The 54,654-nt window shown below is 72.7% G+C and carries 55 protein-coding genes, 1 tRNA gene, 1 pseudogene and 1 riboswitch; of the genes and pseudogenes, 23 read left to right on the top strand and 34 right to left on the bottom strand.

Annotation, left to right across the window (positions count from 1 at the left end; genetic code table 11):
* Window positions 1-249 precede the first annotated feature (249 nt).
* From ACIBEA_RS31725 to ACIBEA_RS31705, 5 genes are all read right to left on the bottom strand, one after another.
* Entirely contained in the window at window positions 250-1,578 is a 1,329-nt protein-coding gene (locus ACIBEA_RS31725; protein WP_399266632.1) for a lanthionine synthetase C family protein, read from the bottom strand.
* 13 nt (window positions 1,579-1,591) lie between these two features.
* Complete coding sequence (locus tag ACIBEA_RS31720) at window positions 1,592-4,741, bottom strand: lantibiotic dehydratase (protein WP_399266682.1); 3,150 nt, start codon at window positions 4,739-4,741, stop codon at window positions 1,592-1,594.
* 135 nt (window positions 4,742-4,876) lie between these two features.
* A complete protein-coding gene (lanA, locus tag ACIBEA_RS31715) occupies window positions 4,877-5,032 on the bottom strand; it encodes an SCO0268 family class II lanthipeptide (RefSeq protein ID WP_354381260.1) in 156 nt (51 codons plus the stop codon).
* Between the two features lie 463 nt (window positions 5,033-5,495).
* Complete coding sequence (locus tag ACIBEA_RS31710; protein WP_399266631.1) at window positions 5,496-5,765, bottom strand: DUF4031 domain-containing protein; 270 nt, start codon at window positions 5,763-5,765, stop codon at window positions 5,496-5,498.
* A 13-nt stretch (window positions 5,766-5,778) separates the two neighbouring features.
* The gene (locus ACIBEA_RS31705; RefSeq protein ID WP_399266630.1) at window positions 5,779-6,150 is read right to left on the bottom strand and encodes a hypothetical protein; all 372 of its coding nucleotides are present in this window, start codon (window positions 6,148-6,150) and stop codon (window positions 5,779-5,781) included.
* 172 nt (window positions 6,151-6,322) lie between these two features.
* Between ACIBEA_RS31705 and ACIBEA_RS31700 the strand changes: the two genes are divergently transcribed.
* From ACIBEA_RS31700 to ACIBEA_RS31690, 3 genes are all read left to right on the top strand, one after another.
* Complete coding sequence (locus ACIBEA_RS31700; RefSeq protein WP_399266681.1) at window positions 6,323-7,282, top strand: MurR/RpiR family transcriptional regulator; 960 nt, start codon at window positions 6,323-6,325, stop codon at window positions 7,280-7,282.
* A 263-nt stretch (window positions 7,283-7,545) separates the two neighbouring features.
* The gene (murQ, locus tag ACIBEA_RS31695; protein WP_399266629.1) at window positions 7,546-8,526 is read left to right on the top strand and encodes an N-acetylmuramic acid 6-phosphate etherase; all 981 of its coding nucleotides are present in this window, start codon (window positions 7,546-7,548) and stop codon (window positions 8,524-8,526) included.
* A 53-nt stretch (window positions 8,527-8,579) separates the two neighbouring features.
* Window positions 8,580-10,112: a PTS transporter subunit EIIC gene (locus tag ACIBEA_RS31690; RefSeq protein WP_399266628.1), complete on the top strand. Its 1,533-nt coding sequence runs from the start codon at window positions 8,580-8,582 to the stop codon at window positions 10,110-10,112.
* 3 nt (window positions 10,113-10,115) lie between these two features.
* Here ACIBEA_RS31690 and ACIBEA_RS31685 read toward each other — a convergent pair whose 3' ends face one another.
* Genes ACIBEA_RS31685 through ACIBEA_RS31675 form a run of 3 tightly spaced genes read right to left on the bottom strand, consistent with a single transcriptional unit; the run spans window position 10,116 to window position 12,163 of the window.
* Window positions 10,116-11,360, bottom strand: coding sequence for a serine hydrolase domain-containing protein (locus ACIBEA_RS31685; RefSeq protein ID WP_399266627.1), 1,245 nt, complete (start codon window positions 11,358-11,360; stop codon window positions 10,116-10,118).
* 48 nt (window positions 11,361-11,408) lie between these two features.
* On the bottom strand, window positions 11,409-11,948 hold the full coding sequence (locus tag ACIBEA_RS31680) for an amidase (protein ID WP_399266626.1): 540 nt from the start codon (window positions 11,946-11,948) through the stop codon (window positions 11,409-11,411).
* Window positions 11,945-12,163, bottom strand: coding sequence for a hypothetical protein (locus ACIBEA_RS31675; protein ID WP_399266625.1), 219 nt, complete (start codon window positions 12,161-12,163; stop codon window positions 11,945-11,947). Before ACIBEA_RS31675 ends, ACIBEA_RS31680 begins: the two co-directional genes overlap by 4 nt.
* Before the next feature lie 114 nt (window positions 12,164-12,277).
* Here ACIBEA_RS31675 and ACIBEA_RS31670 point away from each other — a divergent pair, with 114 nt between their 5' ends.
* Window positions 12,278-13,105 (top strand): Scr1 family TA system antitoxin-like transcriptional regulator, encoded by an 828-nt coding sequence (locus ACIBEA_RS31670; protein WP_399266624.1) that lies wholly within the window; start codon window positions 12,278-12,280, stop codon window positions 13,103-13,105.
* Window positions 13,098-13,346, top strand: a complete 249-nt coding sequence (locus ACIBEA_RS31665; protein WP_399266623.1) for a DUF397 domain-containing protein — start codon at window positions 13,098-13,100, stop codon at window positions 13,344-13,346. Before ACIBEA_RS31670 ends, ACIBEA_RS31665 begins: the two co-directional genes overlap by 8 nt.
* Before the next feature lie 185 nt (window positions 13,347-13,531).
* On the opposite strand, the gene ACIBEA_RS31660 is transcribed toward ACIBEA_RS31665, so the two are convergent.
* The 3 genes and pseudogenes from ACIBEA_RS31660 to ACIBEA_RS31650 form a co-directional block, all read right to left on the bottom strand.
* Window positions 13,532-13,993 (bottom strand): hypothetical protein, encoded by a 462-nt coding sequence (locus tag ACIBEA_RS31660; protein ID WP_399266622.1) that lies wholly within the window; start codon window positions 13,991-13,993, stop codon window positions 13,532-13,534.
* A gap of 7 nt (window positions 13,994-14,000) precedes the next feature.
* Window positions 14,001-14,888: pseudogene (locus tag ACIBEA_RS31655) on the bottom strand (MFS transporter); the annotation flags it as partial.
* Window positions 14,889-15,381: 493 nt separating this feature from the next.
* On the bottom strand, window positions 15,382-15,972 hold the full coding sequence (locus ACIBEA_RS31650; protein WP_399266621.1) for a TetR/AcrR family transcriptional regulator: 591 nt from the start codon (window positions 15,970-15,972) through the stop codon (window positions 15,382-15,384).
* A 19-nt stretch (window positions 15,973-15,991) separates the two neighbouring features.
* On the opposite strand from ACIBEA_RS31650, the gene ACIBEA_RS31645 reads away from it, so the two are divergent.
* Window positions 15,992-16,453, top strand: a complete 462-nt coding sequence (locus ACIBEA_RS31645; protein ID WP_399266620.1) for a DUF6463 family protein — start codon at window positions 15,992-15,994, stop codon at window positions 16,451-16,453.
* A gap of 24 nt (window positions 16,454-16,477) precedes the next feature.
* On the opposite strand, the gene ACIBEA_RS31640 is transcribed toward ACIBEA_RS31645, so the two are convergent.
* The 3 genes from ACIBEA_RS31640 to ACIBEA_RS31630 all read right to left on the bottom strand — a co-directional run bounded on the left by ACIBEA_RS31640 (window position 16,478) and on the right by ACIBEA_RS31630 (window position 19,510).
* Window positions 16,478-17,938 carry an alanine/glycine:cation symporter family protein gene (locus ACIBEA_RS31640; protein ID WP_399266619.1) on the bottom strand — a complete coding sequence of 487 codons (1,461 nt, stop codon included), beginning with the start codon at window positions 17,936-17,938 and terminating at the stop codon, window positions 16,478-16,480.
* Window positions 17,939-18,072: 134 nt separating this feature from the next.
* Window positions 18,073-18,795, bottom strand: coding sequence for a beta-glucanase (locus tag ACIBEA_RS31635; protein WP_399266618.1), 723 nt, complete (start codon window positions 18,793-18,795; stop codon window positions 18,073-18,075).
* Between the two features lie 88 nt (window positions 18,796-18,883).
* Window positions 18,884-19,510, bottom strand: a complete 627-nt coding sequence (locus tag ACIBEA_RS31630; protein ID WP_399266617.1) for a phosphoribosylanthranilate isomerase — start codon at window positions 19,508-19,510, stop codon at window positions 18,884-18,886.
* A 136-nt stretch (window positions 19,511-19,646) separates the two neighbouring features.
* On the opposite strand from ACIBEA_RS31630, the gene ACIBEA_RS31625 reads away from it, so the two are divergent.
* Together ACIBEA_RS31625 and ACIBEA_RS31620 are read left to right on the top strand one after the other, a co-directional pair.
* Window positions 19,647-20,219: a Uma2 family endonuclease gene (locus ACIBEA_RS31625; RefSeq protein WP_399266680.1), complete on the top strand. Its 573-nt coding sequence runs from the start codon at window positions 19,647-19,649 to the stop codon at window positions 20,217-20,219.
* A 34-nt stretch (window positions 20,220-20,253) separates the two neighbouring features.
* Window positions 20,254-20,589: a helix-turn-helix domain-containing protein gene (locus ACIBEA_RS31620; protein WP_399266616.1), complete on the top strand. Its 336-nt coding sequence runs from the start codon at window positions 20,254-20,256 to the stop codon at window positions 20,587-20,589.
* A gap of 61 nt (window positions 20,590-20,650) precedes the next feature.
* Here ACIBEA_RS31620 and ACIBEA_RS31615 read toward each other — a convergent pair whose 3' ends face one another.
* From ACIBEA_RS31615 to thrC, 6 genes are all read right to left on the bottom strand, one after another.
* Complete coding sequence (locus ACIBEA_RS31615) at window positions 20,651-21,043, bottom strand: type II toxin-antitoxin system VapC family toxin (protein ID WP_399266615.1); 393 nt, start codon at window positions 21,041-21,043, stop codon at window positions 20,651-20,653.
* Entirely contained in the window at window positions 21,043-21,276 is a 234-nt protein-coding gene (locus ACIBEA_RS31610) for a hypothetical protein (RefSeq protein ID WP_399266613.1), read from the bottom strand. The genes ACIBEA_RS31615 and ACIBEA_RS31610 overlap by 1 nt, the downstream gene beginning before the upstream one ends.
* Before the next feature lie 160 nt (window positions 21,277-21,436).
* Window positions 21,437-23,059: a chaperonin GroEL gene (gene groL / locus ACIBEA_RS31605; protein ID WP_330331771.1), complete on the bottom strand. Its 1,623-nt coding sequence runs from the start codon at window positions 23,057-23,059 to the stop codon at window positions 21,437-21,439.
* Between the two features lie 350 nt (window positions 23,060-23,409).
* A complete protein-coding gene (locus tag ACIBEA_RS31600) occupies window positions 23,410-23,616 on the bottom strand; it encodes a cold-shock protein (protein ID WP_003967346.1) in 207 nt (68 codons plus the stop codon).
* A 417-nt stretch (window positions 23,617-24,033) separates the two neighbouring features.
* Window positions 24,034-24,309 carry a ubiquitin-like small modifier protein 1 gene (locus ACIBEA_RS31595; RefSeq protein WP_399266612.1) on the bottom strand — a complete coding sequence of 92 codons (276 nt, stop codon included), beginning with the start codon at window positions 24,307-24,309 and terminating at the stop codon, window positions 24,034-24,036.
* 33 nt (window positions 24,310-24,342) lie between these two features.
* Window positions 24,343-25,653 (bottom strand): threonine synthase, encoded by a 1,311-nt coding sequence (gene thrC, locus ACIBEA_RS31590; RefSeq protein WP_399266611.1) that lies wholly within the window; start codon window positions 25,651-25,653, stop codon window positions 24,343-24,345.
* A gap of 17 nt (window positions 25,654-25,670) precedes the next feature.
* A riboswitch (SAM riboswitch) is annotated at window positions 25,671-25,822 on the bottom strand.
* A gap of 226 nt (window positions 25,823-26,048) precedes the next feature.
* Here thrC and ACIBEA_RS31585 point away from each other — a divergent pair.
* Together ACIBEA_RS31585 and ACIBEA_RS31580 are read left to right on the top strand one after the other, a co-directional pair.
* Complete coding sequence (locus ACIBEA_RS31585) at window positions 26,049-26,999, top strand: glucosyl-3-phosphoglycerate synthase (RefSeq protein WP_399266610.1); 951 nt, start codon at window positions 26,049-26,051, stop codon at window positions 26,997-26,999.
* 46 nt (window positions 27,000-27,045) lie between these two features.
* Window positions 27,046-28,488, top strand: coding sequence for a trehalose-6-phosphate synthase (locus ACIBEA_RS31580; protein WP_399266609.1), 1,443 nt, complete (start codon window positions 27,046-27,048; stop codon window positions 28,486-28,488).
* A gap of 469 nt (window positions 28,489-28,957) precedes the next feature.
* Here the strand turns inward: ACIBEA_RS31580 and otsB are convergent, their stop codons facing one another.
* Genes otsB through ACIBEA_RS31565 form a run of 3 tightly spaced genes read right to left on the bottom strand, consistent with a single transcriptional unit; the run spans window position 28,958 to window position 31,394 of the window.
* Window positions 28,958-29,815, bottom strand: coding sequence for a trehalose-phosphatase (gene otsB, locus ACIBEA_RS31575; RefSeq protein ID WP_399266608.1), 858 nt, complete (start codon window positions 29,813-29,815; stop codon window positions 28,958-28,960).
* A 33-nt stretch (window positions 29,816-29,848) separates the two neighbouring features.
* Entirely contained in the window at window positions 29,849-30,085 is a 237-nt protein-coding gene (locus ACIBEA_RS31570) for a DUF3263 domain-containing protein (protein WP_354381239.1), read from the bottom strand.
* 52 nt (window positions 30,086-30,137) lie between these two features.
* Entirely contained in the window at window positions 30,138-31,394 is a 1,257-nt protein-coding gene (locus ACIBEA_RS31565) for an extracellular solute-binding protein (protein WP_399266679.1), read from the bottom strand.
* A 226-nt stretch (window positions 31,395-31,620) separates the two neighbouring features.
* Here ACIBEA_RS31565 and ACIBEA_RS31560 point away from each other — a divergent pair, with 226 nt between their 5' ends.
* From ACIBEA_RS31560 to ACIBEA_RS31550, 3 genes are all read left to right on the top strand, one after another.
* Window positions 31,621-32,577, top strand: coding sequence for an ROK family protein (locus ACIBEA_RS31560; protein ID WP_399266678.1), 957 nt, complete (start codon window positions 31,621-31,623; stop codon window positions 32,575-32,577).
* Window positions 32,577-33,728 (top strand): N-acetylglucosamine-6-phosphate deacetylase, encoded by a 1,152-nt coding sequence (gene nagA, locus ACIBEA_RS31555; RefSeq protein WP_399266607.1) that lies wholly within the window; start codon window positions 32,577-32,579, stop codon window positions 33,726-33,728. Before ACIBEA_RS31560 ends, nagA begins: the two co-directional genes overlap by 1 nt.
* A 138-nt stretch (window positions 33,729-33,866) precedes the next feature.
* Window positions 33,867-34,799: a 1-phosphofructokinase family hexose kinase gene (locus ACIBEA_RS31550; protein ID WP_399266606.1), complete on the top strand. Its 933-nt coding sequence runs from the start codon at window positions 33,867-33,869 to the stop codon at window positions 34,797-34,799.
* Between the two features lie 28 nt (window positions 34,800-34,827).
* Here ACIBEA_RS31550 and ACIBEA_RS31545 read toward each other — a convergent pair whose 3' ends face one another.
* The gene (locus tag ACIBEA_RS31545) at window positions 34,828-35,841 is read right to left on the bottom strand and encodes a CBM35 domain-containing protein (protein ID WP_399266605.1); all 1,014 of its coding nucleotides are present in this window, start codon (window positions 35,839-35,841) and stop codon (window positions 34,828-34,830) included.
* Window positions 35,842-35,920: 79 nt separating this feature from the next.
* The gene (cdgB, locus tag ACIBEA_RS31540) at window positions 35,921-37,648 is read right to left on the bottom strand and encodes a diguanylate cyclase CdgB (RefSeq protein ID WP_399266604.1); all 1,728 of its coding nucleotides are present in this window, start codon (window positions 37,646-37,648) and stop codon (window positions 35,921-35,923) included.
* Between the two features lie 288 nt (window positions 37,649-37,936).
* On the opposite strand from cdgB, the gene ACIBEA_RS31535 reads away from it, so the two are divergent.
* Window positions 37,937-38,572: a flavin reductase family protein gene (locus tag ACIBEA_RS31535; protein WP_399266603.1), complete on the top strand. Its 636-nt coding sequence runs from the start codon at window positions 37,937-37,939 to the stop codon at window positions 38,570-38,572.
* Window positions 38,573-38,636: 64 nt separating this feature from the next.
* On the opposite strand, the gene arfB is transcribed toward ACIBEA_RS31535, so the two are convergent.
* On the bottom strand, window positions 38,637-39,062 hold the full coding sequence (gene arfB, locus ACIBEA_RS31530; RefSeq protein ID WP_399266602.1) for an alternative ribosome rescue aminoacyl-tRNA hydrolase ArfB: 426 nt from the start codon (window positions 39,060-39,062) through the stop codon (window positions 38,637-38,639).
* Window positions 39,063-39,266: 204 nt separating this feature from the next.
* On the opposite strand from arfB, the gene ACIBEA_RS31525 reads away from it, so the two are divergent.
* Complete coding sequence (locus ACIBEA_RS31525; protein ID WP_399266601.1) at window positions 39,267-39,842, top strand: TerD family protein; 576 nt, start codon at window positions 39,267-39,269, stop codon at window positions 39,840-39,842.
* On the opposite strand, the gene ACIBEA_RS31520 is transcribed toward ACIBEA_RS31525, so the two are convergent.
* The gene (locus ACIBEA_RS31520; protein ID WP_399266600.1) at window positions 39,843-39,986 is read right to left on the bottom strand and encodes a hypothetical protein; all 144 of its coding nucleotides are present in this window, start codon (window positions 39,984-39,986) and stop codon (window positions 39,843-39,845) included.
* A 3-nt stretch (window positions 39,987-39,989) separates the two neighbouring features.
* Between ACIBEA_RS31520 and ACIBEA_RS31515 the strand changes: the two genes are divergently transcribed.
* Window positions 39,990-40,517: a GNAT family N-acetyltransferase gene (locus tag ACIBEA_RS31515; protein ID WP_399266599.1), complete on the top strand. Its 528-nt coding sequence runs from the start codon at window positions 39,990-39,992 to the stop codon at window positions 40,515-40,517.
* On the opposite strand, the gene ACIBEA_RS31510 is transcribed toward ACIBEA_RS31515, so the two are convergent.
* Together ACIBEA_RS31510 and ACIBEA_RS31505 are read right to left on the bottom strand one after the other, a co-directional pair.
* Window positions 40,501-41,931: a M1 family metallopeptidase gene (locus ACIBEA_RS31510; RefSeq protein ID WP_399266598.1), complete on the bottom strand. Its 1,431-nt coding sequence runs from the start codon at window positions 41,929-41,931 to the stop codon at window positions 40,501-40,503. The two genes, ACIBEA_RS31515 and ACIBEA_RS31510, sit on opposite strands and share 17 nt — an antisense overlap.
* Before the next feature lie 67 nt (window positions 41,932-41,998).
* Window positions 41,999-42,553 carry a heme-binding protein gene (locus tag ACIBEA_RS31505; protein ID WP_399266597.1) on the bottom strand — a complete coding sequence of 185 codons (555 nt, stop codon included), beginning with the start codon at window positions 42,551-42,553 and terminating at the stop codon, window positions 41,999-42,001.
* A gap of 451 nt (window positions 42,554-43,004) precedes the next feature.
* Between ACIBEA_RS31505 and ACIBEA_RS31500 the strand changes: the two genes are divergently transcribed.
* From ACIBEA_RS31500 to ACIBEA_RS31485, 4 genes are all read left to right on the top strand, one after another.
* Window positions 43,005-44,303, top strand: a complete 1,299-nt coding sequence (locus ACIBEA_RS31500; RefSeq protein WP_399266596.1) for a sensor histidine kinase — start codon at window positions 43,005-43,007, stop codon at window positions 44,301-44,303.
* On the top strand, window positions 44,300-44,962 hold the full coding sequence (locus tag ACIBEA_RS31495; protein ID WP_399266595.1) for a response regulator: 663 nt from the start codon (window positions 44,300-44,302) through the stop codon (window positions 44,960-44,962). Before ACIBEA_RS31500 ends, ACIBEA_RS31495 begins: the two co-directional genes overlap by 4 nt.
* 227 nt (window positions 44,963-45,189) lie before the next feature.
* The gene (locus ACIBEA_RS31490) at window positions 45,190-46,701 is read left to right on the top strand and encodes a M4 family metallopeptidase (RefSeq protein ID WP_399266594.1); all 1,512 of its coding nucleotides are present in this window, start codon (window positions 45,190-45,192) and stop codon (window positions 46,699-46,701) included.
* A gap of 101 nt (window positions 46,702-46,802) precedes the next feature.
* Entirely contained in the window at window positions 46,803-47,306 is a 504-nt protein-coding gene (locus tag ACIBEA_RS31485; protein ID WP_399266593.1) for a hypothetical protein, read from the top strand.
* Window positions 47,307-47,350: 44 nt separating this feature from the next.
* Here the strand turns inward: ACIBEA_RS31485 and ACIBEA_RS31480 are convergent, their stop codons facing one another.
* The gene (locus ACIBEA_RS31480; RefSeq protein WP_399266592.1) at window positions 47,351-48,055 is read right to left on the bottom strand and encodes a pentapeptide repeat-containing protein; all 705 of its coding nucleotides are present in this window, start codon (window positions 48,053-48,055) and stop codon (window positions 47,351-47,353) included.
* A 103-nt stretch (window positions 48,056-48,158) separates the two neighbouring features.
* On the opposite strand from ACIBEA_RS31480, the gene ACIBEA_RS31475 reads away from it, so the two are divergent.
* Window positions 48,159-49,163: a zinc-binding dehydrogenase gene (locus ACIBEA_RS31475; protein WP_399266591.1), complete on the top strand. Its 1,005-nt coding sequence runs from the start codon at window positions 48,159-48,161 to the stop codon at window positions 49,161-49,163.
* Window positions 49,164-49,183: 20 nt separating this feature from the next.
* Here the strand turns inward: ACIBEA_RS31475 and ACIBEA_RS31470 are convergent, their stop codons facing one another.
* Genes ACIBEA_RS31470 through ACIBEA_RS31460 form a run of 3 tightly spaced genes read right to left on the bottom strand, consistent with a single transcriptional unit; the run spans window position 49,184 to window position 51,397 of the window.
* Complete coding sequence (locus ACIBEA_RS31470) at window positions 49,184-49,654, bottom strand: GNAT family N-acetyltransferase (protein ID WP_399266590.1); 471 nt, start codon at window positions 49,652-49,654, stop codon at window positions 49,184-49,186.
* Window positions 49,655-49,692: 38 nt separating this feature from the next.
* Complete coding sequence (locus ACIBEA_RS31465) at window positions 49,693-50,619, bottom strand: aminoglycoside phosphotransferase family protein (protein ID WP_399266589.1); 927 nt, start codon at window positions 50,617-50,619, stop codon at window positions 49,693-49,695.
* Window positions 50,620-50,674: 55 nt separating this feature from the next.
* On the bottom strand, window positions 50,675-51,397 hold the full coding sequence (locus ACIBEA_RS31460) for a DsbA family protein (protein WP_399266588.1): 723 nt from the start codon (window positions 51,395-51,397) through the stop codon (window positions 50,675-50,677).
* Between the two features lie 150 nt (window positions 51,398-51,547).
* Here ACIBEA_RS31460 and ACIBEA_RS31455 point away from each other — a divergent pair, with 150 nt between their 5' ends.
* A complete protein-coding gene (locus tag ACIBEA_RS31455) occupies window positions 51,548-52,945 on the top strand; it encodes an NAD(P)/FAD-dependent oxidoreductase (protein WP_399266587.1) in 1,398 nt (465 codons plus the stop codon).
* A 95-nt stretch (window positions 52,946-53,040) separates the two neighbouring features.
* On the opposite strand, the gene ACIBEA_RS31450 is transcribed toward ACIBEA_RS31455, so the two are convergent.
* A tRNA-Thr gene (locus tag ACIBEA_RS31450) sits at window positions 53,041-53,118 on the bottom strand.
* Window positions 53,119-53,418: 300 nt separating this feature from the next.
* On the opposite strand from ACIBEA_RS31450, the gene ACIBEA_RS31445 reads away from it, so the two are divergent.
* Window positions 53,419-54,507, top strand: a complete 1,089-nt coding sequence (locus ACIBEA_RS31445) for an ABC transporter ATP-binding protein (RefSeq protein ID WP_399266586.1) — start codon at window positions 53,419-53,421, stop codon at window positions 54,505-54,507.
* The last annotated feature ends 147 nt before the right edge of the window (window positions 54,508-54,654 follow it).

Here is a 54,654-nt window from a genome sequence, read left to right as displayed (position 1 = left end):
GTAGAGACCAGCGCGGTGAGCCGCCTCCGAAGCGGGAACGGCCCCTCTCCCATCGGTGCCACCCCGAAGGATCTTGAACCGCACTCCCCACCCGGCCCGATCGACCGGCGGCACCACCGGCGCGGGCGTCCGTCACTCCGCAGAAACGCTTACTCGCCTCTGCCCCCTGGGCCGCGTCCCGGGCAGCACGGTCCAGCCGCGCCGACAAGATCACCCGTACGGTCCGCAGTCCCTCGGGGGGTACCCCGGTCAGGAGAGCAGCAGCGGCATGTCCCAGCCCGAGGGCGCGCCCCCGGTGGAGTACGCGTCCAGGGCCAGCGCCAGGCCCGCGGCCCCGTCCAGGTAGCCCGAGACGTCCGTGCCGTAGGCCGCCTTCGTCATCGTGAAGCGGAAGCCGAAGGGCAGCTCCGGGTCGAAGTCCGCGACGAGCCGGGCCGCGATGCCGTCCCGGACCGACTGGATCCGGGGGTCGCCGGCGTGCTCGTTCAGTCGGCCGAGCTGGTGCAGGGCGCCCGCCCAGCCGTGGCACAGCGCGTTGTCGTTGATCCCCCACCGCTCCGGGGGCAGCGTCAGCATCCGCTCCACCGAGCCCAGCGCCGTGGCCGTCCAGTCCGCCCGGCCCAGCGCCAGTCCGGCCAGTTGCAGCGCGCGCGAGACCCCGGGGGCGCCGTAGCACCAGGACGGCCAGCCCGCGGGGACGGCGTAGGCGTCGGGGCCGGCGAGGTAGTCGGACAGGCTCAGGTGCGGGGGCCAGTACGTCCCGTGCTCGTCGCGCACCACCCACCGGGTGAGCAGGGCCGCGGCCGACTCGATGGCGTCCTGCTGCCCGGGGACCCGTACGCCCTGGCTCCAGGCCAGTGACAGCAGCGCCAGCGGCCCCGCCACCCCGTGCGAGATCCCGAGGTTGAGGTGGCCGTCGGGGAGCTTGGCCTCGGAGCCGATCCGCGGCGCGTCCAGGGCCCACCAGCGCGGCACCTTGTGGCCGCGGTGCTCCACCTCGCCCTCGGCCAGCCGGACGAGGTAGGCCAGTACGGACTCCAGCTCCGCCCCGCAGGTCTCGGCGCGGGCCAGCAGGTAGCGGCCCACGCCGGTCATCCCGCGCACCACCTCGTAGTGGCCGATGGTGGGCAGCGGGGAGTCCTCCGGGACGGCGGGCATCGCGGTGTGGACCAGGCCGCGCTGGTACGCGTCGAGCTTCTGGAGGACGGAGACGTAGCCGCCGGTGGCCCGGTGGGCGAGCAGCACGGCGAAGGCGAGGGCGCCGGGCCCCTTGAAGATGCCGCTCGGGACGGTCTCCCCGGTACCGGCGGCGCGGGTCGCGAGCGTCAGGTAACCGTGCGCGCGGGCCGTGCGGTCGGTGCCGGGGCGGGCGGCGCCGCTGAAGGCGATGGCCAGGCCCGGGCTGCCGCTGCCGAGGGTCAGCTCGGCCCAGATCCCCTCGGGCTCGCCGTCGTCGGAGGCCTCGGCGGGGATCCGGGTGGCGGCCATCGTGGCGACGGGGTCGGCGAGCCGGTCCAGTACCTGCTCCGAGACCTCTCCTGCGCGCTCGCGCAGCCGGGCGTTGTCGGTGGTGGTCATCGGCTGCTCCTGCTCATCGTGCGGTGCGGTCCGCGTGGGCGCGGGTGGCGAGTCGGGTGCGGGCGGCTCCGCGCAGTACCGCGTAGGCGCGGGCCTCCGCCGCCGGGTCGATGCCGAAGAGCCGGTTGTGCCGCATGTGCAGCAAGGACAGCACGGCCTCGTCCCGGTCGGCCTCGGGCGCGGCGAGCAGCAGTGCGCCGAAGGCGCGCGGTTCGGGGGACTGCGTCCACAGCTCGGTCAGGGCGGGGACGCCCAGGCGTTCGCCGACCCGGCGGGCGGTGTCCCCGGGGGCCGCGCCGGGGCGGACCAGCTCGTCGGCGAGGGCGCGGTGGCGCTGGTAGACCTCGTGGTCGGGGCCCTTGGTGAACATGTGGTCCGCCCAGGCGCACCAGTCCCACCCGCCGAGGGAGTCCAGCAGGACCGCGTGCCCGGCGGCGGCGAGGACCTCGTCCGGCACGGCGGCCGCTCCGGCGCGCCGGGCCCGCAGCTGGATCAGCGCGGACCGGCTGTCCGTCAGGAAGATCCCCTCGGCGGCCTCCTGGGCGTCCGCGCCCAGGTAGCGGTCGGTCTCGGGCCGGAAGGTGTCCAGGACCAGCGTCCGCACGGTGCCCGCCTCGACCAGCCGGCGCACGTGCCGGGCCACGGCGGGCAGCACCCGTGCGTGCAGCGCCGCCGGGTCGCCGTGCAGCCGGATCCGCAGGTGCGGGTCGGGATCGCGGTAGCGCAGGAAGAACCAGCGGTCGACGTCCTCGTCGACCTCGGCGAGCAGCCGCGGGAGGTGGTCGGCGAGCAGCGCGTCGTGGACGCCCGTCTCGGCGTACAGCTTGAGGGAGAGCCAGTCCTCGCCGGGCAGGTGGACGGCGGTGGGCGCGGTGCGCACGGCGGAACGGGCGAGCGGCGCGGGTCCGTCGGGCGCGAGGGGCGCGGCGGCGCGGGCTGCCCGTACCAGCGGGACGACGATCTCGGTGGCGTGCCCGGAGTTCCAGCCGAGCCCGGCGCCGCCGGCGGTGAGGTCCTCGTACAGCTGGAACCGCGGTTCCTTCGCGGTCAGTTCGGCGCGCAGCAGCCCCTGGTCCCAGGGCTCGCTCAGGTCGACCGGGAACATCTGGTCGTTGCGGGCGATCTGGATCCGGTCGGGCACCCGCCCCCGGCGCCGCCAGTCGCGCAGCCCCTCCTCCCACACGGCGTCGTCGGACGAGCGGGCCGCGTCCAGCAGCCTGCGCCCGGCGAGCCAGCGGCGCGGGGCGGTGATCACGCGGCCGTAGCGGACGCTCGGGAGGTACGGGAGCACGTCGAGCCCGGCCCAGTCCCACCCGGACCACACCCGCGGGCGGGCGGCGGCGAGGTCGCTGAGGAAGCGGGCGACGGGCGGGGCCTGGGCGTCGAGGGCCAGCATGTGCGGGAAGACGGGGACGACCGGGCGGCCGGTGGGCCCGTGCAGCAGGCGCAGCCCGTCCTCCCCGGCGGCGACGAGGAGGGTGCGCCAGTCCAGGCAGTGCGGGTCGCCGCGGTCGTCGGCGACGCCGATCGGGATCCGGTGCTCCAGCAGCGGCGGGACCTGCACGATGTTCAGGGAGCGCGGGTCGCCCGGCATGACGTCGACCTGCGCGAGGATCGGCTCGTCGGCGGCCTCGGCACGGCCGTCCGGGCCGGTGTCGGCGTCCGGGCCCGCCGCCAACGCGCGCAGCTCTTCGGTGAGTCCGGTGACGGCGGCGAAGCGGCCCGCGGTCGCACCGGCCGTCCAGGAGCCGATGTGCGGGCTGCCGAGCAGGGTGAACTCGCCCCGGTCGAGGGCCTCCTGGCTGTCGGCGAGGACCTGGAAGCAGAGTTCGAGGGTGCGCGGGGCGCGGGCCGCCGGGTCGTGTCCGACGGCGGCGGCCAGTCGGGCCACGTCCGCGTCGGTGAGCTCGATGTCACCGCCGTCGAGGACGGCCTGTTGGGTCAGTTCCGCGATCGCCGCGCGGCGCGGGCGGTCGGCGTCCTCACCGGGTCCGACGCGCGGGTGCGCGGGCGCGGGGGCTCCGTAGGAGGGCGGCAGGCCGAGCCCGCGGTGCGGGTCGACGAGGTCGCCGAGCGGGACGGCGCAGGCGGTGCCGTAACGCTCGATGAACCGCTCGCGGTAGTCCCGCATGTGGTCGAGGCTGGTCCACTGGGGGGTCATCGCCCAGATCGCGGCGGCGTAGCGGCGCACTTCCTCGCCGATCGCCTCGGGCAGCACGAGCTCGGCGGGCATCCGCAGGTCGACGTGGACGGGCGGCCGCGCCCCGGCCCCGTCCCGCGCCCGCGTGCCGTCCGCGGCGCCCGGTCCGTCGAGGGCGCGTACGGCGTCCAGCAGGGCCCGCCAGGACGCGCGGCCCTCGCCGGGCCGGTCCGCCTCGTGCGCGGCGGCCGCGGCGCGAACCGCGCGCAGCCCTTCGGCGGCGCCGGGGACCGCGCCCCGCACGGCGGCCTCGATCCGGTCGAGGAGCGCGGCATCGATGCGGTGCGGGGTCAGGGAGGTGAGCAGGAAGCCGTGCTGGACGAGTCCGGCCAGCAGCCCGTCGATGCGCTCCGCCCCGACCGTCGGGAAGCGCTCGACCAGGGCGTCGAGCAGGTCGGTGTACGGGACCGGGCGGGCGGCGGCCTCGCGGACGACGGCGACGAGCGCGTTGTCCTGGACCGAGACCTCCCGCTCGCCGGTGTGCCGCACGAGCCGCCCGTCGCGGCGCACGCACAGGTCGCTCAGCACCACGTCGGTGCGCCGACGCACCTCGGGCACCGCGAGCCAGTCGCGCACCCGCCGGTGCAGCCAGGCCCCGTCGAGCCGGACCGCGACCGCTCCGGGGCCGGGGCCGGGGCCGGGGCCGGGGCCGGGGGTTCGTACGGCCGTGGCCGGGCCGAAACGGGCCCGGGAGACGCCGGCGAACAGGCCGAAGGGGGTGGGCCGGCCGCCCGCCCGGCGGGCGTAGCGGGTGAGGGTCCTGGCCGCGCTGAGGGTCCGCTTGCGGCCGAGGGCGGCGGCGCCCTCGTCGGTGGCGAGGCGCTGGAGGCTGAGGGAGAGGCTGCCGCTGGCGACCTCGACGGCCTGGCGCAGCAGCGGGTCGGCGGCCAGGAGGCGCAGGCCGGGGACGGGGTCGGCCGCGTCGATCCGGGCTTCGGTCTTCCCGCGCGGTGTGCTCGCCATGCGCACGAGCACCGGTCCGCGCACCTCGAAGAGGTCCAACGTCGTTCATCCCCCGTGTCGGTACCAAGATGCGAAGAAACGAAGAAGCGGGGCGGGCACCGGCCCGCCCCGCTTCACATCACGTCGTCTGTTGCGTCAGCAGCAGGTGGGGCAGCGGGTGCCGATGGCGTAGCTGCTCGGCGAGGTGAAGGTACCGGCGCCGAACTCCTGCGACTGGTCGGAAACCTCGGAGATGCTGAGGTCGAGGTCCAGGTCGGACGTGTCGTTGGCGAGAATCATTTCGATGCGCATGTGTCCCCCATCGGGTTCGTGAAGCGAACAAATGATCGATACATCAGAGCGCCTGTTCGGTGCCCGCCCTCACACCCTTCATTGCGGCAGCATTGCGCGGGGAGCTGTTTTTCGGCCAACCGAAAGAAATGCCGGAGCGAGCCCTTTCCGGCGCAAGAACAGGGCCCACGGCGACCTCCGCACGTCCCCCTCGACCGGAAGCACCGCTTCAGCCAGGAGCTTCTCCGGCCCGCCGCAGCAACGGAGTTACGCGCTCCAGCGCCCCGGAAGCCGGGCCCCGAGGGCCCGCACCGACCCATGAACGCTCACATCCGGCCGCACACCGGGACCCCGCCGCCCACCTCAGGACCCACCCGTCACACCAGTGGCCCGGTGGCGCGATCGCGCCCTTGCCATGATCGCGCTCGACGGCTTATCGGACAGCCCCCGCGGTCGGCTCACGCGGTCGGTTCACGCGGACGGCTCACACGGACGGGCGGCCCTTCGGCCGGCGCAGGCCCGCGGCCGTGATCCGGCGGACGATCTCCTTGCTGCCCACCTCGACGGCGCCCGCGCGCACCGCGTCCGCGTACCGGTGCGAGGGGACGTCGTAGTGGTCACGCTCGAAGGCCCGCTCGGGGCAGCCGATGGCCGCCGCGAAGGCGTGCAGTTCCTCGAACGAGACGTCACTGACCAGGTGCGACCACATGCGGCCGTGCCCCGGCCAGGTCGGCGGGTCGATGTAGAGGGTCACCCGGGCCCCGGCCCTAGTGACCGAGGACGGAGCCGAGCCCGCCCACGGCGGCCACCTTCACGCCCTGCTTCCCGCACACCCAATGCGGATCGGGCCCCAACTCCGGGTCCACGTCCAGCGCGTGGAGGTCGGAGTGCGAGCAGACCGGACACAGTGGCCAGCGCCCGTGCTTCTCCAGGAGCGCGTCCTGCACGTCCTGGGCGACGAGCCCGGCGAGGTAGTCGGCACCCTCCGGCCACTGCTCCGCCCACCAGCGGCGGTGCACGACCGAGTCCTCGACGAGGGAGACGACATCGGCGTCGGCGACCTCACCCGCGATGAGGTCGGCGAGTACGAGAGCACGAGCGGCGTGCAGCGCCTGCTCCAGGGGGGTCGCGTGGTCCATACGAGTCATTGTGGACCCCCGCGCCCCAAGTGGCGAAGGTCCCGCCCGGCAGGTGCCTTATGGCGTCTTGACGCCCGGAACCGGCTGAAAATATCTTTCAGAGGTGAGCGAAAATCAGAAGGAAACTTTCAGCCAGGGCTCGGCGGCGAGCACGCCCCCGGCCGCCCCGGCCCTGATCCCCGGTCCCGAGACCCTGCGCGCCAAGATCCGCACGCTCGGCCCCGCCATGACCCGTTCCATGCTGATCGTCGCCGAAGCCGTCGCCGCCGACCCGGCCGACTGCTCACAGCTCACCGTCACCGCGCTGGCCGCCCGTACCGGCACCAGCGAGGCCACCGTGGTCCGCACCGCCCGCCTGCTCGGCTACCCCGGCTACCGGGACCTGCGCCTCGCGCTCGCCGCGATCGCCGCCCGCCAGGAATCCGGCGCCGCCCCCGCCGTCACCGCCGACATAGCCGTGGACGACCCGATCGCGGACGTCATCGCCAAGCTGGCCCACGAGGAGCAGCAGACCCTCGCCGAGACCGCCGCGGGCCTGGACCACGCCCAGCTGGCGGCCGCGGTCAACGCGCTCGCCGCCGCCCGCCGCATCGACATCTACGGCGTCGGCGCCTCCGCCCTGGTCGCCCAGGACCTCGCGCAGAAGCTGCTCCGCATCGGCCTGATCGCCCACGCGCACGGCGACCCGCACCTGGCGATCACCAACGCCGTCCTGCTGCGCCCCGGCGACGTGGCCGTCGCGATCACGCACTCCGGCTCCACCGGCGACGTGATCGAGCCGCTGCGGCACGCCTTCGAGCACGGCGCCACCACCATCGCCGTCACCGGCCGGCCCGGCGGGCCGGTCGCCCACTACGCCGACCTCGTCCTCGCCACCTCCGCGGCCCGGGAGACCGAGCTGCGCCCGGCGGCCATGTCGAGCCGGACCAGCCAGCTGCTCGTCGTCGACTGCCTCTTCGTCGGCATCGCGCAGCGCTCCTTCGCGACGGCCGCCCCCGCCCTGGCCGCCTCCTACGAAGCCCTGGCCCCCCGCCACCGAGCCACCGCCCCCGGCACCCCCCGAGCCTCCCCTCCGGGGGCAAGCCGGACCCGCCCCTCCGGGGGCGCCTCAATCGCCGGCGAGGCTGGATAGCCCGGCGACCGAGGGCCCGCCAAACCAAGCCCGCCCGGCGCTTGAGGGCCCGCCGGAGGCGACAACCGCCCCTCCGGGGGCGCCTCAATCTCCCCCAGCTAACGCTGGGAGGTGCCCCCGGGCGAGGCTGGGATTCAGCCCGCCAGGCGAGGCTGAACAAGGCCGGGCCGGCCCGACCCCGCCAAATCAAGCCCGCCCGGCGATTGAGGGCCCGCCGGAGGCAAGACAACGGCCACAGACCACCCGCAAGGAGCAGCCCCACCATGACCACCCCCCAGGCCAGTGCCAGCGCCACGGCCAACGACCTCCGCTCACAGCTGGACACCCTCACCACAGAGGCCTTCCGCCCCGAGCTCGCCGACATCGACCGCCTCCCCACCCTCGACCTCGCCCGCACCATGAACGCCGAGGACGCCGCCGTCCCCACCGCCGTCGCCGCGCGGCTGCCGCAGATCGCCGCCGCCATCGACGCCATCGCGGAGCGCATGGCCCGCGGCGGCCGGCTGATCTACGCCGGCGCCGGCACGGCCGGCCGGATGGGCGTCCTGGACGCGAGCGAGTGCCCGCCCACCTTCAACACCGACCCCTCCGTCGTCGTCGGCCTGATCGCGGGCGGCCCCTCCGCCATGGTCAAGGCCGTCGAGGGCGCCGAGGACTCCGTGGAGCTGGCGGTGGCGGACCTCACCGCCCTCGGCCTGACCGCCGACGACACGGTCATCGGCATCTCGGCCTCCGGTCGCACCCCGTACGCCATCGGCGCCGTCGAGTTCGCCCGTACCCGCGGCGCGCTCAGCGTCGGCCTGTCCTGCAACGCGGACTCCGCGCTCGGCGCGGCCGCCGAACACCCCGTCGAGGTCGTCGTCGGCCCCGAGCTGCTCACCGGTTCGACCCGCCTCAAGGCCGGCACCGCCCAGAAGCTCGTCCTGAACCTCATCTCGACGATCGTGATGATCCGGCTCGGCAAGACCTACGGGAACCTGATGGTCGACCTGCGCGCCTCCAACGAGAAGCTGCGCGCCCGCTCCCGCCGCATCGTCGCCCTCGCCACCGGCGCCCCGGACGAGGAGATCGAGGCCGCGCTCAGCGCCACCGCCGGCGAGGTCAAGCACGCGATCCTCGTCATCCTCGGCGCGGTCGACGCCCCCACGGCCGCGGACCTGCTGGAGTCCGCACACGGCCACCTCCGCGAGGCGCTCACCGCCGCGCGCCCCGCCCCGGCCCCCGCTCACGCCCCCACCGCCTGACCGCACGACCGCACGACCGCCACCCGACCCACCACCGAGGGACGACCCGCACCATGTCCACAGACAAGAACCGCGCCACCGCCGCCGCGATCCTTCCGCTGGTCGGCGGCCCCGACAACATCACCTCGATCGCCCACTGCATGACCCGCCTGCGGATCGGCCTGCACGACCGCGCCCTCGTCCAGGACGAGGCCCTCAAGGCCCTGCCCGCGGTCATGGGCGTCGTGGAGGACGACACCTACCAGATCGTCCTCGGCCCGGGTACGGTCGCCCGCGTCACCCCCGAGCTGGAAGCCCTGGTCGCCGAGGAACGCGCCGCCGCCCCGGCCGCGACCCCCGCCACCGCCACCACCCCCGGCCCGGATTCCCCGCACGCCGTGACGGCCGACGAGCTCGCCGCCCAGGGCGCGGCCCTCAAGCAGGCCCAGAAGGCGAAGAACTCCACCCCCCTCAAGCTCTTCCTGCGCCGCGTCGCGAACATCTTCGTCCCGTTGATCCCCGCCCTCATCGGCTGCGGCATCATCGCGGGCCTCAACGGCCTGCTGACGAACTTCGGTTGGCTGCCCGCCATCGTCCCCGCCCTCGCCGCGATGGCCTCCGGCTTCATGTCCCTGATCGCCGTCTTCGTCGGCTACAACACGGCCAAGGAGTTCGGCGGCACCCCGATCCTCGGCGGCGCCGTCGCCGCGATCATCGTCTTCCCGGGCGTCGCGAAGATCGACGTCTTCGGCCAGCAGCTCTCCCCCGGTCAGGGCGGTGTGCTCGGCGCCCTGGCCGCCGCGCTGCTCGCCGTGTACGTCGAGAAGTGGTGCCGCACGTGGGTCCCCGAGGCCCTCGACGTCCTGGTGACCCCCACCCTCACCGTGCTGGTCTCCGGTCTGGTCACCATCTTCGGCCTGATGTTCCTCGCCGGTGAGGCCTCCCACGCCATCGGCACCTTCGCCACCTGGCTGCTCGCCACCGGCGGCGCCTTCGCCGGGCTGGTCCTCGGCGGGCTCTTCCTCCCCCTGGTCATGCTCGGCCTGCACCAGGCCCTGATCCCGATCCACACCACCCTGATCGAGCAGACCGGCTACACCGTCCTGCTCCCCATCCTCGCCATGGCGGGCGCGGGCCAGGTCGGCGCGGCCATCGCGGTCTACTACCGCCTCCCGCGCAACGGTTCGCTGCGCCGCACCATCAAGTCCGCGCTCCCGGCCGGTTTCCTGGGCGTCGGCGAGCCGCTGATCTACGGCGTCTCGCTGCCGCTGGGCCGCCCGTTCGTCACCGCCTGCGTCGGCGGCGCGGCCGGCGGCGCCTTCATCGGCCTCTTCAACCAGCTGGGCGTGGCCTTCGGTTCGACCGCCATCGGCCCCTCGGGCTGGGCGCTGTTCCCCCTGCTCAACGGCAAGGGCGGGCTGGGCATGACGATCGCCATCTACGCGGGCGGCCTGGCCGTCGGCTACGCGGTGGGCTTCCTCGCCACCTACTTCTTCGGCTTCACGAAGCAGATGCTGGTGGACCTGAACACCGACCCGGAGCCGGCCGCCGTCACGTCCCCGGACACCGCCGCGCCGGCCCCCGCGAAGGAACCGGCGCTGTCCTGACCGTCAGCGGGCCGCGGCCTGCGCGGGCAGGTTGAACACGTTCCCCGGCGAGGCGATCTTCGTGATCGCCTCGCCGAAGACCGTACTGGGCTCGGCGCCCTTGTAGTTCACGTCGGTGTTCAGGACCACGACGAGGGTGGCCTTCGCCTCGGGCAGGTAGATGGTCAGCGACTCGTAGCCCGGCAGCGAGCCGTTGTGCCCGGTCCAGCCCTGCACCCGGAAGATGCCGAGGCCGTACCCGGCGCCCGGGATCGTGGTCTTGATGGTCTCCAGCCGGTCCTTCTGCGTGGCCGCGCCGACCATCGCCCTGCCGTCGGGGAACACTCCCGTGGCCACGGTCGGCGCCCAGATCCGCAGGTCGTCGAGGGTGGAGATCATCGCGCCCGCCGCCCAGCCCCAGGAGGGGTTCCAGTCGGCCGAGTCCTCCAGCTTCCCGCTCGCGGTCTGTTCCGTGTAGCCCTGCGCGTGCGGCTCCGGGAACTCCGCACCCTTCGGGAAGAGCGTCCGGTCCATCCCCGCCGGGGTGAGCACGTGCTCCTGGACGTAGTCGGCGAGCGCCTGCCCGCTCTGCTTCTCGACCACCAGGCCGAGCAGGATGAGGTTGGTGTTGCAGTAGTAGAACTGGGCGCCCGGCGCGAAGAGCACGGGGTGCTTGAAGGAGTACGCGAGCAGCTCCTGCGGGGTGAACGGTCGGTCCGGATCGCCGGTGAGCGCCTTGTAGAAGCCCTCGTCCGCCGAGTAGTTGAAGAGCCCGCTGCGCATCTCGGCCAGCTGCCGCAGGGTGATCTTGTCCCCGTTGGGCACCCCGCTGATGTACGTGGCGATGGTGTCGTCCAGCTTCACCTTGCCCTCGTCCACGAGTTGGAGCAGGGCGGTCACGGTGAAGGTCTTCGTCTCGCTGCCGATCCGCATGTGCAGGTCCCGGGCCATCTTCTGCCCGGTGGCCTTGTCCGCGACGCCGAAGGAGCGTACGTACTCCCCCTTGTCCGGAGTCCACAGCCCCACGCTCACGCCCGGTACCTTCGCCTCGCGCATGACCTGCTGCACGGCCGCGTCGAGCTGCTTCGCCACGGCGGGCGTCAGCTCCCGTACGGTCCCGGGCGCGACCGGCGGATCGGTCGCGGCGGAGACGCCCGGCACGGCCGTCCCCTGCGCGAAGGCCGCCCCGCCGGCGAGCGGCACGAACAGCATCCCGGCCGCGACGGCGGTCACGGCCCCCCTGCGCAACCGCATGGACGAGTGCGTCATGGCCAGACTCCTGCCACAGAGGACAAACCCGACTTCCAGCCTAGGCCGTCAGGGGTGGGGCCGCGCGGGGAGTACGGGCCCGGCGAGCCTGTCCCGCTTGGCGGCCACGGCCTGCGGGTCGGCCGGCCCGTTGACGGCTTCACAGGCGGCGATCAGCTCGTCCAGACCGCGCCGGCCGTCCGGATCCCCGCGCCCGGTCGCCGTCCGCAGGAACCGCACCAGGTCATCGACCCCGTACCCGAGCTGCTCCCCGCGCTCCGCGGCCATCAGCAGCAGCTGCCCGACGATCTCCGCACCCCAGCCGTCCGGACCGTCCGCCGACCACTCCCAGAGCTTCTCGATGCCGAGGTCGGTCATCAGCAGCCCGTACCGGGTACGGACCTCGCCGCAGACCTCGGCCACGGCGTCCAGCAGCCGCGCCCCCGAACGCTCGCACCGCAACGCGAAGTACCCGCCGACCTCCTCGACCGCGCATCCCGGCGGCGGGTCCGCCCTGATCGCGTCGTACCGGGGGTCGTCGAACCCCGCGACGCCATCCACCGGGCAGTGGAGCAGCCGGAACCGCTGCCGCACCGGCGCCCCGGTCACGGGTGGGCCCGCTCGTGCAGCACGGCCGCCAGGCGCATCGCCGTGTCCAGGTTGCAGCGCCCGAGGTCGACGAGCGGCATCCCGTACGTCCCGGCCGCCGACACCACGTCCACCCCGAGGGACGGGAACACCACCCCCACCCCGTCCAGGGCGTCCTTGAGCTGCCAGACGGCCTCCTCGGCGGCCTGGCGCCGCTCCTTGGGGGTCATCACCATCACATGTCACCTTTCGCTCTGAGTAATCAGTTTCTACACACAGCGTGGCGACCGGCTCGCTAGCCTTTCAATGCGAACCCCGCAACAACGGGACGTGTTGACCAAGGAGTTGGCATGCCACCAAAGCCCCTGGACCCATCCTCATCACCCCGCGCCCTGCTCGGCGCGGAACTCCGCGTGGCCCGCGACCGCGCGGGCCTCAGCCAGGCCGAGTTGGGCGAACCCCTCTTCGTGAGCGGCTCGTTCATCGGCCAACTGGAGGCCGGCACGCGCCGCATGCACCTCGACATCGCCAGCCGGATCGACGAAATCCTCACCACGGGCGGCTTCTTCGCCCGCAACTGCGAGGCGGCCGCCAAGTCGAAGTACCCGGACCACTTCGCCGCGGCGGCCGAGGCGGAGGCGATGGCCACGGTGATCCGTGACTACGCACCGCAGACCATCCCCGGCCTGCTCCAAACGGAGCCCTATGCGCGTGCGGTCTTCCGCGCGTACCACCCGACAGCAACAGAAGCGGTGATCGACGAACTAGTGGAGAACAGGCTGGGCCGCGCCAAGTTGCTCGCCGATCCGACAACACCTCTGCTGTGGTGTGTGTTTGACGAAGCGGTCCTCCGGCGCGAAGTTGGCAGCCCGGAGGTGATGGCCGGCGCATTGCGCCACATCGCAGCTCTGATCCGGTCCCACCGGATCATCGTCCAGGTAATCCCGTTCACCGCGGGAGCCCACGCGGGCATGATGGGACTGCTCAAGATCATGTCCTTCACCGACGCACCCACGCTCTCCTACGCCGAAGGCAACGGAACTGGACAGCTCTTCGACGATCCGGCCACGGTCGCGCGGCACGTCCTGAACTACGATCTCCTCACGGCCAGCGCGCTACCACCCCGAGAATCACTGGCCATGATCGAGTCCGCGGCGAAGGATTACGAGCATGCCTGAGTACGACCTGTCGACGGCCATATGGCACAAGTCCAGCTACAGCGGCGGCGACGGCGGCGAATGCCTGGAGGTCGCCACCTGGCGCAAGTCGACGTACAGCGCGGGCGACGGCAGCAACTGCCTGGAGGTCGCCGACGGGCACCCCCACATCGTCCCCGTCCGGGACAGCAAGCGCCCCGACGGCCCCCACCTGGCCTTCGCCGCCCCGGCCTGGACCGCCTTCGTCGCCACCCTCGGCTAGGGCCGTGGCACGAGCGCCGGGGGGGGGGGGGGGGGCCCCCCCCCCCGCCCCGCGGGGGGGCGGGGGGTGGGGGCGGGGCGCGGCGGGGCGGGGCCGCCGCGGGCCCCCCCCCCGGCGGGGGGGGGGGGGCCCGGGGGGGGGGGGGGGGGGGGGCCCCCCCCCCCCGGCGCCGGAGGTACTGCCGTTCAGTCGGTCCGGTCCTCGGCGTGCCTGGGCAGGTGGAACATCAGGGCCCACATCAGGGCGAGCAGGCCGGCGACCCACCACAGCACGGTGAGGAACGCCTCGCGGTTGAGTCCGGCGTCGGGCGAGCCGTCGGTGGTGGTGAAGAACACCAGGGCGGTCAGCGCCGTGCCCAGCGCGATGCCCAGGTGCATGACGGTGTTGAACAGGCCCGAGGCCGAGCCCGCGTCCTCGTGCGGGACCCCGGCCAGGGACATGTCGGCGAGCGGGCCGCTGACCATGCCGAGGCCGAAGCCGATCAGTACCACCGGAGCGGTCATCGCCAGCAGGGTCAGCTCCCCCCGCACCGCGTCGATCTGGAGTCCGTAGCCGGCCGTCGAGACGAGCGTGACGAGGACTCCGGCCTGCGGCAGGCGGCGGGCGGCGGGCGAAGCGACCCCCGCTCTTCGTCGTGACCGTCGCACCGGCCAGCTCTCCGACGGAGAGCAGCACGAAGGCCAGGGCCGCGTGGAAGGGGCTCATGCCCAGTCCGTGCTGGAGGTAGAGGGTCCAGGTCATGAAGAACAGCCCGCACAGCAGGCCGTGCGCCAGCTGCGCGGCCATGCCCCCGGAGAACGGCCTGCTCCGGAACAGCGACAGGGCCACGAGCGGCGCGTTGCCCTGCTTGCGCCGCTGCTGGCGCAGGAAGACGGCCAGCACGAGGAGGCCCGCGGCGGGCAGGACGAAGCACCACAGCGGCCAGTGGCGCAGGTGGCCCTCGGTGAGCGGGAAGACGATCAGGACGATGGCCAGCGCGGACAGCAGAATGCCGGTCAGGTCGATCCGGTCGGCCTTCTTCACCGTCGACTCGGGGATGAACCGGCGCCCCAGGAGCAGCACGGCGAGGCCGACCGGGACGTTGACCAGGAAGATCGGCCGCCAGGACAGCCCGAAGAGGTCCGCCTCGGTCAGCAGGCCGCCCATCACCGGGCCCAGCACGTTGGCGAGCGACATGACGGCGCCGTACAGGCCGAACACCTTGCTGCGGCTGCGCCCCTCGAAGGTGACGTGGAGGGTGGCCAGGATCTGCGGGATCATGACGGCCACCGCCACGCCCTGGAGGGCGCGGGCGCCGATCAGTGCGCCGGGCCCGGCGGCGAGGCCGCACAGCAGTGAGGCCGTGGTGAACGCGACGGTGCCGATCATGAGAATCCTGCGCCGACCGTAGAGGTCGCCGAGGCGACCGCCGGTGATCAGCCCGACAGCGATGGGCAGGGAGTAGCCGGTGGTCAGCCACTGCACGGCGTCCGGTCCGGCGCCGGTCGACTCCTGGATCGCGGGCAGGGCGGTCAGGACGACCGACTGGTCGATCAGGTCCATCAGTTCGGCGCCCAGCAGCACCAGAAGGGCGATCCAGGCGGACAGACCCAGCTTCGACAGGCAGGGTGTGGGGTGGTCTGGGGACGGGGTGGCGTGCTGCGGCTCGTTGTCGAGCGCGGAGGAAGACACGACGGGGAACTCCTGATCCAAAGGAATCGGGGAGCTCAGCAGACGGCCGCACCGGGGCCGGAAAACACCGAAGCCGGGGGCAGACGGCAGAGCTGCACCCGGGAAATGACAGAAGACTGCGAGGGGGGTGACGCAACTCAGGCCAGCGCGACGTCCGCCCCCGCACACGTGCGACACAACAGCACGCGGGAACACGGACGACTACATGGCCTGGTTGATAAGAAGTCACCTCAAGATCGCGGCACAAAGGAACAGGAAACGCCACCGACACCTCGGCACGGCAACCGATCCACCATAGAACAGCCCAGGTCCTCGTCGCACACGAATTCTGGGCGTGCCGATCGGCACAGAAGGCCCCCGCCCGCTACGCCTCAGCCCCGCACGCCACCATCGCCATCGCCGCGATGCGCGGTGCGAGGTCCGGGGCGGGCGGGTTTTCCAGGAGGAACACCCAGGCGAAGACGGTGCCCAGGACGGCGGCGTGGACCAGTGCGGGATCCGGCAGGGCGGCCAGTTCGCCGCGCGCGACGGCTCGTTCCAGCAGCCCCGTCACCAGGGCGCGCTCCTCGGCGACGAAGGTCGCCTGGAAGCGGGCGGCGATCTCCGGCTGCCGCTTCACGTCGGCGAGCAGGCCGGGGGTCGCGGCGGCCGCGACAGGGTCCGAGAAGATCCCCAGGATCAGGGCAGCGAGCGCGGTGAGGTCCCCGCGGAGCGTGCCCGTGTCCTCCAGCGGCTGGGGTGCGCGCCCGTGGACCAGCGCGGAGAAGACCAGCTCGCCGCGGGAGGCGTGGCGACGGTAGATCGCGGCCTTGCCCACGCGCGCCCGGGCGGCCACGGCGTCCACGGTCAGCGCGGCGTATCCGACCTCGGCCACCAACTCCCGTACCGCGTCACGGATCGCGTCGTCCACGCGGCTGTCCCGCGGTCGGCCGGGGGGTTGCTTCGAAGGCTGCACGGGTCCACTATACGGAACTATGAGTATCGAAACTGTCAGTACCGTAACTGCGCCCGCATCCGGCGACACGAACCGCGCCCGCAGCCTGAACCTCTGGGCCGGGCGCACCAGCGTGGCGATCGGCGTCCTGCACATCGCCGCCTTCACCGCCAAGACCTGGCCGAGATGGGGCGACTGGATCGGCGGCTCACTGCACGGCCGGGCCGCCATCAAGGACCCCGCCAACGCCGCCTCCATGGCCGAGTTCTGGGCCCTGCCCGGCAGCTTCGCCGTACCGCTGGTCCTGCTCGGGCTGCTCGTGGCGCGGATGGCCCGCACCGGCCAGGAGGTCCCGCGGTACCTGGGCTGGACCGTGGGCGCGTGGGTCCTCGTCGGCGCCTGGATCCTGGAACCGTCCGGCTTCCCGCTCGGCCTCGTACCGACGGCGCTGCTCCTGCTCGCGCAGCGCCCCTCCGCGCGGCGCGGGTCCGAGGCGGTGTAGCCGGCAGCCGGCCGGTCAGTCGGGTCAGGACCGGCCCGCCGCCGCGGGGACCGTCACCCGGACCGGGTCCCAGCACTGGACGCCCCGCAGGTCCGGCATGCGGTCGCGGGTGAAGACCGGGTCCAGGCCCGCGCGGCGCTGGCCGAGGTAGTCCTCCAGGAGGCGGAAGGCGATCGTCGACAGCGGGATGATCGCGAGGAGGTTCACCAGGGCCATGAAGCCCATGAAGACGTCCGCCAGGTTCCACACCACCGACACCGAGCCCAGCGACCCGAGCACGACCGTCAACAGCACGAGCACCCGGTACGACGGCAGCACCCACCGCTTGCGGGTGATGAACTGGATGTTGGACTCGCCGTAGTAGTAGTTACCGATCATGCTGCTGAAGGCGAGCATGAAGACGACCACCGTCAGCAGGTGCCCGGCCCAACTGCCCAGCGTGTCGCTCAGCGCGGTCTGCGTCAGGTCCGCGCCCTGGCGCCCGGCCGGCTCCGGGTTGCTGACGAGCACGATGAAGGCCGTCATCGTGCACACGAGCAGCGTGTCGAAGAAGACGCCCAGGGACTGTACGAGGCCCTGCTTGACCGGGTGCGAGACCTCCGCCGCCGCGCCCGCGTTCGGGGCCGAGCCGAGGCCCGCCTCGTTCGAGAACATGCCGCGCCGGATGCCCTGCTGGATCGCCGCGCCGATGCCGCCCGCCGCCAGCTCCCGCAAGCCGAAGGCGCCGCCGACGATGTCCGCGATGACCCGGGGGAACTCGGACGCGTTCAACAACACGACCGCCGCGCCGAGCAGCAGGTAGACGATCGCCATGACCGGCACCAGCACCGTGGTCACCGCCGCGATCCGCTTGACCCCGCCGAAGACCGCCAGGCCCAGCAGCGCGGCCAGCAGCAGCCCGAGCGCGGGCGCGAACCAGGCCCCGTCCGTCTCCGGCAGCGAGCCCGTCGCCACGGAGGCGATCGTGTTGGCCTGGACGGCGTTGAAGACGAAACCGAAGGTGACGGTGATCGTCACCGCGAAGAGGACCCCGAGCCAGCGCTTCCCCAGCGCGCGCTGCATGTAGTACGCCGGACCGCCCCGGTACGCGCCGGTGGCGCCCCGCACCTTGTAGAGCTGGGCCAGCGCCGACTCCACGAAGGCCGAGGCCGCGCCGATGACCGCCATCACCCACATCCAGAAGACGGCGCCCGCGCCGCCCAGGGTGATGGCGGTGGCAACACCGGCGATGTTGCCGGTGCCGACCCGCGCCGCCGCGGAGATCGTGAAGGCGCCGAAGGACGAGACCTGCTTGCGGCCGTCCGCGCGCGGCGGGGTCTTCTCCTTGACCACCCGGAACATCTCCGGCAGCAGCCGCAGCTGTACGCCCCTGGACCGGACCGTGAAGTACAGGCCGGCGCCGACCACCAACGGGATCAGCAGGTAGGTCCAGAAGCGGTCGTTCACGGCGACGATCAGCGCGTCCAGGGAGGCCAGGGAGTCCATGGCTCGAAGTCTCCCGGGGCGGAAGGCCCCCGGACAGGGACCTTGGTCCACGGCCGCAGGGCCCGAAGGCCCCGGTCGCGCCGGCCCTTGGCCCCGCCCGCGCCGCGCCCCCGCGCCCACCCCGGCCCGCCCCGCTAGCGCCGGTACACCCGCAGCGTCGACACCTCGTAGGACAGCTCCGTCACGCCGGGTTCCGGGGCCGGGTGGTAACGGCCCGCGCAGACGGAGAGGTTGACGATGAGGTGGGCGTGCCAGGACCGGCCGACGCCCCTGCCGTCGCTGAAGACCCGGGCGCCGTTGACCCACCAGATGACCGACGACCTCCCGAACTCGACCTTGAGGTCGACCCAACCGCCGGGCCGGACGACCGGGTCGCGGTAGTAGAAGTGCGCCTCGCGGACGTGGTTCGACAGCTCCAGCAGGTCCGGGTTGTCGGGGTGGTACTCGAAGACGTCGATCTCCTGGCCGCCGTCGCGCCAGGTCCAGATCCCGGGCCAGGCGCCCCGCCCCACCGGCAGCTTCACCCGGGCCTCCAGCACGTCGCCGGTGCGCACCATGAAGCCCTCGTCACTGCCCTCGGTGGTGAGCAGCCCGCTGTCCCAGTCGCCGTCGGGGCGCAGCGTCGCCCGGAAGACCCCGCCGCGGCTGTAGGCGGGGTCCTGGACGAGGTGGTCCAGCTTGTTGTCGCCCGGATTGACCGGGCCGCCGTCGGGATACGCCCACGAGCGGCCGGCGACCCACTGGGTGGGCGAGGTGAAGTCGGCGGTGAAGACGGGGGCGCGGCGCGGGCGCGGCAGCAGCCCGCCGCGCTCCCCGGGGGCGAGGTGGCGGGTCAGCCGCCACAGTCGTTCGAGCATGTCGGAGACCATGTCCAAGGGCTGCCCGCCCCGCGCCGCCCCACACCCGGATTCTCGCTGAGAGTAATCATACGGGCACGTTGGGCCATCACGGCCGGCTGTTGCGGGCCTCCGCCACGAACGCCCGGATCAGCTCGGGGGACTTGATCCCGCGCTCCCGCTCCACCCCGCTGGATACGTCGACCCCCCACGCCCCGGTGGCCCGTACGGCCTCGCCCACATTGCCCGGGGTCAGCCCGCCGGCCAGCAGCCAGCGGCCCCGCGGCGCGGTGAACTCCTCGGACCCCCAGTTCCAGGGCTTGCCGGAGCCCGGGTCCGGGGCGTCGATCAGGAGCAGGTCCTCGCCGTACTCCCCGCAGCGCGCCACGTGCTGCGAGGTGGCCCGCAGCAGGGTCCGACCCTCGGCACGCAGGGCCGCGAAGTCCGCCGGACCCTCCTCCCCGTGCAGCTGCACCCCGCGCACGCCGCTCTCCTCGGTGAGCCGGCGCACCTCCGCCACGGACTGCCCCCGGAACACCCCGACGGTGAGCACCCGCTCCGGGATCCGGGCACCCAACTCGCGGGCGAGCGCGGGGTCGATCGTGCGCGGGCTGCCGGGCGCGAAGACGAACCCGATCGCATCGGCCCCGGCGTCCACCGCCACGTCGACGTCGACCGCGGTCCGCAGCCCACAGATCTTGACGAACACGCCCGCCCCACCCACCTCATCAGTCATGCCCATCAGTCAACCAAACGCGCCCGGACCACCGCACCGCGTCCCAGATGCCGGGCGGGGAGACCTTGCCGCCACTAGCCTGGGACAAGGCACACGCACGGGGCAGCACACCATCCGGAGGACGACGGTGACGATCATGAGTGAGCGGGCCACACCCATAGAGACCCTGTCGCCACCGACGTTCGAGACCCTCCTGCGCACGGTCGAGGAGATGAACACGCCGGACGGCTTCAAGGCCGAGCTCATCCGGGGGAAGATCGTCGTGTCACCGTGGTCCAAGCTGCGCTACTACCGCCCCATGCGCGCCCTGCGCGAGCAGCTCCAGGCACACGCCCCCGAGGGGCACGTCGCCGACACCGCCCCCTTCCTGTTCCAGTTCCCGGCGGCGAACCGCGCCTACGGCCCGGACCTGTACGTCACGGACGAGTCGGCCTTCGACGAGGAGGGGCGGCACGCCGACGGGACCGCCCTGTCGCTCGTCGCGGAGTCCACCTCCCTGTCCACGAAGGACGTGGACTGGCAGGAGAAGCTGGACGTCTACGGCGGGGTGGTGCCGATCTACCTGGTCGTCGACATGCAGGAGCGGGAGATCACCCGCTTCTCCGACCCCTCGCCGCACGGATACCGCTCCCGCACGACGGTGTCCTTCGGCGAGCCCCTGCACGTCCCGCACCCGATCGAATGCGACATCGACACCACCGGTTTCTAACGCCCCGAGGGGTGAACCGGACCACGGGGGCGCCATGAACCACAGCCGCTGGAAGCTCGCCCGCGAGCAGCAGGCTGCCCAGGAGTACTCCGAGCCGCCCGAGGTCGAGGCCGAGCGGGCGGAGATCCGGCTCGCGATGGCCTTCGCCAAGGCCGTGTACGACCGGCGCAAGGCGCTGGGCCTGTCCCAGGCCCAGCTGGCCGAGCGGGCGGGACTCACCCAGGCGAAGATCTCCCGCGTCGAGGGAGCGGACGCCGTCCCGACCCTGCCCCTGCTGCGACGCCTCGCCACCGCCCTGGACGCTTCGCTGACCATCGATCTGGGCCGGGACCACGAAGCGGTCGCCTTCGTCGCCCGCCCGGCCGCGTAGGAACGCCCGAGGGCGGCACCCCCCGTGGGGAGTGCCGCTCCGCGCACGCGGAGTGGCCCGTCTACGCGGGGGCGTCGACGGTCAGACCCGCCCCTCGTGCGGCGTCGGCCAGGCGCTTGTCATAGGTGACGAACGAGGTCAGCCGCTCACCGATGCCGAGCGCCGTCGCCAGATGGACGGCGTCGAGGCTGCGCACGGTGGCCGGCCGCACGGTCTGGGCCAGGATGCGGATGCCGGGGTCGAGCTCGACCAGGTCGATGAGGTCCAGGACGAGGTGGAGCCGCACGGCCGCTTGGGGAGCGTGCCGGGCCAGCGCCCGGAAGGACTCCACCTCCGCCAGGGCGGAACTGACCCAACCGGTCTCCGCCCGCTCGTCGAGCCAGTCGCGCAATGCCTGCGATTCGGATTCGGCATGGACCAGCTTCACGATGGCCGCGGAGTCGAGATAGATCATCAGCGCTCGTCCTCCCGACTTCGGGAGAGCTCGGCCGCGATGTCGATGCCATCGGGATCACCCAGCGGCATGCGCAGGACGGCGCGCCGCAGCGCCGCGGCGCGCTCCTTGCGGAGGGCCGCCTCCAGCACCGCGGCTCTTATGGCGACCGAGCGTGAGCTGCCGTCCCGGGTGAGGACGTCCAGGGCGTGCTCGGTCTCCGAGTCGGTGCGGATCGTCACGGTGTCAGCCATGGCATCAGCGTAAGACAAAACGTCTTACGAAGCCAGCTCCTGCGCCCCACTCCGCTCGGCCCCCGAAGCCACGGGAACGCCCGAGGGCGGCACCCCCCGTGGGGAGTGCCGCCCTCGTTCGAAGAACAGCCGATCTGCTGCGGGCCGAAGCCCGGGCGGATCAGAAGTCCATGTCACCACCCGGCATGCCGCCGCCCGCGGGGGCACCGGCCTTCTCGGGCTTGTCGGCGATGACGGCCTCGGTCGTCAGGAACAGCGCGGCGATCGACGCGGCGTTCTGCAGCGCGGAGCGCGTGACCTTCGCCGGGTCGATGATGCCCTCGGCGATCATGTCGACGTACTCGCCGGTCGCGGCGTTCAGGCCGTGGCCGATCGGAAGGTTGCGCACCTTCTCGACGACGACGCCACCCTCGAGACCACCGTTGACGGCGATCTGCTTGAGCGGGGCCTCCAGCGCGAGCTTCACGGCGTTGGCGCCGGTCGCCTCGTCGCCCGTGAGCTCGAGCTTCTCGAAGACCGCGGAGGCCTGGAGGAGTGCGACGCCGCCACCGGCGACGATGCCCTCTTCGACGGCCGCCTTGGCGTTGCGGACGGCGTCCTCGATGCGGTGCTTGCGCTCCTTGAGCTCAACCTCCGTCGCGGCGCCGGCCTTGATGACGGCCACGCCGCCGGCCAGCTTCGCGAGGCGCTCCTGGAGCTTCTCGCGGTCGTAGTCCGAGTCGGAGTTCTCGATCTCGGCGCGGATCTGGTTGACGCGACCCTGGACCTGGTCGCTGTCGCCGGAGCCGTCGACGATCGTGGTCTCGTCCTTGGTGATGACGACCTTGCGAGCGCGGCCGAGCAGGTCGAGACCGGCGTTCTCGAGCTTGAGGCCGACCTCCTCGGAGATGACCGTGCCGCCCGTGAGGATGGCGATGTCACCGAGCATGGCCTTGCGGCGGTCGCCGAAGCCCGGGGCCTTGACGGCGACGGACTTGAAGGTGCCGCGGATCTTGTTGACGACCAGGGTCGACAGGGCCTCGCCCTCGACGTCCTCGGCGATGATCAGCAGCGGCTTGCCGGACTGCATGACCTTCTCGAGGAGCGGCAGCAGGTCCTTGACCGAGCCGATCTTCGAGTTGACGATCAGGATGTACGGGTCGTCGAGGGACGACTCCATGCGCTCCATGTCGGTGGCGAAGTACGCCGAGATGTAGCCCTTGTCGAAGCGCATGCCCTCGGTGAGCTCGAGCTCCAGGCCGAAGGTCTGCGACTCCTCGACCGTGATGACGCCTTCCTTGCCGACCTTGTCCATGGCCTCGGCGATGAGCTCGCCGATCTGGGTGTCAGCGGCGGAGATGGAGGCCGTAGAAGCGATCTGCTCCTTGGTCTCGACGTCCTTGGCCTGGGCCAGCAGGGCGGCGGAGACGGCCTCGACGGCCTTCTCGATTCCACGCTTGAGGGCCATCGGGTTGGCGCCGGCGGCTACGTTGCGCAGGCCCTCGCGGACGAGCGCCTGGGCCAGCACGGTGGCCGTGGTCGTACCGTCGCCGGCGACGTCGTCCGTCTTCTTGGCGACTTCCTTGACCAGCTCGGCGCCGATCTTCTCGTACGGGTCCTCGAGCTCGATCTCCTTGGCGATGGAGACACCATCGTTGGTGATCGTGGGGGCGCCCCACTTCTTCTCAAGGACGACGTTGCGACCCTTGGGGCCAAGGGTGACCTTGACGGCGTCGGCGAGCTGGTTCATGCCTCGCTCGAGACCGCGCCGGGCCTCCTCGTTGAACGCAATGATCTTGGCCATCTGAAGTGGTCCTCCCGGACAGCGGTGGATTGCTCCCGGACCGCGCCCGCGCCCGCGACGGACGGCCTGTGGGTCCGACGGTTCCTTCCCGCCGACCCGCTGGGCCTCACCGACCCGGTCCTCGTTTTGGTAGCACTCTCACCTGGAGAGTGCTAACGCCAATGATTAGCACTCGGCACCCCCGAGTGCAAGCGGCTTCGGGGAACACCCGGTGAACGGCGGGGCCCTGCACGCGTTCCCGCACGCACTGCGGCGGGCGCCGCCGCCCGCCGGGAACGCACGCGGGGCCCGCATCCGTGTCTCAGGATGCGGGCCCCGCGCGTTCGTATGTCGGTGGTCGATCGCTCCGGCTAGCCGACTGCGAGCTTGACCATGTCCGCCTGCGGACCCTTCTGGCCCTGCGAGATCTCGAACTCGACCCGCTGACCTTCTTCAAGGGTGCGGTACCCGTCCATCTGGATGGCGCTGTAGTGGACGAACACATCCGCACCACCGTCGACCGCGATGAAGCCGTAGCCCTTCTCCGCGTTGAACCACTTGACGGTGCCCTGAGCCATGCCTAACTCCCCTATTACTGGCCCTTGCGCAGGACCGCACTTCGCGGACCCGGGTCAGAACTTGCGCCGGAACGCCTCGACCGGGGCTGAATGTATCTGCACCGCTGCTGTCTGCAACAGGTCATTCCCACGAGAATTCTGGACACGCCATTACATTGAAATAGGGTGAAAATTAGGAATCTTCCGGGGCAACTCGGGCCGGACAAACCACGCCAACGACCCATAGCGCGCACGCATGTTGACTCAATGTCAACCCTTCCGCGACCCGTTCATATGCGGCGGGCAAGAACAGCGGTGGGGACTTCCCCAACTCTACCGCGCCCAACCAAGCAGAATTGCCCCCTCCGTTTCCTACCGGAGGGGGCAATTCAGGTTTTGGTCTACGAGGCCGGGTGGTCCGGACCGCGCCGGGGTGGGTCAGCCGCCCGCGACGGCGGGGATGATCGAGACGCCCACGCCGTCGGGCGTCGGCGTCTGCAGCCCGCTCTCGAAGCGCACGTCGTCGTCGTTGACGTAGACGTTCACGAAGCGGCGCAGCTTGCCCTGGTCGTCGAGGACGCGGGCGGAGATGCCCGGGTGGCTCTGCTCCAGGGAGTCGATGACCTCGCTGAGGGTCGCGCCCTCGGCGGCGACCTCGGCCTGGCCGCCCGTGTAGGTGCGCAGGATGGTGGGGATGCGGACGTTGACGCTCATGGCGCTACTGCCTTTCCGGGGTTCGAGGGGTGATCAGACCAGGCCGGCGGCGCGGAACGCGTCCAGGCTCGGGCGGATGGTGGCGGTCTGGCCGCTGTCGGCGGCCACCGCCTCCAGGGTCTTCAGGCCGTCACCGGTGTTCAGGATCACGGTCGTCAGCGCCGGGTCCAGATGCCCGTTCTCGATGAGCTTCTTCGTCACGCCGACGGTCACGCCGCCCGCGGTCTCGGCGAAGATGCCCTCGGTCTGCGCCAGGATCTTGATGGCCTCGACGACCTGGGTGTCGTCGACGTCCTCGACGTAACCGCCGGTGCGGCGGGCGATGTCCAGGACGTACGGGCCGTCGGCCGGGTTGCCGATCGCGAGCGACTTGGCGATGGTGTCCGGCTTCTGCGGGCGGACCACGTCGTGACCGGCCTTGAAGGCGGTCGAGACGGGTGAGCAGCCCTCGGCCTGGGCGCCGAAGATCTTGTAGGGCTTGTCCTCGACCAGGCCGAGCTTGATCAGCTCCTGCAGACCCTTGTCGATCTTCGTCAGCTGCGAGCCGGACGCGATCGGGATGACGATCTGGTCGGGCAGCTGCCAGCCGAGCTGCTCGCAGATCTCGTACGCCAGCGTCTTGGAGCCCTCGCCGTAGTACGGGCGCAGGTTGACGTTGACGAAGCCCCAGCCCTCGCCGAGCGGGTCGCCGATCAGTTCCGAGCAGAAGCGGTTGACGTCGTCGTAGTTGCCCTCGATGCCGACCAGGTCACCGCCGTACACGCCGGCCATGACGACCTTGCCCTGCTCCAGGTCGTGCGGGATGAAGACGCAGGAGCGCAGTCCGGCGCGGGCGGCGGCGGCGCCGACGGCCCCGGCCAGGTTGCCCGTGGAGGAGCAGGAGAGCGTGGTGAATCCGAAGGCGCGGGCGGCCTCGACGGCGATCGCGACGACCCGGTCCTTGAAGGAGTGCGTCGGGTTGCCGGAGTCGTCCTTGACGTAGAGCTTGCCGGTGACGCCCAGCTCCTTGGCCAGGTTCTCGGCGTCCACGAGCTTGGTGAAGCCCGGGTTCAGGTTCGGCTTCGAGGCCACGTCGGCGGGGACGGGCAGCAGCGGGGCGTAGCGCCAGATGTTGTTCGGTCCGGCTTCGATCGCGGCGCGCAGCGCCTCGGGGTCACCGGTCGGAAGCTCGTAGGCGACTTCGAGCGGGCCGAAACACTCGGCACAGGCGAAAATGGGACCGAGTTCGAACCGGGTGGCGCATTCGCGGCAGGAAAGCCCGATGGCGGGTCCGAGATCAACGGTGGTCGCGGCAGAGGTGGCGACAGGGGTGACAACAGAGGTGACGGCAGTCTGTGCAGACATGACGGCGAGGCCCTTTCTCCTCATCTTCCCCGTGGCGCACTTCGCCACGAGACGGATTTGGCACCTTCCCTAGTCGGGGACCTCGCTGACTTTGCAAAAGATCGCGAGACCGACTGGAGGGTTGCCGGGGCTTCAACGGGCCGTATCCCTCTGCCCCTCTGGATGAGCGGTATGGCGCGAACGCGCCTTGGCGGCGCACCCGTGCGTTTGTACGGAAGGACCCCCGACATGCGATGGTCCTCCGCGTTGTTCAAGACTGTAACCGAAGGCATGGATGGTTGAGACAGCCGTCCGAACCGCGAGATGGACCACATTTCGGCCATATCGATGGCCGACCATGACTCGACCACGACCCGAGCACGACTCGATCACGACTCAATCAGGGAGTACTGAAGGTGCTGGAAGAGGTGGAGCGCTGGCTGGGGGACCGCTCCTGGTCCGCCACCGACCGACCGCTGGAGCAGCTCCTTTCGGCCAAGCGGGCATCGGGGATCACAGTCAGCGTCGTGTTGCCCGCGCTCAACGAGGAGGCGACGGTCGGCGCGATCGTCGAGGTCATCCGCCGCGACCTGATGGACGCCCTCCCCGTCCCCCTCGTCGACGAGCTCGTCGTCATCGACTCCGGCTCCGACGACCGCACCTCGGCGGTCGCCGCGAAGGCCGGCGCCCGCGTGGTGCACCGCGACGACATCCTGCCGCGGGTCCCGGCGGTGCCCGGCAAGGGCGAGGTGCTGTGGCGCTCGCTGCTGGTGACCAGCGGGGACGTCGTCTGCTTCGTCGACGCCGACCTGCGCGACTTCTCCTCCGCCTTCGTCTCCGGGATCGTCGGCCCGCTGCTGACCGAACCGGACGTGCAGTTCGTCAAGGCGATGTACGACCGCCCGCTCGGCGACGCGCCCGGCCAGGGCGGCCGGGTCACCGAGCTGGTGGCCCGCCCGCTGCTGAACCTGCACTGGCCGCAGCTGGCCGGATTCGTCCAGCCGCTGGGCGGCGAGTACGCGGTGCGCCGCTCGCTGCTGGAGCGGCTGCCCTTCCCCGTCGGCTACGGCGTGGAGCTCGGCCTGCTGGTGGACGCGCTGCACACGGCCGGTCTGGACGCGCTCGCGCAGGTCGACGTCGGCGTCCGGCTGCACCGCCACCAGGACGGGCGGGCGCTGGGCCGAATGGCCGCCGCGATCTACCGGACCGCGCAGCTGCGGCTCTCGCGCGGGCACCTCGTACGGCCCGAGCTGACCCAGTTCGAGCGCGGCCCGGACGGCTTCGAGCCGCACACCTACCCGGTGGACACGGTGGAGCGGCCGCCGATGCGGGGCGTCGAGGAGTACGCCCACCGGCGCGTGGCATGACGGCACTCACAGTTTGAGCGCGGGCCCGCCGGGCTAGGTTGCCCGCATGGCCTCTCAGGTACTCGTCGCCGCCAATCGCGGTCCGCTCTCGTACGCCCTCGACGCCGACGGGGGCCTCAGCGCCCGGCGCGGCGGGGGCGGTCTCGTCTCCGGCCTCTCCGCCGCCCTCGCCCGCCAACCGGACGCGCTGTGGATCTGCGCGGCACTCTCGGACGCGGACCGCGAGGCCGTGCGCCGCGGGGTCGCCGAGCCGGGCGTGCGGATGCTGGACATCGACCCCGAGGTCTACGACGACGCCTACAACGCCATCGCCAATTCGGTGCTCTGGTTCACCCACCACCACCTGTACGACGTCCCGCGCGAGCCGGTCTTCGACGCGGCGTTCCACCGGGCCTGGGAGTCGTACGTCGCCTACAACCGGACCTTCGCCGAGGCGCTGGCCGAGGAGGCGGAGCAGGGCGCGCGGGTCCTCGTCCAGGACTACCACCTGGCCCTGGTGCCCGGGATGCTGCGGGTGCTGCGGCCGGACCTGCTGATCGCGCACTTCACGCACACGCCCTGGGCGTCCTACGACTACCTGCGGATCCTGCCCTCCTACGTCCGCGAGGAGCTGGCCTGGGGGATGCTCGGGGCGGACATGGTGGGCTTCCACACCGGGGCGTGGGCGCGGGCGTTCCTGGACGCGATGGACCTGGACGACGCGTACGGGACGGCGTCGCCGGGCGGCCCGGACGGCACGGAGATCAGGCACCAGCGGTACACGGTCTGGTCGAGCCGGACCACCTCGGTGCGGGTCTTCCCGCTGGGCGTGGACGGCGACGAGCTGCGGGCGCTGGCCCACCGGCCCGAGGTGAACGACAAGCTGGCCGCGCTGCGGACGGAGGTCGCCGGGCGCAAGGCGATCGTCCGGGTGGACCGCACGGAGCTGTCCAAGAACATCCTGCGCGGGCTGCTGGCCTACCGGGAGCTGCTGGTCACCCGGCCCGAGTGGCGCGGCCGCGTGGTGCACCTGGCGTCGGCCTACCCCTCGCGGCAGGACCTGGCCGTCTACCGCGCGTACACGGAGTCGGTGCGGGAGCTGGCCGCGGAGATCAACGCGGAGTTCGGCGCGCCGGACTGGCAGCCGGTGCTGGTCTCGGTCGAGGACGACTTCGCGCGCTCCCTGGCGGCGTACCGGCTGGCGGACGTGGCCCTGGTGAACCCCGTGCGGGACGGGATGAACCTGGTGGCCAAGGAGATCCCGGTGGTGTCGGAGGCGGGGTGCGTGCTGGTGCTGTCGACGGGGGCGGGGGCGTACGCGGAGCTCCGCGAGGACGCGCTGACGGTGAACCCGTACGACGTCACGGAGACGGCGCTCGCGCTGCACGCGGCGCTGTCCATGCCGGAGGGGGAGCGGGCGGAGCGCACGAAGCGCCTGGCCGCGACCGCGACCGCCCTCCCCCCGGCGGCCTGGTTCGAAGCCCAACTGTCGACCCTGACCCCGAAGTAGCCCGCGCCCCACCCCTCGCCTCCGGCGGACCCTCAAACGCCGGGCGGCTGAAATGATGCCCACCCCCGGGCACATCAAGCCCCGCCGGCGTTTGAGGCGCCCCCGGAGGGCCACCCCGCCGCAGGCGCCCGCGCGACCGTGCCGGCCAAAACTGCCTCCGGCGGACCCTCAAACGCCGGGCGGCTGAAATGGGCCGACCCCGGCCACACGGCACCGCCCGGGGGTACCTCCCACCGGTAGCTGGGGGAGATCGAGGCGCCACCAACCCAGCCCCGCCGGCGTTCGCAGCGCCCCCGAACCCAGCCCCGCCGGCGTTCGCAGCGCCCCCGGAGGGCCACCCCGCCGCAGGCGCCCGCGCGACCGTGCCGGCCGACCTCGCCTCCGGCGGGCCCTCAAACGCCGGGCGGCTGAAATGGGCCGACCCCGGCCGAATCCAGCCCCGCCGGCGTTTGAGGCGACCCCGACGGGGTCAGAGGGCCGCGGCCAGGGCGGCCAGGAAGGCGGCCACCTGGGGCGGGCCCGCGAGGGTCAGGTCGGCCCGGGCGGCCAGCTCGGGGACCTCGGCCGAGCCACTGCACACCAGCAGCCCCGGCACCCCCTCCGCCCGCACCTTCTCCACCGCGGAGAACGCGGCCAGGTCCCCCAGATCGTCCCCGGCGTACAGCACCGCCCCGGCCCCCACCTCCGCCAGGTACTCCGTCAGCGCGACCCCCTTGTCCATCCCCGGCGGCCTCAGCTCCAGCACGGCCCGCCCCGGCTCCACCACCAGCCCGTGCCGCGCCGCCAGCTCCCCCAGCGGCTCCCGCAGCGCGTCGAAGGCCGCCGCCGGATCCTCGGCCCGTCGGGTGTGGACGGCCAGGGCGCGCCCCTTCTCCTCGATCCAGGTGCCGCGCCACGCCCCGATGGAGTCCAGGAAGCCCGGCAGCTCGGCCCGTACGGCCGCCACCCCGGGGTGTTCGGCGGGGGTGTGGACGATCCCGGTGACCGCGTCCCAGCGCTCGGCTCCGTAGTGCCCGAGCACGACGAGGTGTTCCAGCCCCGGCACCCCCGCGAAGCCCCCGTAGCGGACGGCGACTCCGGCGGGCCGCCCGGTGATCACGGCCACCGAGGCCACCCGCGGCGCGAGCGCGGCCAGCGCGGGCACGGCGTCGGCGTGGGCGCGCGCCTGGTCGGGATCGGGCACGATCTCGGCGAGGGTGCCGTCGAAGTCGAGGGCGATCACCGAGCGGCGCGGGCCGCGCAGCAGGGCGTCGAGCCCATCGCGTCCGGCGGCGGTGACGGGCATCGGCAGGCTGTTCATAGGCAGGCTGTGCGGATGGCTCCCCATGCCTACGACCCTAACGGTCGCCCCGGAGGAGGGCTATCGCCGGGCGCGCTGGGCTTCGCGCAGCCTGCGCAGCCGGTTGACGGTGCCGGGCGCGTGGGCGAGCGCGCGCGGGTCGTCCATCAGCGCGTTGAGCAGCTGGTAGTAGCGGACGGGGTGCATGCCGAGCCGCTCCCGTATGGCCCGCTCCTTGGCGCCGGGACCGGGCCAGGTGCGCCCCTCGTAGGCGAGCACGGCGGCTTCCGTCTCCGTCAACCGCCCGCCCTCCGTCATACCGCCAGGTTAACGCCGCCCACCGACAGCCCGCCCGCCACCGGCTGCCGGCTCAGTGCGCGTCCGCCGCCCGCGCCGTGCGCGCCATCTCCTCCAGCGTCTTGGCGGGCTGCCCGCCCGGCTGGACGGTCTTGCCGATGTTCTGCTTGATGTTCTCGCTCACGCCCGCCCAGGACTTCTTGCCGACCGGGTAGAGCCGCGAGGAGGGCAGCGCCTGGAGGAAGGTCTTGAGCTGGGTCGAGCCCGCTCCGGTGGCCGCTTCCATCGACCGGTAGCCGCTGGTGGTCACCGGCAGCAGGTCGTAGCGGCTGGTGAAGGCGGTCTGGTTGTCGGCCGAGTAGAGGAAGTCGAGGAAGGCGCCCGACTCCTTGCGGTGGCCGTTCTTGAAGGCCATGACCCAGTCGGCGACGCCCATGGCGGGCTTCTCCGAGCCGTCGGAGGTCGGCAGCGCGACCATGCCGAACTTCAGGCCCTTCGCCGCGGCCTGCTTGATCAGCGTCGGGTGGCCGTTGAGCATGCCGACCTCGCCGCGCGTGAAGCCGTCGAAGGCGGCCTGCCGGTCCAGCTTCGCCGGTTCGACGGGGCCGGTGAGGCCGCCGCCGACCAGGGTGTCGCGCAGGTACTCGAAGGTCTTGACGTTGTCCGGGGCGTCGAGGGAGTAGGACTCCTCGTTGTCGGTGTAGCCGCCGCCGCCCGCGAGCAGCCAGTTCATGGTCTCGGCCTGCGCCTCTTCGCGGCCGAGCGGCAGCGCGAAGGGGGTGGGGACCTTGGCCGCCTTCAGCTTCTTGGCCGCGGCTTCCAGATCGGCCCAGGTCTTGGGCTGCCAGCCCTTGCCGGTGCCGACGGCGCCCGCCGGGATGACGCCCGCGTCGGCGAAGAGCTTCTCGTTGTAGAAGAGCAGCCGGGTGCTGGCCACGAAGGGCATGCCGTACTGGACGCGCTTGACCTTGCCCGCGTCGGCGAGCGGCGCGAGGAAGTCGGCCTCGGTCTGTACGGAGAGCAGCTCGTCGGTCTTGTAGAGCTTGTCGGCGGCGGCGTAGTCCGCGTAGGCGCCGATCTGCGCGATGTCGGGGGCCTTGCCGGCCTTGACCATGTCGGCGACCTTCGCGTCGACCTCGGTCCAGGAGTAGACGTCGACCTGGACCTTGATGCCGGGCCGGTCCTTCTCGAAGCGGTGGGCGAGGTCCTTCCAGTACGTGGCGGAGGAGTTCGCGGGATTGTCCCCGTAGTCGGCCGCCACGACGTGCAGGGTCACCTCGTTGTTCCCGCCGAGGACCTCGGTTCCACAACCGGTCAGGGTCACGCTCATGCACAGTGCGGCGCCGGAGGCCACCAGGCTCAGATAACGGGCTCTCACAGCTCTCGGTCCACCCCATTGTCGTCCGTCAGATCCACGTAAGGTCTACACCACTTTCGCGGAGTGTCCACAACCGGACGGCACCCGGGGTCCCCCATTTGTATGGCTACTCAACAATCCCTCTCAGTGGACTAGACCTTTCCCTGCCGAGCACGCGAGACTGTCACCTGTGAAACCCGTGAAACACGTCATCGCCCTCGATGTGGGCGGCACCGGGATGAAGGCCGCCCTCGTGGCCCGGGGGCCCCACCCAGCGGTAGCTGGGGGAGGCTCCCTGCTCTACGAGGCGCGCCGCGCGACCGGCCGCGACCGGGGCCCCGAAGCCGTCGTCGAGTCGATCCTGGAGTTCGCCGAGGAGCTGCGCGACCTGGGGGTGGAGCGGTACGGAGAGACCGCGTCCGCCGCCGGCGTCGCCGTCCCCGGGATCGTCGACGCCGAGAACGGGGTCGCCGTCTACGCGGCGAACCTGGGCTGGCGCGACGTACCGATGCGCGCCCTGCTCAGCAGACGCCTCGGCGGCATCCCCGTGGCCCTGGGCCACGACGTGCGCACCGGCGGCCTCGCCGAGGGCCGCATCGGCGCGGGCCGCGGCGCCGACCGCTTCCTCTTCGTCCCGCTCGGCACCGGCATCGCGGGCGCCATCGGCATCGCGGGCCGGATCGAGGCGGGCGCGCACGGCTACGCCGGCGAGATCGGCCACATCGTGGTCCGCCCCGGCGGACCCGCCTGCGGCTGCGGCCAGCGCGGCTGCCTGGAGACCCTCGCCTCCGCCTCCGCCGTCACCCGCGCCTGGGCCGCCGCCTCCGGCGACCCCGAAGCGGACGCCGCGGACTGCGCGAAGGCCGTCGCCTCCGGCGACCCGCGCGCCCAGGAGGTCTGGCTCGCCGCCGTCGGCGCCCTCGCCGACGGCCTGGTCACCGCCCTCACCCTGCTGGACCCCCGCACGCTGATCATCGGTGGCGGGCTGGCCGAGGCCGGGGAAACCTTGTTCACACCGCTTCGGGCGGCCGTCGAGGAACGCGTGACGTTCCAGCGGCTGCCCGAGATCGTTCCGGCAGCCCTCGGGGACACCGCCGGATGCCTGGGCGCGGGTCTGCTCGCCTGGGACCTACTCGCCACGGAGGTACCAGCCTGATGGCCGGAAGCGCACACAGCACCGTTCTCTCCGGCGCCAAGGTGGTGCTGCCCACCGGGACCGTCACGGGCGGCCGCGTCATCGTCGAGGGCGAACGCATCGCGGGCAGCGCCCACGAGGGCGCCGCCGCCGTCGACCTCGCCGGCCACTGGATCGTCCCCGGCTTCGTGGACATGCACAACCACGGCGGCGGCGGCTCCTCCTTCACCTCCGGCACGCCCGAGGAGATCCTCCACGGCGTGCGCACGCACCGCGAGCACGGCACCACCACGCTGGTCGCCTCGACCGTCACCGGCGACCTCGACGAGCTGGCCCGGCGGGCCGCGCTGCTCGCCGAGCTGACCCAGCAGGGCGAGATCGCGGGCATCCACTTCGAGGGCCCCTTCATCAACCCCTGCCGCAAGGGCGCGCACAAGGAGGACCTGCTGCGCGACCCGGACCCGGCCGAGGTCCGCAAGCTGATGGACGCCGCGCACGGGGCGGCCCGGATGTTCACCCTGGCGACCGAGCTGCCGGGCGGGCTGGACTCCGTACGCCTGCTGGCCGAGCACGGGGTGATCGCGGCGATCGGGCACACCGATTCCACCTACGACCAGACCCGCGAGGCCATCGACGCCGGCGCCACGGTCGCCACCCACCTCTACAACGCGATGCCCGGCCTGGAGCACCGCGCGCCCGGCCCCATCGCGGCGCTGCTGGAGGACGAGCGGATCACCGTCGAGCTGATCAACGACGGCACCCACCTGCACCCGGCGATGCTGGAGCTGGCCTTCCACCACGCGGGCGCGCACCGCGTGGCGCTGATCACCGACGCGATGGACGCGGCGGGCTTCGGCGACGGCACCTACCACCTCGGTCAGCTGGAGGTCGAGGTCAAGGACGGCGTGGCCCGGCTCGTGGAGGGCGGCTCCATCGCGGGCTCGACACTGACCCTGGACACCGCCTTCAAGCGGTCGGTGACCGTGGACCGGCTGCCCGTCGAATCCGTGGTCCAGGCGATCTCGGCCAACCCGGCCCGCCTGCTCGGCATGTACGACCGGGTCGGCTCGCTGGAGCCCGGCAAGTACGCCGACCTCGTCGTCCTCGACGCGGACTTCGACGTCAAGGGCGTCATGCGGCACGGCGAATGGATCATCGACCCGCGCGCGTGAGCACGCGGCGCACCGGCACGGGCGGCGGCTGACGGCCCGCCAACCGGCTGCAACGGCACGGCGGTCGGCCCGGGGGACTGGGCCGACCGCCTTCTGTTTGGCATGATCCCGGCAGACCGAGACCCGGGGGTCCGCCACATGATCGTCACCGTCACGCTCAACACCGCGCTCGACGTCACCTACCGGGTGCCGCGGATGCTGCCGCACGCCTCGCACCGGGTGTCCGACGTCATCGAACGCCCCGGCGGCAAGGGCCTCAACGTGGCCCGGGTGCTGGCCGCGCTCGGCCACGCCGTCACCGCCACCGGTTTCGCGGGCGGGCCGGCCGGCGAGGCGGTCCGCGCGGGCCTGGCCGCCCACGCGCCCGGGGTCCTCGACGCGCTGCTGCCCTGCGCGGGGCCCACCCGCCGCACGCTGGCCGTGGCCGACGCGGCGAGCGGCGACACCACCCAGTTCAACGAACCCGGCCCGCTGATCACGGCGCCGGAATGGGCCGCCTTCCTGGAGCGCTACGACGCCCTCGTGGGGTCCGGCGCGCAGGCCGTGGCCCTGTGCGGCAGCCTCCCGCCCGGCGTCCCCGTCGGCGCCTACGCGCTCCTCGTCCGCAGGGCCCGCGCGGCCGGCGTCCCGGTGCTCCTCGACACCGGCGGCGAGGCCCTGCGCCGCGGGATCGCCGCCCGGCCCGACATGATCAAGCCGAACTCCACCGAACTCGCCGAGCTGACCGGCTCCCGCGACCCGCTCCCCGCCACCCGCGACGCCCGCCGCCGCGGCGCCCACGCGGTGATCACCTCGCTGGGCCCGGCCGGCCTGCTCGCCGCCACGCCCCAGGGCAGCTGGCGCGCCGCCCCGCCCCGCGCGCTGTCCGGCAACCCCACCGGAGCCGGGGACTCCGCCGTCGCGGGCCTCCTGTCGGCCCTGGCCGAGGGCCTGGACTGGCCCGCCCGCCTCGCCCGCGCGGTCGCCCTCTCGGCGGCCACCGTGCACTCCCCGGTGGCGGGAGAGTTCGACCCCCGCACCTACGAGGAGGTACGGGGGTCGGTCAGCGTCACGCCGACGCCCGATCAGTGACCGGGCGGGACCGGGGCCAGAACAGGCCTCAGCCGTTCTCCAGCCACAGCTGGTCGATGACGACGTCGCACTGGTTACCCGTCTCGCACGAGATCTTGACGGTGTTCGCGCCCGCCTTGAGCTCGACCAGCGAGTAGGTGTTGGTCCAGCCCTTGTCCCACTCGCCGGGCTTCGCATTCGCCCAGTTCTTCATGTTGATCGGGCGGCTCTGCGCCTCGCCGTTGACCGTCAGCGTGGTGCTGCCGTCCTTGCCGGGCACCCCGTACGTCATCTTCAGCTTGTACGAACCGGCCTTGGGCACGTCCAGCGACCAGGTCAGCGACGCACCGGTCTTGTTGAACCCGCCCGCGTACTGCCCGGTGCTCGACTTGGCGCCCGGGATGGCGTTCTGCACGATCGCACCCCCCGCGAGGGCGAAACCGGAGCCCGTCGCGTCCGCCTTCGGCAGGTTGGCGGACGCCGGAGGGGACGCCGGACCGCTCGGCGCCGGCTCGGACGGCTGCTGGGACTGCGGCTGGGTCGGGCCGACGGGCTTGCCGTCGGCCTTCTCCTTGTCCTTGTCGCCGTCGCCGCCGAACATCACGGCCGCGCCGATGCCGATCGCCACGGCGGCGACCACCGCGACGGCGGCGATCAGCATGCCGCGGCGGCTGGAGCCGCCGCCCTGCGCCGGACCCGGCTGGCCGCCGTGGTACTGCGGGGGCTGCTGCTGCGGCGGTACGCCGTAGCCGCCCGCCTGGAGCGTCTCCGGGGCCTGGTACTGCGCCTGGTAGGGGGGCTGGGCGGGCGGACCCTGCTGGTAGGGAACCTGGCCGCGCTGGCCGCCGTACGGCCTGTCGCCGACCGTGCGCACCTGGTTGTAGGAGGTCCTGGGGACACCCGGCTGCGCGCCACCGGCGGGGCCGGGGTAGCCGTATCCACCACCCTGTCCGGGCGGTGTGGCTCCGGCTGCCTGCCCGTCCTCGTAGAGGTAGCCGAACGGATCGTCGTCCTCGGGCTTGTTCGCCCCGCCGTGCGAGCCGTTGTTCGCGGGCGTCGTCATCGCAGGTCACTCCTTTCGACCCACGGGAGCCTACCTCGAACAGGCGCGCTCCAGTTGTGGCGGCGCCCGGCGGACGGCCTCAGCCGGCCCTGCGGTGGGCCTTGGAGCGGGACCGCTTCTCGATGTACATCCGCTGGTCGGCGGAGCGCAGCACCTCGTCCGCGGACATCCCGCAGCTGGCCCAGCCGATCCCGAAACTCGCCCCCACACGGACCGCACGGCCGTCCACCCGGATCGGCGGGATGATCGCGTTGCGCAGCCGGACGGCGAGATCCGCGGCGTCCGCGGCGCCGAGCCCGTCGGCCAGCACCACGAACTCGTCGCCACCCAGTCGGGCGACGGTGTCACCGTCCCTGACCCCGGTCGTCAGTCGCCGGGCCACCTCGATCAGCACCGCGTCGCCGGTGTGGTGCCCGAACCGGTCGTTGATCGACTTGAAGCCGTCGAGGTCGCAGAAGAGGACGGCGAGCCCCTTGGTGCCGTCGTCGACCTCCGTCTCGGGCGCCACCGTGTGCACGTGGTGGTCGTACGGTCCCGGTCCCCCCGCGCCGCCCGGTCCCCCCGCGCCACCGGGGCCGACGGCCTGCCCGGGCACGCCGGGGAACTCGAAGGCGTCGGGCCCGGCGTCGGGGGGAAAGCCGTGCTCACCGCCCCCACCCGCCCCGACCTGCCCGTCGCGCCCCTCGAAGGCGGCGTCCAGGGCCTCCACCGCCGTCGCCCGCACGGACTGGGGCCGACGACACAGCCGGGCGCCGAGCCGGGCCCGTAGCTCCGCGCTGTTGGGCAGCCCGGTCAGCGCGTCGTGGCTGGCCCGGTGCGCGAGCTGGAGCTCGTGCCGCTTGCGCTCCTCGATGTCCTCGACGTGGGTCAGCAGGAAGCGCGGCCCGTCGGCCGCGTCCGCCACGACGGAGTTGCGCAGCGACACCCATACGTACGTCCCGTCGCGCCGCCCCAGCCGCAGCTCGGCCCGGCCGCCCTCGGCGGAGGTCCGCAACAGGGTGCCGATGTCCTCGGGGTGGACGAGGTCGGAGAAGGAGTAACGGCGCAGGACGGACGCGGGCCGGCCGAGCAGCCGGCACAGCGCGTCATTGGTGCGCAACAGCCGCCCGTGCTGGTCACCGCCCATCTCGGCGATGGCCATGCCGCTGGGCGCGTACTCGAAGGCCTGGCGGAACGACTCTTCGCTGGCCCGCAGCGCCTGCTGCTCGCGTTCGAGCCGGACCAGGGCCCGCTGCATGTTCGCGCGCAGTCGCGCATTGCTGATCGCAATCGCCGCTTGGAAGGCGTACATCTGGAGGGCTTCGCGCCCCCAGGCGCCGGGACGGCGTCCGTTGCGCGGCCTGTCCACCGAAATGACGCCCAGCAGTTCCCCGGCGGACGCGTACATGGGGGCGTAGAGCCGGTCCTCGGGGTGCCACTCGTCCTCGAACCGCGGATCGGGGCCCTCGGTGTGCCACTGGGGGACGTCGTCCTCGATCAGGACCCAGCCCTCGGTGTGCGGGATGAAGCGCAGCCCGTCCCAGTTCTCGCCCATCGTCAGACGGCGGTCCCAGGAGCCGCGGGAGCCCACGCGGCCGGTGATGAGGGCCTCCGCGGCGGGGTCGCCCGCGAAGGCGGCGACGACGAGATCACCGTCAGGGCGTACGAGGTTGACACAGGCGAGTTCGTAACCGAGCCCCACGACGATGCCGTCCACGACCGTCTGCAGGGTGTCCGCGAGACTCCGGGCCGTATTCAGCTCGGCGACCACCCTGTGCAGCTGCCGCAGGGTCGCAAGACGGACGTAGGGCTCCGACTCGGTCTCCATCGTTCGCTCTCCCCGAGACCTCGACAGCAACTCCAGGTTTGTCATCGGCGTTTCGTTGCGGTGTCCCGCCCACTGAATCACAGTGAGCTGTGCCGCAGGTACACAGGGTCAACAAATCTTGCCCTCTGTGACTCAAGTCACATGAGATGGATAATGGGGCCCTTGCCACCTGGGAGCGCTCCCCTACATTCCCGCGAGCAAACGATACGCCGGGCACCGGGAAGACAGTGGGAAGTGGAGCCGGACGGCCTAGGTCGCGGGTCGCGGAACACCTGGGACCACGGCCCGATGTGGCGGGCGGGACGCGGGACTAGCGTTCCCGGTGTGCTGAAGACGAGACCCGCGATACCCCTGATCCCCGCCGTGCTCCCGGCGCCCCCGGCCACCCCTCATGCTGAGGGAGTGAGCAACGACGAGTTCCGGGAAGCCATGTCCCGGCTGGCAGCGGGCGTGGTGCTGGTCACCGCACGCGAGGAACCCCTGTCCGCGGACGGCCCCGACGGCGAGGACGTCGGCATGACGGCGACCGCCTTCATGTCGGTCTCGCTGGACCCGCCGCTGGTCCTGGTGAGCCTGCGCGAGGGCTCCCGGATGGACGACCTGCTGGCCGAGCAGCCGCTGTGGGGGGTCTCGGTACTCGCCGAGGGCCAGCGCCAGGTGGCGGGCCGGTTCGCGATGAAGGGCCGGATCAGCGACCGGCTGCTCTTCGAGGACCTGCCCCACACCAGGGGCCCGGCCAGCGGCGCACTGCTGATGGGCGGCGCACTGGCCACCCTGGAGTGCCGGACCGAGAGCCGCGTCGAGGCGGGCGACCACACCCTGGTCATCGGGCGGGTGCTGAGCGCCGCCCTGCCGTCCCTGCCCCCGTCCGAAGGCGGCCCCCTCACCTACTACCGGGGGCGCTACCGCCAGCTGGGCGCGTAGCCGCACGGTCGGGGCGTACGGTCCGGGCGGTTGCGGTTGCGGTAGGTGCCTACGGTCCGCTCGCTCACCAGTCCCGGCCGGTGCGGCCGCGCTTGGTCTCGGCCCGCGCCTTCTTCTCCCGCAGCCGGCGCTCGTTGATCCCGCGCGGGATCTTCGTCGCCCGCCGCGGCTTCGGCGGCGGCGCCGTCGCCTCCGCCAACAGCGCGGCCAGCCTGACCAGCGCCATCTCCCGGTTGCGCAGCTGCGAGCGGTGCTCGGAGGCCCGTACGGTCACCACCCCGTCCACCAGCCGGGAAGCGAGCCGCTCCAGCGCCCGCGCCTGCCACACCTCGGGCAGCGCCTTGGTGGCGCCGATGTCGAAGAGCAGCTCCACCCGGGAGTCGGAGGTGTTGACGTGCTGCCCCCCGGGCCCCGAGGAGCGCGAGAAGCGCCAAGCGAGCTCGGCCTCGGGCAGCACGACCGAACCGCGGATGACATAGGGACCAGGCATGCACCTATGATCCGACGCCGCCCGCCCCCGCGTCACCCGCATTTCGCACGGGATGTGGCCCGCGCCCCCCGCTTTTGTGCCCGGGGCTGGAACCTCTGCACCCCCTCCCCGCGTTATGTCAGTCAGCGGTAACGTCACCAAGGCGTCAGAGGACGTCGCACGGCGTCGCAGGGCGCCGGCAGCACAGAGGAAAGGGACATCCCCATGGCTGTAAGCCTGTCCAAGGGCGGCAACGTCTCGCTCAGCAAGGAGGCTCCCGGCCTCGCCGCCGTCACGATCGGCCTCGGCTGGGACGTCCGTACCACGACCGGTGTCGACTTCGACCTGGACGCGTCGGCGATCGCGGTGAACCCGACGGGCAAGGTCGTCTCCGACGGCCACTTCGTCTTCTTCAACAACAAGTCCACCCCGGACCAGACCATCGTGCACACCGGTGACAACCGCACCGGCGAGGGCTCCGGCGACGACGAGTCCATCAACGTCAACCTGGCGGGCCTGCCGGCCGACGTGGACAAGATCGTCTTCCCCGTCTCCATCTACGACGCCGAGGCCCGCAGCCAGAACTTCGGCCAGGTCCGCAACGCGTACATCCGCGTCGTGAACCAGGCCGGCGGCTCCGAGATCGCCCGCTACGACCTCTCCGAGGACGCCGCGACCGAGACCGCCATGGTCTTCGGCGAGCTCTACCGCAACGGTGCGGAGTGGAAGTTCCGCGCGGTCGGCCAGGGCTACGCCTCGGGCCTGACCGGTATCGCCCAGGACTTCGGCGTCAACATCTAGTCACTGCCGCCGGACCACGACGCGGGTCCGACGCAGCTCGTCGCTCGGGACCCGTCCGTCCCGACGTCCCGCCGAGGCCCCCGTGCCCGTCCGCACGGGGGCCTCGGCGTACCCGCACACGGGTGCCCCGGTTGCTACGGTCATCGGGTGATCATCGAACCCCTCGTCCCCGTCGACGGCGCCCTGCCCGGCCCGGTCCTCACCGAGATCGCCGCCCTCTACGCGACGAACCGCGCCTTCTTCGAACTCAGCGGAGACTTCCCCGACCCGGCGCGGATCACCGTCGAACAGGTCGCGGCCGCGCTCGCCGACGAGCTCGCCCACGACGGCGCCCAGGTGCTGCTGGCCCGCTCGGCGGGCCGCCTCGTCGGCCTGGCCGCCACCCTCGACCACCACCCCGACCCGGCCTCCGGCGACCCGGACCCCTGGATCGGCCTGCTGCTGATCGACGCGACCGCCCACCGCGCGGGGTACGGACGTACGCTCACCGCCCACATCGAGGACCGCTTCCGCGCCGCGGGGCGCGACGGCCTGCGCCTCGCGGTACTCGACGACAACGCGGCCGGCCTCGCCTTCTGGACCACCCAGGGCTATACCGAACTGCGCCGGGCCCCGGACCTCGAACGCGGCCGCCCCTGCACGGTCATGCGCAAGCCGCTCACCGACCGTCGCTGACCTTCGGCTTGTCCTTCCCGTACAACCACACGTCCCAGATCTCGCCCAGGTCGTGCCCGGTCGACTTCTCGGCGTAGGCCGTGAAATCGCGCGTACCGGCGTTCCCGTGCCGGTGCTCGGCCGCCCAGCCGCGCACCAGCGCGAAGAAGGCCGGGTCCCCGACCTCCTGGCGGATCCGGTGCAAGGCCATCGCACCCCGGTAGTACACGGGGTCGTCGGAGATGTGCTCGGGCCCAGGCGGCTCGGCCGGCGGGAACTCCCCCCACGGCCGGTCGGCGTCGGGATCGACGTGGGTGTCGCCCTCCAGGAAGGCGGTGAAGCGATCCTGCGCGCTCGGCCCGCCGTGGTCCTCCGACCACAGCCACTCGGCGTAGGTCGCGAAGCCCTCGTTGAGCCACATGTCCTTCCACGCCTTGGGCGACACGGAGTTGCCGAACCACTGGTGCGCCAGCTCGTGCAGGACGAGCAGCTCGCTCGGCGCACCGGAGAACACCGGCCGGGTCTGCGTCTCCAGCGCGTAGCCGAGGGTGCCGCGCCGCTCGACGATCGCCCCGGTCGTGCTGAAGGGGTACGGCCCGAACCTCCCGCTCCCCCACTCCACCATCTCGGGCAGCCGGGCGAGCGGGCCCGCGCCGGCCGCCTCCTCCTCCGGCGCGACGGCGTCGTACACGGGGATCCCCGACGGCGTCTTCCCCGTCGTGATCCTGTACTTGCCGATCGCGGCCACCGCCAGGTAGCTCGCCATCGGCTCGGCGCCGTGCCACGCGAAGACCGTCCGCCCGGCGCCGTCGTCCGTCCGGGAGCGCAGCTCCCCGTTGGACACCGCCTCGTACCCCTGCGGGACGGTGAGCGTGATGTCGTACGTCGCCTTGTCGCTCGGGTGGTGATTGCCCGGGAACCAGGCCATCGAGCCGACCGGCTCGCCCACCCCCACCGCGCCGTCGTCCGTGGGGATCCAGCCCTCCTTGGAGTCGTCCACGTCGCGGATGACCTTGGGGGTACCGGAGTAGCTCACCTGTGTGCGGAAGACCTCGCCCTTCTCCAGCTCCTCGGCGGGGCGCACCGTCAGCTCGTTGCCCGTCCGGTTGAAGCGGGCGCCGGCGCCCTCGACGGTGACGCCCTTCACGTCGAGCCCGGCGAGGTCGAGGTTGAAGGAGCTGAGTCCCTGCGTGGCGCGGGCCGTGATGACGGCGGTCCCCGTCAGGTGCCGCTGACGGGGCTCGTAGCCGATGTCGAGCGTGTAGTGCTGTACGTCGTAACCGCCGTTGCCCGCCTTCGGGAAGAGCGGGTCGCGCAGCCCGGACGCCCCCGGCTTCCCCTGCACCGGACCGCCCGTACACCCGGTGAGCAGCACGAGGAGCAGGGCGAGGCCGGTCGCGACGGCGGGGACGGGGAGCAGGGCGCGGTGATCCACGCTCCGATAGTAGGGGTGTCCTACATTTCGGGACTTGCGCGGCGGGTGCGCGGCGCCCGCGACACCCCTACTTGGTGAGGGAGTCCGCGCCCGCCTTGGCGAACTTCTCGTCCAGGTCACCGCTCGGCGCGCCGGCCACGCCGATGCCCGCGACCGGGGCGCCCTTGGCCTGGACCGGCGTGCCGCCGCCGAGGAAGAGGGTGCCCGGGATGTCCTTCAGGTTCGGGGTCTGGGCGAGGCGGCCCGCGAGGACGGAGGTCGGGGCGTTCCAGGACACGGCGGTGTACGCCTTGCGCTGCGCCGACTCGTAGGACTGCGGGCCCGCGCCGTCGCCGCGCAGGGTCACGATGGTGTTGCCGTTGCGGTCGACCACCGCGACCGTCACCTTCTGGTTCTCCTTCTCGGCCGCCTGCAGCGCGGCCTGGGCGGCGCGGGTGGCGGCGTCGATGGTGAGGTGGGTCGAGGTGGTGAAGTTCTTGTCGTCGCCCTTCTTCGCCGCGGCGGAGGCGGGGGCGGGGGCCGGGGCCGCGTCCGCCGCGCTGGCGCTGACGGCTCCGAAGGTGCCGGCTCCGAGGGCGAGGGCGAGGGCGGCACCGGTGAGGACACGGGTACGGGTGTTCATGGCTGCTCCTGGGGTTACCGGGGGCCTGCTGGCCCGGGTTTCGGCTACCCCCCGATCGTGTCCCGGCGCCCCACCCCACCGGATCCCCGCACCGGCTCCCCCGCGCGGCCGCTCCGGTTGACCCGGGGGTCAACCGATCGGTCGATGCGGAGCCCGCCCGGAGGGGCCACGGTTGTCTTGCCTCCGGTGCCTCCGGCGGGCCCTCAAACGCCGGGCGGGCTGAACTTCAGCCGGACCGAACCCAGCCCCGCCGGCGATTGAGGCGCGGGTCCGGCCGGAGCCCGGAGTCAGCCCCGCCGGCGTTTGAGGCGCCGCCTCGGGGGCCTCCGGCGGGCCCTCAAACGCCGGGCAGGCTGAACTTCAGCCTCGCCGGCGTTTGAGGCGCGGGTCCGGGCCGAACCCTTCCGCCTCGCCGGCGATTGAGGCGCGGCACCGCCCTCGACCAGGCACGATGGACGGGACGCCCCGCCCACCACCCACTCCGGAGGAGGAAGAAGACCCCGTGACCCCGCCCCCACCCAGCCGCACGCTCACCACCGTCGTCCACGCCGCCTTCTTCCTCCTCCTCGGCTCCTCCGTGGCCCGCTTCCTCCTGCGCCACCCCGGCGAACCCCGCACCCCGTGGATCATCGCCCTGAGCATCACCCTGGCCCTGCTCTACGTCCTCGGCCCGACCACGGCCAGAGCCACGGGCAAGGCCAAGACCACCGCCACCGCCACCGCCACCGGCAAGGCCGAGCCCACCCCCCGCCACCTCACCTGGCTCGCCCTCGTCGTCACCACCTGGGTGGTCCTCGTCGTCCTCGCCCCCAGCTTCGCCTGGTGCGCCGTCCCGCTCTTCTACACCGCCCTGCGCACCCTCCCGCCCCGTGCCGCCGTCGTCCTCGTCGCCCTGCTCACCGCCTTCGTGGTCGCCGCCCAGCTCAAGCTCGCCACCGCCTTCGACCCGAACCTGCTGCTGGCCCCGCCCGCCGTCGCCGCCCTCGCGACCGCCGTGTTCGTCCACATGGAGCGCCAGACCCAGGCCCAGCGCACCCTCATCGACGACCTCATCCGCACCCGCCGGGAGCTGGCCGCCACCGAGCGCCGCGAAGGCACCCTCGCCGAGCGCCAGCGCCTGTCCATGGAGATCCACGACACGCTCGCCCAGAACCTCTCCAGCCAGCAGATGCTGCTCCAGGCCGCCGAGCGGACCTGGGACGCGGAGCCGGCCACCGCCCGGGCGCACGTCCGTACCGCCACCGACATCGCCGCCCGCGGCCTCGCCGAGGCGCGCCGCCTGGTGCACGACCTGGCCCCGTCCGAACTCGCCGACGGCGTCCCCCTCACCGAGGCGCTCCGCGGCCTGGACGCCGGCCCCGAGGTCACCGTCCGCTTCCACCTGGAGGGCGCACCCGTACCGCTGCCGGCCCGCACCCAGTCCGCGCTGCTGCGCATCGCCCAGGGCGCCCTGGCCAACGTCCGCGAGCACTCCGGCGCCCGCACCGCTGCCCTCACGCTCAGCTTCCTCGGCGACCAGGTGGTCCTGGACATCGCGGACGACGGCCGCGGCTTCCCCGCTCCCGCGACCGCCTCCGCGGCGCCCGCGCCCGGCCGCTCCGACCGGGGCCACGGCCTGCCCGCGATGCGCGCCCGGGTCCGCCAACTGGGCGGCACGCTGACCGTCGAGTCCACCCCGTCCGAGGGCACGGTCCTCTCCGCGGCACTCCCCCTGACCCCCTCCCCCACAGCCCTGGAGTCCCCCCGATGACCTCACCGGCACAGCCGACGACGCCGGCGCCGACGACGATCCTCCTGTGCGACGACCACCTCGTCGTGCGGGCGGGCCTGCTCGCCCTGCTCGGCAGCGAGCCGGACATCGAGGTGGTCGGCGAGGCCGGCAGCGGTGAGGAGGCGGTGGCCCTGGCCGCCGCGCTGCGGCCGGACGTCGTCCTGATGGACCTCCAACTCGGCGAGGGCATCGACGGCATCGAGGCCACCCGCCGCATCGCCGCGCTCCCCGGCCCGCCGCCGCCGCACGTGCTGGTGCTGACGACGTACGACACGGACGCCGACATCACCCGCGCCATCGGCGCGGGCGCCACCGGGTACCTGCTCAAGGCCGAGCGGCCCGAGGAACTCTTCGCGGCCATCCACTCCGCCGCCCAGGGCCGCACCACGCTCTCCCCGCCGGTGGCCAGCCGGGTGATGGCCCACATGCGCGGTACGAAGCCCACCCTGACGGAGCGCGAGCTGGACATCCTGGGCCAGCTCGCCCGGGGCCTGGGCAACCGGGACATCGCCCGCGCCCTGTTCATCAGCGAGGCCACCGTCAAGACCCACCTGGGCCGGATCTACGACAAGCTCGGTGTCGACACCCGCACCGGCGCCGTCTCGGTCGCCAAGGAGCAACGCCTCCTCCCCTCCTGACCGCGCCCGGGCCCGTACCCGTACGCCGCCCCGCCCCGCCCCCGTGGGCCCCCGCGCCCAGCCCCCGCACCGCCGCGCCCCCACCCGCCGTAATCCGGACAGTCACGCCCACTCTTCGGACAACCACGTCCCGGCACCCGTCACATCCCTGTCCCCTCCGCACCCTCCGCTGGCACGCTCCGCTCACGCGCCACACCCCGGCCGCTGCCGCCAGCGAAGGAGCCAGAGTGACCCACCCCGCGTCCTCCCCCCGCACCCTCGTCCGACTCGCCACCGCCACCACCGCGGTGCTCGCCGCCACCCTCGCGACCCTCGCCGCCCCGGCGAGCGCGACCCCCGCGGGACCGGCCGGACCGAACGGCCCCGCCGCCGCCACCGCCGAGCAGCTCACCGTCCGCCCCGGTGCCACCACCACCGACGCCGACGGCACCACCCACACCCACTACGACCGAGCCATCGGCGGGATCCCCGTGCTCGGCGGCGACCTGATCGTCCACCAGCGCCCCGACGGCACCCGCACCACCACCGACGCCACCGCCCCGGCCGCCCTGCGGGCCGCCGCGGCCACCGCGGCCACCACCTTCGCCGCCGCCCCGGCCGCCGCCGCCAGACCGGGCGCCCGCCGGATCATCTGGGCCGCGACCGACACCCCCGCCCCCGCCTGGGACACCGTCACCCGCACCCCCCGCCCCGACGGCACCCCGAGCGAACTGCACACGGTGACCGACGCCCGCAGCGGCGCCGTCCTCGGCTCCTACGACACCGTCCACGCGGGCAGCGGCAACAGCCAGTACGCGGGCACGGTCCCCCTCGGCACCAACCCCAGCGGCTCCCTCTTCCAGCTGCGCGACCTCCCCCGCGGCGACCAGCGCACCCTCGACGCCCAGAACCAGAGCACCGGCGGGATCCTCTTCACCGACGCGGACGACGTCTGGGGCAACGGCAAGCCCACCAACCGCCAGACCGCCGGCGTGGACGTCCACTACGGCACCGCCGTCACCTGGGACTTCTACCGGGGCGTCCTCGGCCGCAACGGCATCCGCGGCGACGGCCGCGGCGTCGTCTCCCGCGTCCACTACGGCACCAACTTCAACAACGCCTTCTGGGACGACTCCTGCGGCTGCGTGAGCTACGGCGACGGCGCCCCCGGCAGCGGAAAGCCGCCCACCTCCCTCGACATCGTGGGCCACGAACTCGCCCACGGCCTGACCTCCGCCACCGCCCGACTCCTCTACTCCGGTGAATCGGGCGGCCTCAACGAAGGCACCTCCGACATCCTCGGCACCGCCGGCGAGTTCTTCGCGGAGAACCCCACCGACATCGGCGACTACCTCATCGGCGAACGCGTCTACAAGGGCGCCCTGCGCACCATGGACCGCCCGAGCAGCGACGGCGTCTCCCGCGACTACTGGTCCAGCGACATCGGCAACCTCAGCCCCGACGCCGCCTCCGGCCCCGCCCGGCACTTCTTCTACCTCCTCTCCGAGGGCAGCGGCCGCAAGGTGATCAACGGGATCACCTACGACTCCCCCACCTACGACGGCTCGAAGCTGCTCGGCATCAGCCGCGAGAAGGCCGTCCGCGTCTGGTACCGGGCCCTGAGCGTCTACATGACCTCGACCACCAACTACTCCCGGGCCCGCGTGGCCACCCTCCAGGCCGCCACCGACCTCTACGGCGCCGGTAGCCCCGAGCGCGCGGCGGTCGCCGCCACCTGGAACGCCGTCAACGTCCACTGACCCGGGCGTGCGGCCGCGGGGAGCGCGCCGGAGGGCCCACGGGCTCCCCGCGACCGCCCCTGCGGCCGCACGAACCCCCCACCCGTGACACCATCGACCACGTGCTCGACATCGGCTACTCCCTCTCCCGGCGCTTCCCGGACCCCCCGCAGACCGACTACCGCTCGGCGGACGTCCGCTCCCTGCGCCACGACCTCTTCTGCGGCGACGTCTACCTCGCCGACACCAACGCGGACCGGGAAGTATCCACAGCCTGGGGATGGGTGCCCGTCCTGGACTTCGCCTGGGCGCTGTGCGACATCGTCGAGCAGCTCGACCAGGACCCCCGGGGCAGCCGCGCCGCGAACCGCCAGTACGCCGAACTCGACTTCACCGAATCCTCGGACCGCATGCTCTTCGAGCGCCGCTTCGGCTGGGTCGACATCGAGGCCGACTGGATGGATCCCGAGGAAGCCCCCATCACCTTCAGCCACCGCCTGCTGCGCCGCGAGGCCCGCGACTTCCTCCACGACGTGATCGCGGACCTCACCGACATGCACGACGGGCTGGCCGACAACCCGACCATCTGGACCCTCCAGACCCGCTTCCCCCGCGTCCCGGCCTAGCCCCGGAACGCCACCGGTACCGCCACCGCCACCGGTACCGCCCCCTACACCTCCACCCGCAGCCCCACCTGCGCCGCCAGCGCCGGAGCCAGGTCCAGCAGCTGCGGCGGGCTGATCACCGCACCCGCCAGCGACTCCACCCCCCGCGCGATGTCCAGCTCGGCCGCGCCCCGCAGGTCCACGTCCGTCATCCGCACCCCGCTGAAGTCCACCCCGCGCAGCGCACAGTCACGGAACTCCACCCGCTCCAACACCGCGCCCGCGAAATCGGCCTCGACCAGGACGCAGCCCTCGAAGACCACGTCCTTCAGCCGGGCCTTGCGCAGGTTCAGGTAATCGATCTTCCCGCCGCTGACCAGCACCCGCTCCAGCACCGCCCCGTGCAGCTGTACCCCGCCCAGCCGGGCGTCCCGCAGCTCCACGTCGCGCAGCGAAGCCTCCGCCAGATCGGTGCCGACCCCGCGCACCCCCTCCAGCACCACGTCCATGAAGCGGGCCCGCGCCAGCCCCGTCTCGTCCAGGGCGCAGCGCCGTAGCGCGCAGTCCATGAACCGGGCCCCGACGCCGTCCTGCCCGCCCAGGTCCAGGTCCGCGAACTCCAGCCCGTCGTAGTCCCCGTCCGGCTCCAGCTCCGGGCGCCCGACCGCGCCCCCGGGCCCGGGCCCGTCCCCGTCGGCGCCGCCGCCGAAGGGTCGCAACTCCGGCAACCGCACCTCTGCCCGCCGCACAGCCTTCACTTTTCGCGCCATGCGCCCATCCTGACCCAACCCACTGACAGGGCGGGCCGGCCCGGCGCCGGACCGGCGCCACACCCTTGACCTCAACCACGCTTCAGGTTGTTGAGTCGGTGCCATGCGCGCCATCCGACTCCATGCCTTCGGCCCCGCCGAGAACCTCGTCCACGAGGTGACCGAAACCCCCGTCCCCGCCCACGGCCAGGTCCGCATCGCCGTCGCCGCCGCCGGGGTCCACCTCCTCGACACCGTGCTGCGCCAAGGCGAACAAGGCCCCCTGCCCGCCCTCCCCGACCTGCCCACCGTCCCCGGCCGCGAAGTCGCCGGCACCGTCGACGCCCTCGGCCCCGGCACCGACCCGAAGTGGCTCGGCCGCCGGGTCGTCACCCACCTCGGCTTCGCCCCCGGCGGCTACGCCGAACACGCCGTCGCCGACGCCGAACGGCTGCACGTCGTCCCGCCCGGCCTCGACCCCGCCGCGGCCGTCGCCATGATCGGAACCGGCCGCACCACCCTGGGAATCCTCGGCTTCACCGACCTCGGCCCCGGCTCCATCGCCCTCGTCCCCGCCGCCGCCGGCGGCATCGGCACCCTCCTCGTCCAACACGCGAAGAACGCCGGGGCCACCGTCATCGCCCTCGCGGGCGGCGCCGCCAAGGCCGAGAAGGCCCGCGCCAACGGCGCCGACCTCGCCCTCGACTACACCCGCCCCGACTGGCCCGTCGCCATCCGCGCCCACCTCGACGACCTACGCGCCCCCGGCGCCACGGTCCTCTTCGACTCCGTCGGCGGTACGGTCGCCCGCACCGCCCTCGACCTGCTCGCCCCCGGCGCCCTGCACCTGGTCTTCGGCCGATCCGGCGGCCCGCTGACCCTCACCGACGCCGAACGCGCCGCCCTCACCGCCCGCGGCATCACCACGCAGCCCGTCCTCGGCCCCGCCATGCTCCGGCGCGCCGGCGGCCCCGACCCGATCCGCACCCTGGAGGCCCGCGCCCTGGCCGAAGCCGCCGCGGGCCGCCTGCGCCCAGCCCTCCAGCGCTACCCCCTCGCCGAAGCCGCGGCCGCCCACCGCGCCCTGGAGACCCGCGCCACCACCGGCAAGGTCGTCCTGGAACCCTGAACCCACCGGCCCGGGGACGCCTAACCCCCCAGCCGCGCCAAGGCGTCGTCCGTCAGCCGGAACACCGTCCACTCGTCCTGCGCCACCGCGTCCAGCGACTCGTAGAAGGAGATCGCCGGCTGGTTCCAGTTCAGCACCCACCACTCCAGGCGCTCGTAACCCCGCTCCCGGCAGAGCCCCGCCAACTCCCGCAGCAGCGCCTTCCCGTACCCCCCACCACGGTGCTCCGGGCGGACGTACAGGTCCTCCAGATAGATGCCGTGCACACCGCGCCACGTCGAGAAGTTCAAGAACCACAGCGCGAAGCCCGCCACCTCGCCCGCCTCGGTCTCCGCGATGTGCGCGAACACCGCGGGCCGCTCGCCGAACAGGGCCTCCCGGAGCTGCTCCTCCGTGGCCCGCACCTCGTGCAGGGCCTTCTCGTACTCGGCGAGTTCACGAACCATCGCGTGAATCGCGGGGACATCGGCTTCAGTCGCTGTACGGATCATTCCCGCAGCCTAAGCCGCCCTCACAGCCCCCACCGCCCTCACCGCCCGAGCAACAACCGCGCCACCTCCGCCTGCTCCTCCCCCAGGGCCGACTCACCGTCCGCCACGTCCCACACCGCGTTCTGCACCACCCGCCCCAGGGTCCACGCCCGCGCCCGCTCGCGATCCAAGCCCAACTCCCCGGCCAGCACGTCGAAGCGCCACAGCACCTCATCCGCACGGAACCGGTTCACGATCGCCGGCAGCAACTCGAACCCGGGATCCCCCGACAACGGCTTCGGATCGATCGCCAACCACGCCCCCTGCGCCGCGCCCGCGCCCGCGCCCCTACGGTCCCCCGCACCCAGCACGTTCTCGAAGTGCAGGTCCCAGTGCAGCAGCCGGTCCCCCGGCTCGCCCGCCACCTCCGCCAGCGCCGCCGCGCAGTCCCGCAACAACCCCCGCTCCCCCGCGTCCGCCAGCCCCGCCACCGCCCCCGGCGCCTCGGCCGCCAACCCGGCCGCGATCTCCCCCAACCCCCGCAACCCCACCGGAGCCGGCACCCGCGTCAGCCGCCCCAACAACTCCGCGACCACCCGCACCGCACCCCGCGCGTCCCCCTGCGCCTCCGCCAGCGCCGACAGCGGCCGATCCTCGTCGAGCCGCTCCAGCAACAGCGCCCCCGAGCCCTCGTCGTGCTCCAGCAACCGCACGCACCCGTGCCCGTCCCAGGCCCGCAGCGCGAGCGCCTCCCCCGCGTTCTCCTCGTCCGGAAGGACGAGCTTGAGCACCGCCGCGCTCCCGTCGGCCCGCCGCACCGGCAGCACCAACGCCGTCATCCCGTGCATCGCGGGGCCCGTGCGCCGCAGCTCCCACCGCTCCAGGAAACGCGCCGCGAGCGCCGGCAACGCATCCAGGAACTCCCGCCCCCGCGCCCCGTTGTACTCCCGCTGCGCCTCGACCAGCCCGTCCGGAATGTCGACCATGCCCCGACCCTACCGAGGCCCCCGGCGACCGGCCCGCGGACCGATCCGCCCGCAGCTACCCGATCCCGGCCGCCTTCAACGTCCCCGCGAACGCGGCCGCGTCGAACATCGACCCGTCCGTCCCCACCGGCTTCCCGTCCAGCAACACCAGCGGCGTCCGGTCATTGCCCGTCGCCTCGAAGCCCTTCTCCGCCTCGGTGACCCACCCCTTGTACGTCATCCCCTCGACCGCGCCGTCGAAGTCCGCGCCCCGCAGCCCCGGCACCGCGGAGGCGATCTCCAACAGGTGCCCGTCGGTGAACCTCCCCTTCGGCTGGCTGGCGAAGACCGCCGCGTGGTACTCCGCGAACTTCCCCTGGTCGAGCGACGCCCGCAGCGCGTTCACCGCCTTGACCGAGCCGCTGGCCCCGCCCTGGTCCGTGAAGGACGCCAGCAGGTACTCCACCTTCACCTTCCCGGCCCCGGCCAGCTCCGAAAGCGTCCGACCGCCGCCCTCCTCGAACTTCGCGCAGTGGCCGCACCGCGGATCCACCAGCACCTGCAGCGTCCGCGGCGCGTCCGCGCGGCCGACCACGATCTTCGAGCCGTCCACCCGGGCCGGCAGTTTCGACAGGTCCCCGGCGATCGGGCTGGTCCGCACCACACCGGCCGCAGCCTGCCCGCCCGCACCCTCGGCCGCGTCCGAGGAACAGCCCAGCACCGCCCCGCCCAACAGCACCGCGGCGGCGCCCAGCGCGACCACCCGCGCCGCCACGGCCGCCGTCACCCTCTTGCGCATCCGACCCACCCTCTCCCTACCCCGTACACCACAAATCGATGGATATATCCGGACTCCACCTTAGGAACCACCCCCGCTGGGCCGCATCGGCCATAAGGCCCGTGATCGAGACCCTGGACACCCCTGCGGAACGCGGTGTACCACTCCCCCATGACCAGCGCGACGATCAACGGCGGCATCTCCTTCTGGTACGCCTCGGACGGCACCCCGCCACCCCGCGAACCCCTCACCGGCGACGCCACGGCCGACGTCGTCATCGTCGGCGGCGGCTACACGGGCCTGTGGACCGCCTACTACCTCAAGCAGGCCGCCCCCTTCCTCCGGATCACCGTCCTGGAGCAGAAGTTCTGCGGCTACGGCGCCTCCGGACGCAACGGCGGCTGGCTCTACAACGGCATCGCCGGCCGCGACCGGTACGCCACGCTGCACGGCCACGACGCCGCCGTACGCCTCCAGAAGGCCATGAACGACACCGTCACCGAGGTCATCGACACCGCGGCGAAGGAAGGCATCGACGCCGACGTCCACCGCGGCGGCGTCCTCGAAGTCGCCCGCAGCCCCGCCCAACTGGCCCGCCTCAAGACCTTCCACGCCGCCGAGACCGCCTTCGGCGAGAACGACCGCGTCCTGCTCGGCGCCCGCGACACCCGCGCCCGCGTCGACGTCGCCGACGCCGTCGGCGGGACCTGGAGCCCGCACGGCGCCCGCATCCACCCCGCCAAGCTCGTCACCGGCCTCGCCGCCGCCTGCGAACGCCTCGGCGTGACCATCCACGAATCCACCCCGGTCACCGCCATCGCCCCCAAGCGGGCCGTCACCCCCTACGGAACCGTCCGCGCCCCCTACGTCCTGCGCTGCACCGAAGGCTTCACCGCCTCGCTCAAGGGCCAGAAGCGCTCCTGGCTCCCCATGAACTCCTCGATGATCGTGACCGCCCCACTGTCCGCCGCCACCTGGGACTCCCTCGGCTGGGCCGACCGCGCCACCCTCGGCGACATGGCCCACGCCTACATGTACGCCCAGCGCACCGCCGACGACCGCATCGCCATCGGCGGCCGCGGGGTCCCCTACCGATACGGCTCGCGCACCGACAACGACGGCCGCACCCAGCCCGCCACCGTCGAGGCCCTCACCACCCTCCTCACGTCCTTCTTCCCCCAGCTCACCGGCACCCCCATCACCCACGCCTGGTCCGGCGTCCTCGGCGTCCCGCGCGACTGGTGCGCCTCGGTCACCCTCGACCGGGCGACGGGCCTGGGCTGGGCCGGCGGCTACGTCGGCTCCGGGGTCGCCACCGCCAACCTGGCCGCGCGCACCCTGTGCGATCTGGTCCAGCAGGACTCCGGCCAGGGCGGCCCCACGGCCCTGACCACCCTCCCCTGGGTCGACCACCGCGTCCGCCGCTGGGAGCCGGAACCCTTCCGCTGGCTCGGCGTCCAGGCCCTGTACGCCGCCTATCGCGAGGCCGACCGCCGCGAAACCCGCACGCACACCCCCACGACGACCCCCCTGGCCCGCCTGGCCGACCGCATCTCGGGCCGCCACTGATCCCCGCGAACACCCCACGCGAAAGGCCCCGGGCAACCGCCCGGGGCCTTCCACCTCTGTACGAATCCCTCGGCCGGCAAACCTCTGACCTGGGATGGAGCCCCCTGTCGGATTCGAACCGACGACCTACGCTTTACAAGAGCGTTGCTCTGGCCGGACTGAGCTAAGGAGGCGCGCGACACCGTGCGCGCACGGAATCGCCTTCACTCTACACAGCCGCCAGACCGGGCCGCGAAGTACTTTGCGACCCCCGCGACCCCTCGCCCGGGCGTTCCTCCCACGCCCCCGGGTACCCGAGGCGCGCCGGCCACGACGCGGAGCAGCCGCCTCCGACAGTCGCGGAAGTCACCCCGGGCCAGGTGCTGACAGGAGGGGACCGCGGCGGGTAGCGTCGGGCGGAGTCCAGCGACTGGACTAGACCTTCCTACTCGGATCGTCCGGCACGTTCCTGCCGGTAGAAGGGATTCACCACCATGGCTTCTGTCACGTTCGACAAGGCGACCCGCATTTACTCCGGGGGCGACAAGCCCGCCGTGGACCAGCTGGAGCTGCACGTCGAGGACGGCGAGTTCCTCGTCCTCGTCGGCCCCTCGGGCTGTGGCAAGTCCACCTCCCTGCGCATGCTGGCCGGGCTGGAGGACGTCAACGGCGGCGCCATCCGCATCGGCGACCGCGACGTCACGCACCTGCCGCCCAAGGACCGGGACATCGCGATGGTGTTCCAGAACTACGCGCTGTACCCGCACATGTCCGTCGCCGACAACATGGGCTTCGCGCTCAAGATCGCCGGCGTGGACAAGGCCACCATCCGCAAGAAGGTCGAAGAGGCCGCGGACATCCTGGACCTGCGCGCCTACCTCGACCGCAAGCCGAAGGCGCTCTCCGGCGGTCAGCGCCAGCGCGTCGCGATGGGCCGCGCGATCGTGCGCCAGCCGCAGGTGTTCCTGATGGACGAGCCGCTGTCCAACCTGGACGCCAAGCTCCGCGTCAGCACCCGCACGCAGATCGCGAGCCTCCAGCGCCGCCTGGGCATCACCACCGTGTACGTCACCCACGACCAGGTCGAGGCCATGACCATGGGCGACCGGGTCGCGGTGCTCAAGGACGGCCTGCTCCAGCAGGTGGACACCCCGCGCAACATGTACGACCGTCCGGCGAACCTGTTCGTCGCCGGCTTCATCGGCTCGCCCGCGATGAACCTGGTCGAGGTCGCGATCACCGACGGCGGCGTGAAGTTCGGCGACGCCCTGGTCCCGATCGCCCGCGAGGCGCTCTCGGCGGCCGCGGACGCCGGTGACCGCGTGGTGACGGTCGGCGTGCGACCCGAGCACTTCGACATCGCCACCGAGGGCGGCCTGGCCGTCACGGTCAACGTGGTCGAGGAGCTGGGCGCGGACGGCTACGTCTACGGCACGGCGACGATCGACGACAAGCCGCAGGACATCGTGGTCCGGGTCAACGGCCGTCAGGTGCCGGAGAAGGGCGCGGTGCTGAACGTGGTCCCGCGCGCGGGCGAGACCCACGTGTTCTCCACCTCGTCGGGCGAGCGCCTCGCCAACTGATCGACCAACTGATCAACGACTAGGGGGCGTTGGGGGGCCGGGGGGGGGGCCCCCCCCCCGCCCCCCCCCCCCCCCCCGGCGTTTTGATGAACGCGTAGGAATACCCCCAGAGCAAAAAAAAAGCGAAACAAAACCCCCCCCCCGGGG

The sequence above is a fragment of the Streptomyces sp. NPDC051555 genome, from assembly GCF_044454405.1.
Lineage (GTDB): Bacteria > Actinomycetota > Actinomycetes > Streptomycetales > Streptomycetaceae > Streptomyces.
The sequence above is the reverse complement of the archived record's forward strand: the minus strand, read 5'-3'. Positions and strand labels throughout refer to the sequence as shown.

Coding starts and splice junctions, on each gene's coding strand:
- ACIBEA_RS31675 (WP_399266625.1), bottom strand. CDS start 12,163: ATGGTGATGACCCCCAAGGAGCGGCGCCAGGCCGCCGAGGAGGCCGTC.
- ACIBEA_RS31495 (WP_399266595.1), top strand. CDS start 44,300: ATGACCTCACCGGCACAGCCGACGACGCCGGCGCCGACGACGATCCTC.
- otsB (WP_399266608.1), bottom strand. CDS start 29,815: ATGGGGAGCCATCCGCACAGCCTGCCTATGAACAGCCTGCCGATGCCC.
- ACIBEA_RS31645 (WP_399266620.1), top strand. CDS start 15,992: ATGAGTATCGAAACTGTCAGTACCGTAACTGCGCCCGCATCCGGCGAC.
- lanA (WP_354381260.1), bottom strand. CDS start 5,032: ATGCGCATCGAAATGATTCTCGCCAACGACACGTCCGACCTGGACCTC.
- cdgB (WP_399266604.1), bottom strand. CDS start 37,648: ATGGAGACCGAGTCGGAGCCCTACGTCCGTCTTGCGACCCTGCGGCAG.
- ACIBEA_RS31455 (WP_399266587.1), top strand. CDS start 51,548: ATGACCAGCGCGACGATCAACGGCGGCATCTCCTTCTGGTACGCCTCG.
- ACIBEA_RS31670 (WP_399266624.1), top strand. CDS start 12,278: ATGCCACCAAAGCCCCTGGACCCATCCTCATCACCCCGCGCCCTGCTC.
- ACIBEA_RS31725 (WP_399266632.1), bottom strand. CDS start 1,578: ATGACCACCACCGACAACGCCCGGCTGCGCGAGCGCGCAGGAGAGGTC.
- nagA (WP_399266607.1), top strand. CDS start 32,577: ATGGCCGGAAGCGCACACAGCACCGTTCTCTCCGGCGCCAAGGTGGTG.
- ACIBEA_RS31630 (WP_399266617.1), bottom strand. CDS start 19,510: ATGACTGATGAGGTGGGTGGGGCGGGCGTGTTCGTCAAGATCTGTGGG.
- ACIBEA_RS31685 (WP_399266627.1), bottom strand. CDS start 11,360: ATGACGCACTCGTCCATGCGGTTGCGCAGGGGGGCCGTGACCGCCGTC.
- ACIBEA_RS31525 (WP_399266601.1), top strand. CDS start 39,267: ATGGCTGTAAGCCTGTCCAAGGGCGGCAACGTCTCGCTCAGCAAGGAG.
- ACIBEA_RS31625 (WP_399266680.1), top strand. CDS start 19,647: ATGAGTGAGCGGGCCACACCCATAGAGACCCTGTCGCCACCGACGTTC.
- thrC (WP_399266611.1), bottom strand. CDS start 25,653: ATGTCTGCACAGACTGCCGTCACCTCTGTTGTCACCCCTGTCGCCACC.
- arfB (WP_399266602.1), bottom strand. CDS start 39,062: ATGCCTGGTCCCTATGTCATCCGCGGTTCGGTCGTGCTGCCCGAGGCC.
- ACIBEA_RS31520 (WP_399266600.1), bottom strand. CDS start 39,986: ATGACCGTAGCAACCGGGGCACCCGTGTGCGGGTACGCCGAGGCCCCC.
- ACIBEA_RS31545 (WP_399266605.1), bottom strand. CDS start 35,841: ATGACGACGCCCGCGAACAACGGCTCGCACGGCGGGGCGAACAAGCCC.
- ACIBEA_RS31595 (WP_399266612.1), bottom strand. CDS start 24,309: ATGAGCGTCAACGTCCGCATCCCCACCATCCTGCGCACCTACACGGGC.
- ACIBEA_RS31635 (WP_399266618.1), bottom strand. CDS start 18,795: ATGCTCGAACGACTGTGGCGGCTGACCCGCCACCTCGCCCCCGGGGAG.
- ACIBEA_RS31705 (WP_399266630.1), bottom strand. CDS start 6,150: ATGGACCACGCGACCCCCCTGGAGCAGGCGCTGCACGCCGCTCGTGCT.
- ACIBEA_RS31565 (WP_399266679.1), bottom strand. CDS start 31,394: ATGAGCGTGACCCTGACCGGTTGTGGAACCGAGGTCCTCGGCGGGAAC.
- ACIBEA_RS31570 (WP_354381239.1), bottom strand. CDS start 30,085: ATGACGGAGGGCGGGCGGTTGACGGAGACGGAAGCCGCCGTGCTCGCC.
- groL (WP_330331771.1), bottom strand. CDS start 23,059: ATGGCCAAGATCATTGCGTTCAACGAGGAGGCCCGGCGCGGTCTCGAG.
- ACIBEA_RS31505 (WP_399266597.1), bottom strand. CDS start 42,553: ATGAACACCCGTACCCGTGTCCTCACCGGTGCCGCCCTCGCCCTCGCC.
- ACIBEA_RS31640 (WP_399266619.1), bottom strand. CDS start 17,938: ATGGACTCCCTGGCCTCCCTGGACGCGCTGATCGTCGCCGTGAACGAC.
- ACIBEA_RS31535 (WP_399266603.1), top strand. CDS start 37,937: ATGTGGCGGGCGGGACGCGGGACTAGCGTTCCCGGTGTGCTGAAGACG.
- ACIBEA_RS31580 (WP_399266609.1), top strand. CDS start 27,046: ATGGCCTCTCAGGTACTCGTCGCCGCCAATCGCGGTCCGCTCTCGTAC.
- ACIBEA_RS31610 (WP_399266613.1), bottom strand. CDS start 21,276: ATGGCTGACACCGTGACGATCCGCACCGACTCGGAGACCGAGCACGCC.
- ACIBEA_RS31475 (WP_399266591.1), top strand. CDS start 48,159: ATGCGCGCCATCCGACTCCATGCCTTCGGCCCCGCCGAGAACCTCGTC.
- ACIBEA_RS31690 (WP_399266628.1), top strand. CDS start 8,580: ATGTCCACAGACAAGAACCGCGCCACCGCCGCCGCGATCCTTCCGCTG.
- ACIBEA_RS31460 (WP_399266588.1), bottom strand. CDS start 51,397: ATGCGCAAGAGGGTGACGGCGGCCGTGGCGGCGCGGGTGGTCGCGCTG.
- ACIBEA_RS31615 (WP_399266615.1), bottom strand. CDS start 21,043: ATGATCTATCTCGACTCCGCGGCCATCGTGAAGCTGGTCCATGCCGAA.
- ACIBEA_RS31720 (WP_399266682.1), bottom strand. CDS start 4,741: ATGGCGAGCACACCGCGCGGGAAGACCGAAGCCCGGATCGACGCGGCC.
- ACIBEA_RS31480 (WP_399266592.1), bottom strand. CDS start 48,055: ATGGCGCGAAAAGTGAAGGCTGTGCGGCGGGCAGAGGTGCGGTTGCCG.
- ACIBEA_RS31500 (WP_399266596.1), top strand. CDS start 43,005: ATGGACGGGACGCCCCGCCCACCACCCACTCCGGAGGAGGAAGAAGAC.
- ACIBEA_RS31470 (WP_399266590.1), bottom strand. CDS start 49,654: ATGATCCGTACAGCGACTGAAGCCGATGTCCCCGCGATTCACGCGATG.
- ACIBEA_RS31600 (WP_003967346.1), bottom strand. CDS start 23,616: ATGGCTCAGGGCACCGTCAAGTGGTTCAACGCGGAGAAGGGCTACGGC.
- ACIBEA_RS31620 (WP_399266616.1), top strand. CDS start 20,254: ATGAACCACAGCCGCTGGAAGCTCGCCCGCGAGCAGCAGGCTGCCCAG.
- ACIBEA_RS31445 (WP_399266586.1), top strand. CDS start 53,419: ATGGCTTCTGTCACGTTCGACAAGGCGACCCGCATTTACTCCGGGGGC.
- ACIBEA_RS31465 (WP_399266589.1), bottom strand. CDS start 50,619: ATGGTCGACATTCCGGACGGGCTGGTCGAGGCGCAGCGGGAGTACAAC.
- ACIBEA_RS31550 (WP_399266606.1), top strand. CDS start 33,867: ATGATCGTCACCGTCACGCTCAACACCGCGCTCGACGTCACCTACCGG.
- murQ (WP_399266629.1), top strand. CDS start 7,546: ATGACCACCCCCCAGGCCAGTGCCAGCGCCACGGCCAACGACCTCCGC.
- ACIBEA_RS31665 (WP_399266623.1), top strand. CDS start 13,098: ATGCCTGAGTACGACCTGTCGACGGCCATATGGCACAAGTCCAGCTAC.